The 57,392-nt window shown below is 71.8% G+C and carries 48 protein-coding genes; 27 read left to right on the top strand and 21 right to left on the bottom strand.

The genetic code is table 11. The annotated features are described in order from the left end of the window. The first annotated feature begins 284 nt into the window (after positions 1-284). The gene (locus ACFCZF_RS24960; RefSeq protein ID WP_375909019.1) at positions 285-962 is read left to right on the top strand and encodes a response regulator transcription factor; all 678 of its coding nucleotides are present in this window, start codon (positions 285-287) and stop codon (positions 960-962) included. A gap of 40 nt (positions 963-1,002) precedes the next feature. Continuing rightward, the gene (locus ACFCZF_RS24955; RefSeq protein WP_375909022.1) at positions 1,003-2,277 is read left to right on the top strand and encodes an ATP-binding protein; all 1,275 of its coding nucleotides are present in this window, start codon (positions 1,003-1,005) and stop codon (positions 2,275-2,277) included. A 30-nt stretch (positions 2,278-2,307) separates the two neighbouring features. Here ACFCZF_RS24955 and ACFCZF_RS24950 read toward each other — a convergent pair whose 3' ends face one another. Further along, complete coding sequence (locus tag ACFCZF_RS24950; RefSeq protein ID WP_376673578.1) at positions 2,308-2,889, bottom strand: GtrA family protein; 582 nt, start codon at positions 2,887-2,889, stop codon at positions 2,308-2,310. A 167-nt stretch (positions 2,890-3,056) separates the two neighbouring features. On the opposite strand from ACFCZF_RS24950, the gene ACFCZF_RS24945 reads away from it, so the two are divergent. Genes ACFCZF_RS24945 through ACFCZF_RS24935 form a run of 3 tightly spaced genes read left to right on the top strand, consistent with a single transcriptional unit; the run spans position 3,057 to position 5,925 of the window. Next, the gene (locus tag ACFCZF_RS24945) at positions 3,057-4,196 is read left to right on the top strand and encodes a 5-(carboxyamino)imidazole ribonucleotide synthase (protein WP_376673548.1); all 1,140 of its coding nucleotides are present in this window, start codon (positions 3,057-3,059) and stop codon (positions 4,194-4,196) included. Next, on the top strand, positions 4,193-4,741 hold the full coding sequence (gene purE / locus ACFCZF_RS24940) for a 5-(carboxyamino)imidazole ribonucleotide mutase (protein ID WP_376673547.1): 549 nt from the start codon (positions 4,193-4,195) through the stop codon (positions 4,739-4,741). Before ACFCZF_RS24945 ends, purE begins: the two co-directional genes overlap by 4 nt. A 5-nt stretch (positions 4,742-4,746) precedes the next feature. Beyond that, positions 4,747-5,925: a dipeptidase gene (locus tag ACFCZF_RS24935; RefSeq protein ID WP_376673546.1), complete on the top strand. Its 1,179-nt coding sequence runs from the start codon at positions 4,747-4,749 to the stop codon at positions 5,923-5,925. On the opposite strand, the gene ACFCZF_RS24930 is transcribed toward ACFCZF_RS24935, so the two are convergent. Next, positions 5,874-7,016, bottom strand: a complete 1,143-nt coding sequence (locus ACFCZF_RS24930; RefSeq protein ID WP_376673545.1) for an alkene reductase — start codon at positions 7,014-7,016, stop codon at positions 5,874-5,876. The genes ACFCZF_RS24935 and ACFCZF_RS24930 overlap by 52 nt on opposite strands. 68 nt (positions 7,017-7,084) lie before the next feature. Between ACFCZF_RS24930 and ACFCZF_RS24925 the strand changes: the two genes are divergently transcribed. Then, the gene (locus ACFCZF_RS24925; protein WP_376673544.1) at positions 7,085-7,444 is read left to right on the top strand and encodes a MerR family transcriptional regulator; all 360 of its coding nucleotides are present in this window, start codon (positions 7,085-7,087) and stop codon (positions 7,442-7,444) included. Positions 7,445-7,536: 92 nt separating this feature from the next. Next, the gene (locus ACFCZF_RS24920; protein ID WP_376673543.1) at positions 7,537-8,667 is read left to right on the top strand and encodes a dipeptidase; all 1,131 of its coding nucleotides are present in this window, start codon (positions 7,537-7,539) and stop codon (positions 8,665-8,667) included. Between the two features lie 16 nt (positions 8,668-8,683). On the opposite strand, the gene ACFCZF_RS24915 is transcribed toward ACFCZF_RS24920, so the two are convergent. Both ACFCZF_RS24915 and ACFCZF_RS24910 read right to left on the bottom strand, forming a co-directional pair. Beyond that, complete coding sequence (locus tag ACFCZF_RS24915) at positions 8,684-9,076, bottom strand: VOC family protein (RefSeq protein ID WP_376673542.1); 393 nt, start codon at positions 9,074-9,076, stop codon at positions 8,684-8,686. Positions 9,077-9,111: 35 nt separating this feature from the next. Next, positions 9,112-9,483: a VOC family protein gene (locus ACFCZF_RS24910; RefSeq protein ID WP_376673541.1), complete on the bottom strand. Its 372-nt coding sequence runs from the start codon at positions 9,481-9,483 to the stop codon at positions 9,112-9,114. 99 nt (positions 9,484-9,582) lie between these two features. Here ACFCZF_RS24910 and ACFCZF_RS24905 point away from each other — a divergent pair, with 99 nt between their 5' ends. Next, a complete protein-coding gene (locus ACFCZF_RS24905) occupies positions 9,583-10,089 on the top strand; it encodes a CGNR zinc finger domain-containing protein (protein ID WP_376673540.1) in 507 nt (168 codons plus the stop codon). A gap of 127 nt (positions 10,090-10,216) precedes the next feature. On the opposite strand, the gene ACFCZF_RS24900 is transcribed toward ACFCZF_RS24905, so the two are convergent. Further along, entirely contained in the window at positions 10,217-11,560 is a 1,344-nt protein-coding gene (locus ACFCZF_RS24900) for a UDP-glucose dehydrogenase family protein (RefSeq protein ID WP_376673539.1), read from the bottom strand. A 181-nt stretch (positions 11,561-11,741) separates the two neighbouring features. Here ACFCZF_RS24900 and ACFCZF_RS24895 point away from each other — a divergent pair, with 181 nt between their 5' ends. Next, the gene (locus ACFCZF_RS24895) at positions 11,742-12,899 is read left to right on the top strand and encodes an acyl-CoA dehydrogenase (RefSeq protein WP_376673538.1); all 1,158 of its coding nucleotides are present in this window, start codon (positions 11,742-11,744) and stop codon (positions 12,897-12,899) included. Between the two features lie 87 nt (positions 12,900-12,986). Here the strand turns inward: ACFCZF_RS24895 and ACFCZF_RS24890 are convergent, their stop codons facing one another. Beyond that, positions 12,987-13,172 (bottom strand): DUF397 domain-containing protein, encoded by a 186-nt coding sequence (locus tag ACFCZF_RS24890; protein ID WP_376673537.1) that lies wholly within the window; start codon positions 13,170-13,172, stop codon positions 12,987-12,989. 12 nt (positions 13,173-13,184) lie between these two features. After that, complete coding sequence (locus tag ACFCZF_RS24885) at positions 13,185-14,039, bottom strand: helix-turn-helix domain-containing protein (protein ID WP_376673536.1); 855 nt, start codon at positions 14,037-14,039, stop codon at positions 13,185-13,187. A gap of 223 nt (positions 14,040-14,262) precedes the next feature. Between ACFCZF_RS24885 and ACFCZF_RS24880 the strand changes: the two genes are divergently transcribed. Further along, a complete protein-coding gene (locus ACFCZF_RS24880) occupies positions 14,263-14,715 on the top strand; it encodes an ATP-binding protein (RefSeq protein WP_376673535.1) in 453 nt (150 codons plus the stop codon). Between the two features lie 15 nt (positions 14,716-14,730). Here ACFCZF_RS24880 and ACFCZF_RS24875 read toward each other — a convergent pair whose 3' ends face one another. Next, positions 14,731-15,297 (bottom strand): acyl-CoA thioesterase, encoded by a 567-nt coding sequence (locus tag ACFCZF_RS24875; RefSeq protein WP_376673534.1) that lies wholly within the window; start codon positions 15,295-15,297, stop codon positions 14,731-14,733. A gap of 119 nt (positions 15,298-15,416) precedes the next feature. Here ACFCZF_RS24875 and ACFCZF_RS24870 point away from each other — a divergent pair, with 119 nt between their 5' ends. After that, entirely contained in the window at positions 15,417-16,703 is a 1,287-nt protein-coding gene (locus ACFCZF_RS24870; protein WP_376673533.1) for an LCP family protein, read from the top strand. Positions 16,704-16,735: 32 nt separating this feature from the next. Here ACFCZF_RS24870 and ACFCZF_RS24865 read toward each other — a convergent pair whose 3' ends face one another. After that, entirely contained in the window at positions 16,736-18,112 is a 1,377-nt protein-coding gene (locus ACFCZF_RS24865; protein ID WP_376673532.1) for an LCP family protein, read from the bottom strand. Between the two features lie 273 nt (positions 18,113-18,385). Between ACFCZF_RS24865 and ACFCZF_RS24860 the strand changes: the two genes are divergently transcribed. Then, the gene (locus ACFCZF_RS24860) at positions 18,386-19,438 is read left to right on the top strand and encodes a glycosyltransferase family 2 protein (RefSeq protein WP_376673531.1); all 1,053 of its coding nucleotides are present in this window, start codon (positions 18,386-18,388) and stop codon (positions 19,436-19,438) included. A gap of 42 nt (positions 19,439-19,480) precedes the next feature. Here the strand turns inward: ACFCZF_RS24860 and ACFCZF_RS24855 are convergent, their stop codons facing one another. The 6 genes from ACFCZF_RS24855 to ACFCZF_RS24830 form a co-directional block, all read right to left on the bottom strand. Continuing rightward, on the bottom strand, positions 19,481-21,106 hold the full coding sequence (locus tag ACFCZF_RS24855; RefSeq protein WP_376673530.1) for an LCP family protein: 1,626 nt from the start codon (positions 21,104-21,106) through the stop codon (positions 19,481-19,483). A 79-nt stretch (positions 21,107-21,185) separates the two neighbouring features. Next, positions 21,186-22,931: an LCP family protein gene (locus ACFCZF_RS24850; RefSeq protein ID WP_375909133.1), complete on the bottom strand. Its 1,746-nt coding sequence runs from the start codon at positions 22,929-22,931 to the stop codon at positions 21,186-21,188. 205 nt (positions 22,932-23,136) lie between these two features. Then, positions 23,137-24,846 carry an LCP family protein gene (locus ACFCZF_RS24845; RefSeq protein ID WP_376673529.1) on the bottom strand — a complete coding sequence of 570 codons (1,710 nt, stop codon included), beginning with the start codon at positions 24,844-24,846 and terminating at the stop codon, positions 23,137-23,139. Positions 24,847-25,045: 199 nt separating this feature from the next. Next, complete coding sequence (locus tag ACFCZF_RS24840) at positions 25,046-26,833, bottom strand: LCP family protein (RefSeq protein ID WP_376673528.1); 1,788 nt, start codon at positions 26,831-26,833, stop codon at positions 25,046-25,048. 272 nt (positions 26,834-27,105) lie between these two features. Next, positions 27,106-28,362, bottom strand: coding sequence for an LCP family protein (locus ACFCZF_RS24835; protein WP_376673527.1), 1,257 nt, complete (start codon positions 28,360-28,362; stop codon positions 27,106-27,108). A 1,083-nt stretch (positions 28,363-29,445) separates the two neighbouring features. Then, on the bottom strand, positions 29,446-30,210 hold the full coding sequence (locus ACFCZF_RS24830; protein ID WP_376673526.1) for a TIGR03089 family protein: 765 nt from the start codon (positions 30,208-30,210) through the stop codon (positions 29,446-29,448). Positions 30,211-30,349: 139 nt separating this feature from the next. Between ACFCZF_RS24830 and ACFCZF_RS24825 the strand changes: the two genes are divergently transcribed. Beyond that, the gene (locus ACFCZF_RS24825) at positions 30,350-31,771 is read left to right on the top strand and encodes a peptidoglycan recognition protein (protein ID WP_376673525.1); all 1,422 of its coding nucleotides are present in this window, start codon (positions 30,350-30,352) and stop codon (positions 31,769-31,771) included. 114 nt (positions 31,772-31,885) lie between these two features. Continuing rightward, a complete protein-coding gene (locus ACFCZF_RS24820; protein WP_375909083.1) occupies positions 31,886-32,968 on the top strand; it encodes a sugar phosphate nucleotidyltransferase in 1,083 nt (360 codons plus the stop codon). Positions 32,969-33,137: 169 nt separating this feature from the next. On the opposite strand, the gene ACFCZF_RS24815 is transcribed toward ACFCZF_RS24820, so the two are convergent. The 4 genes from ACFCZF_RS24815 to ACFCZF_RS24800 all read right to left on the bottom strand — a co-directional run bounded on the left by ACFCZF_RS24815 (position 33,138) and on the right by ACFCZF_RS24800 (position 37,136). Further along, on the bottom strand, positions 33,138-34,148 hold the full coding sequence (locus ACFCZF_RS24815; protein WP_376673524.1) for a DNA-3-methyladenine glycosylase family protein: 1,011 nt from the start codon (positions 34,146-34,148) through the stop codon (positions 33,138-33,140). A 145-nt stretch (positions 34,149-34,293) separates the two neighbouring features. Further along, the gene (locus tag ACFCZF_RS24810) at positions 34,294-35,625 is read right to left on the bottom strand and encodes a coenzyme F420-0:L-glutamate ligase (protein ID WP_376673523.1); all 1,332 of its coding nucleotides are present in this window, start codon (positions 35,623-35,625) and stop codon (positions 34,294-34,296) included. After that, complete coding sequence (cofD, locus tag ACFCZF_RS24805) at positions 35,622-36,581, bottom strand: 2-phospho-L-lactate transferase (protein ID WP_375909091.1); 960 nt, start codon at positions 36,579-36,581, stop codon at positions 35,622-35,624. Before cofD ends, ACFCZF_RS24810 begins: the two co-directional genes overlap by 4 nt. Positions 36,582-36,614: 33 nt before the next feature. After that, positions 36,615-37,136: a cysteine dioxygenase family protein gene (locus ACFCZF_RS24800; protein ID WP_376673522.1), complete on the bottom strand. Its 522-nt coding sequence runs from the start codon at positions 37,134-37,136 to the stop codon at positions 36,615-36,617. A gap of 694 nt (positions 37,137-37,830) precedes the next feature. Between ACFCZF_RS24800 and ACFCZF_RS24795 the strand changes: the two genes are divergently transcribed. From ACFCZF_RS24795 to ACFCZF_RS24785, 3 genes are all read left to right on the top strand, one after another. Continuing rightward, on the top strand, positions 37,831-38,094 hold the full coding sequence (locus ACFCZF_RS24795) for a WhiB family transcriptional regulator (protein ID WP_003975777.1): 264 nt from the start codon (positions 37,831-37,833) through the stop codon (positions 38,092-38,094). 228 nt (positions 38,095-38,322) lie between these two features. Continuing rightward, positions 38,323-42,093, top strand: coding sequence for a glycosyltransferase (locus tag ACFCZF_RS24790; RefSeq protein ID WP_376673521.1), 3,771 nt, complete (start codon positions 38,323-38,325; stop codon positions 42,091-42,093). Then, the gene (locus ACFCZF_RS24785; protein ID WP_376673520.1) at positions 42,090-43,571 is read left to right on the top strand and encodes a DUF5719 family protein; all 1,482 of its coding nucleotides are present in this window, start codon (positions 42,090-42,092) and stop codon (positions 43,569-43,571) included. The genes ACFCZF_RS24790 and ACFCZF_RS24785 overlap by 4 nt, the downstream gene beginning before the upstream one ends. 217 nt (positions 43,572-43,788) lie before the next feature. Here ACFCZF_RS24785 and ACFCZF_RS24780 read toward each other — a convergent pair whose 3' ends face one another. Continuing rightward, positions 43,789-44,244, bottom strand: coding sequence for a metallopeptidase family protein (locus tag ACFCZF_RS24780; protein WP_375909135.1), 456 nt, complete (start codon positions 44,242-44,244; stop codon positions 43,789-43,791). Between the two features lie 294 nt (positions 44,245-44,538). Here ACFCZF_RS24780 and ACFCZF_RS24775 point away from each other — a divergent pair, with 294 nt between their 5' ends. The 9 genes from ACFCZF_RS24775 (at position 44,539) to ACFCZF_RS24735 (ending at position 54,786) form a co-directional block, all read left to right on the top strand. Continuing rightward, the gene (locus tag ACFCZF_RS24775) at positions 44,539-44,961 is read left to right on the top strand and encodes a DUF3499 domain-containing protein (RefSeq protein WP_376673519.1); all 423 of its coding nucleotides are present in this window, start codon (positions 44,539-44,541) and stop codon (positions 44,959-44,961) included. 143 nt (positions 44,962-45,104) lie between these two features. Next, positions 45,105-46,721 (top strand): L-lactate permease, encoded by a 1,617-nt coding sequence (locus ACFCZF_RS24770; protein ID WP_376673577.1) that lies wholly within the window; start codon positions 45,105-45,107, stop codon positions 46,719-46,721. Between the two features lie 79 nt (positions 46,722-46,800). Beyond that, positions 46,801-48,165 (top strand): phosphomannomutase/phosphoglucomutase, encoded by a 1,365-nt coding sequence (locus ACFCZF_RS24765; protein WP_376673518.1) that lies wholly within the window; start codon positions 46,801-46,803, stop codon positions 48,163-48,165. 280 nt (positions 48,166-48,445) lie between these two features. Then, on the top strand, positions 48,446-48,616 hold the full coding sequence (locus tag ACFCZF_RS24760) for a Trm112 family protein (RefSeq protein ID WP_121747407.1): 171 nt from the start codon (positions 48,446-48,448) through the stop codon (positions 48,614-48,616). A 58-nt stretch (positions 48,617-48,674) separates the two neighbouring features. Then, the gene (locus tag ACFCZF_RS24755) at positions 48,675-49,802 is read left to right on the top strand and encodes an SIS domain-containing protein (RefSeq protein ID WP_375909115.1); all 1,128 of its coding nucleotides are present in this window, start codon (positions 48,675-48,677) and stop codon (positions 49,800-49,802) included. 91 nt (positions 49,803-49,893) lie between these two features. Continuing rightward, positions 49,894-51,045: a mannose-6-phosphate isomerase, class I gene (gene manA, locus ACFCZF_RS24750; protein WP_376673517.1), complete on the top strand. Its 1,152-nt coding sequence runs from the start codon at positions 49,894-49,896 to the stop codon at positions 51,043-51,045. A gap of 186 nt (positions 51,046-51,231) precedes the next feature. After that, complete coding sequence (locus tag ACFCZF_RS24745) at positions 51,232-52,212, top strand: cation diffusion facilitator family transporter (RefSeq protein ID WP_375909119.1); 981 nt, start codon at positions 51,232-51,234, stop codon at positions 52,210-52,212. A 339-nt stretch (positions 52,213-52,551) separates the two neighbouring features. Beyond that, entirely contained in the window at positions 52,552-54,009 is a 1,458-nt protein-coding gene (gene ahcY, locus ACFCZF_RS24740) for an adenosylhomocysteinase (RefSeq protein WP_376673516.1), read from the top strand. 162 nt (positions 54,010-54,171) lie between these two features. Then, a complete protein-coding gene (locus ACFCZF_RS24735) occupies positions 54,172-54,786 on the top strand; it encodes a hypothetical protein (RefSeq protein ID WP_376673515.1) in 615 nt (204 codons plus the stop codon). 52 nt (positions 54,787-54,838) lie between these two features. Here ACFCZF_RS24735 and ACFCZF_RS24730 read toward each other — a convergent pair whose 3' ends face one another. Continuing rightward, a complete protein-coding gene (locus tag ACFCZF_RS24730) occupies positions 54,839-55,804 on the bottom strand; it encodes an RDD family protein (RefSeq protein WP_376673514.1) in 966 nt (321 codons plus the stop codon). Positions 55,805-55,930: 126 nt separating this feature from the next. Between ACFCZF_RS24730 and ACFCZF_RS24725 the strand changes: the two genes are divergently transcribed. Continuing rightward, entirely contained in the window at positions 55,931-56,938 is a 1,008-nt protein-coding gene (locus tag ACFCZF_RS24725) for a stage II sporulation protein M (RefSeq protein WP_376673513.1), read from the top strand. Positions 56,939-57,392 lie beyond the last annotated feature (454 nt).

Below are 57,392 nucleotides of genomic sequence, written 5' to 3'. Positions count from 1 at the left end.
GTCCCCTGGGTGCTACAGGCGCTGATTCACCATACGGCAGGACACCGCCCGGTATGGAAGGACTTGAGACGCGGATCACAGGTAATGAAGGAACCGCGAACGATCTTTCGAAGGTCCATCACAGGATGACACCCCACTGCCGCAGGTTCGCACAGAGGGCCGGTGGCGGATCGGCGGGGGTCGGACGGGCAGGTCACGCGGCGGGTGCCCGGCTTGTCCGTAGGTAAGAGACCCTCGGGGCGATCACGCCCCGGGCGCTGCTCCGAGCGGACTACCATCAGCTCATGACCCGTGTACTGCTCGCCGAGGACGACGCGTCCATCTCGGAGCCGCTGGCCCGCGCACTGCGCCGGGAAGGGTACGAGGTCGAGGTGCGTGAGGACGGACCCACCGCACTCGACGCCGGGCTGCAGGGCGGCATCGACCTGGTCGTGCTGGACCTGGGCCTGCCGGGCATGGACGGGCTGGAGGTCGCCCGCCGGCTGCGGTCCGAGGGCCACGCCGTGCCGATCCTGGTCCTGACCGCGCGCGCCGACGAGGTGGACACCGTCGTCGGTCTGGACGCGGGCGCCGACGACTACGTCACCAAGCCCTTCCGCCTCGCCGAGCTGCTCGCCCGGGTCCGCGCCCTGCTGAGGCGCGGTGCCGTCGAGCCCCCGCAGCCGGCCGCCACGCACGGTGTGCGCATCGACGTCGAGTCGCACCGGGCCTGGATGGGCGAGGAGGAGCTCCAGCTCACCGCCAAGGAGTTCGACCTGCTGCGGGTGCTGGTGCGCGACGCCGGCCGGGTCGTCACCCGCGACCAGCTGATGCGCGAGGTCTGGGACACCACCTGGTGGTCGTCGACCAAGACCCTCGACATGCACATCTCCTGGCTGCGCAAGAAGCTGGGGGACGACGCGGCCAACCCCCGCTACATCGCCACCGTGCGCGGCGTGGGATTCCGTTTCGAGAAGAACTGAGCCCCCGAGAAGTTCTCAGGGCCTGCCCGGGTAAGAGGACATGCGCCGTCGACTGATCCAGTCCACGCTCGCCGTGGTGCTCGTCGTGATCGCCGTTTTCGGCGTCTCCCTCGTGATCGTCGAAACCCGGACGATCAGCAGCTCCGCCCAGGAACGGGTCGACCTGGAGGCGGTGCGGCTGGCCAGCATCGTGGACAGCCGGCTGCTCGGCGCCGGGTCCGTCGACGCCAAGTTCCTCCGGGAGCAGGTCCGGGACGCCCGGTACGCCGAGATCCGCATCCCAGGCAAGCCGGTCATCGAGGTCGGCAGCCGGCCGACCGGTGAGGTCATCCGGGGCAAGGCCACCGGCGAGGAGGGCGAGACGGTCCTCGTCGAGGAGCCGAGTTCCTCGGTGACCCGCGAGGTCGGCCGGACCCTGCTGATCATCGGTCTGGTGGCGCTGCTCGCGGTGATCGCGGCGGTGCTGCTGGCGATCCGGCAGGCCAACCGCCTCGCCTCCCCGCTCACCGACCTCGCCGAGACCGCCGAACGCCTCGGCTCCGGCGACCCGCGCCCGAGGCACAAGCGCTACGGCGTCCCCGAGCTGGACCGGGTCGCGGACGTGCTGGACTCCTCCGCCGAGCGCATCGCCCGGATGCTCACCGCCGAGCGCCGCCTGGCCGCCGACGCCTCCCACCAGCTGCGTACACCGCTGACGGCGCTGTCCATGCGGCTGGAGGAGATCACCCTCACCGAGGAACTGGAGACGGTGAAGGACGAGGCGGCGATCGCGCTGTCGCAGGTGGAGCGGCTGACGGACGTCGTGGACCGGCTGCTGACGAACTCCCGCGACCCGCGCAGCGGCTCCGCCGTCACCTTCGAACTGGACGACGTCATCCATCAGCAGATCGCCGAGTGGCGCCCCGCCTACCGCAGCGAGGGGCGGGCGATCGTCAGTTCCGGCAAACGGCATCTGACGGCCGTGGGCACCCCGGGCGCGGTGGCGCAGGTGCTGGCCGCGCTGATCGAGAACTCACTGATGCACGGTGGCGGCACGGTGGCCCTGCGGACCCGGGTGACCGGCAACCAGGCGGTGGTCGAGGTCACCGACGAGGGGGCCGGCGTGCCGGGCGACCTGGGGGCGCGGATCTTCGAGCGCGCGATCAGCGGGCGGAACTCGACGGGTATCGGCCTGGCCGTCGCCCGCGACCTGGCCGAGGCGGACGGCGGCCGGCTGGAGCTGTTGCAGGGCCGGCCTCCGGTGTTCGGCCTGTTCCTGTCGCGCACACCGCCGTCGAAGAAGTCGTCCGGGGACTCGGGACAGACGGTGCGCTAGGCGTACCGCGCGGGCAGGGCCCGGCCGCCGTCAGCGGTGGGCCGCCGGGGTGCCGTCCGTGGTGCGCACCACCGTCGGCTGCTCGTGCTCCAGGAAGGTCTCCGCCCGTGTCACCGGCTCACGGGCCGGCAGCGTCCGGAAGACCCAGGTGCGGTACGACCAGAAGCGGAACAGCGTGCCGATGCCGATGCCGAGGAACTTGAAGATGTTGCTCTGCAGCGGGCTGTCCCAGCCGAAGCCGTACGTCGCCGTGTAGAGCACGCCGTTCTCGATCACCAGCCCTACCGCGCTGAACAGCAGGAACAACGACATCTCGCGGGTCCGGCGGCCCTTGTCGCGGTCCCGGTAGGTGAAGTAGCGGAAGCCCAGGTAGTTGAAGACGATCGCGACGACGGTCGCGATGATGCTCGCCCGCACCACCGCGAGGTCGGTCACGTGCCGCACCAGGTTGAAGACGAGGAGGTTGACCAGGACCCCCGCGCCGCCCACCGCGCCGAACTTCACGACCTCACGGGCCAGCCGGTCGATCCGCTCCCGCACCGCGCTGCGGGGCGCCGGGGCTACCGGGGGCGTCGGGGGAGTCGTATGAGCACCCGAGGAACCATGTTCCATGGTCGTGCAGGCCCCCGTTCCATCGGTTGGCGTCAATCCGTTCATGCTAACCACCCGGACGTGCGATCTTCCTGCGGACGGACGCCGGGCGACGGGAAAGGGGGGCCGTATCCCCGGGGAAACGGCCGGTAAACAGGTGGGCCTCGCGCGGCCGATACGCTAGGGGTGTGACGTTCCCCGTAGTCGGCATGGTCGGCGGTGGCCAGCTCGCTCGTATGACACACGAGTCGGGCATCCCGCTGGGCATCAGGTTCAAGCTCCTCAGTGACACCCCTCAGGATTCTGCGGCGCAGGTCGTGAACGAAGTCGTCATCGGCGACTATCGCGATCTGGACACGCTGCGCGAGTTCGCGCGCGGCTGTGACGTGATCACCTTCGATCACGAGCACGTGCCGACCGAGCACCTCAGGGCCCTGGAGGCGGACGGCATCCCCGTGCGCCCGGGCCCTGACGCGCTCGTGCACGCCCAGGACAAGGGCGTGATGCGCGCGAAGCTCGACGCGATCGGCGTGCCCTGCCCGCGGCACCGGATCGTGCGCGATCCGGCCGACGTGGCCGCCTTCGCGGACGAGGGGGACGGTTTCCCCGTCGTCCTCAAGACGGTCCGCGGCGGGTACGACGGCAAGGGCGTGTGGGTGGTGGACTCCGTCGAGGAGGCGGCCGAGCCCTTCCGCGCCGGGGTGCCCGTGCTGGCGGAGGAGAAGGTCGACTTCGTCCGCGAGCTCGCCGCCAACGTGGTCCGCTCCCCGCACGGCCAGGCGGTGGCGTACCCCGTCGTCGAGTCCCAGCAGGTCAAGGGCGTCTGCGACACGGTGATCGCGCCCGCCCCCGACGTCGACGGGACGCTGGCGCTCAGGGCCGAGCAGATGGCGCTCAGCATCGCCAAGGAACTGGACGTCGTCGGCCACCTCGCCGTCGAGCTGTTCCAGACCCGCGACGGCCGCGTCCTCGTCAACGAACTGGCGATGCGCCCGCACAACTCCGGCCACTGGACGATGGACGGCGCGATCACGTCGCAGTTCGCCAACCACGTCCGCGCGGTCCTCGACCTCCCCCTCGGCGACCCGCGCCCGCGCGCCAAGTGGACGGTCATGGTCAACGTCCTCGGCGGCGACTACCCGGACATGTACTCCGCGTACCTGCACTGCATGGCCCGCGACCCGCAGCTGAAGATCCACATGTACGGCAAGGACGTGAAGCCCGGCCGCAAGGTGGGTCACGTCAACACCTACGGCGACGACCTGGACGACGTGCTGGAGCGCGCCCGTCACGCTGCCGGCTACCTGAGAGGGACGATCACCGAATGAGCCAGGCCAGCCCGGTCAGTCCGGTCAGTCCAGTCGTCGGCATCGTCATGGGGTCGGACAGCGACTGGCCCGTCATGGAGGCCGCCGCCAAGGCCCTCGACGAGTTCGAGATCCCCTACGAGGTCGACGTCGTCTCCGCGCACCGCATGCCGCACGAGATGATCGCCTACGGCGAGCAGGCCGCCGGACGCGGGCTGAAGGCGATCATCGCCGGGGCCGGCGGCGCCGCCCACCTGCCCGGCATGCTCGCCTCGGTCACCCCGCTGCCCGTCATCGGCGTGCCGGTGCCGCTGAAGTACCTGGACGGCATGGACAGCCTCCTGTCCATCGTGCAGATGCCGGCCGGTGTCCCCGTCGCCACCGTCTCGGTCGGCGGCGCCCGCAACGCGGGCCTCCTGGCCGCGCGGATGCTCGCCGCCCACGACGAGGAGCTGCTGGGCCGCATGCGCGAGTTCCAGCAGGACCTCAACGACCAGGCCACCGAGAAGGGCAAGCGGCTGCGCGCCAAGGTCGAGGGCTCCGCGGCCTTCGGCTTCGGGAAGTGAGGCCCGTGACCTCCCTCGACCGGGCCCGTGAGCTGCTGCGGGAGTTCCCCGTCGTCGACGGCCACAACGACCTGCCCTGGGCGCTGCGCGAGCAGGTCCGCTACGACCTCGACGCCCGCGACATCGCCGCCGATCAGTCCGCCCACCTGCACACCGACCTCGCCCGGCTGCGCTCCGGCGGCGTCGGCGCGCAGTACTGGTCGGTGTACGTCCGCTCGGACCTGCCGGGCGCGGTGACCGCGACGCTGGAGCAGATCGACTGCGTACGGCGGCTGATCGACCGCCACCCCGGGGAGCTGCGGGCCGCGCTGACCGCCGCCGACATGGAGGCCGCGCGCGCGGAGGGCCGTATCGCCTCCCTCATGGGCGCCGAGGGCGGCCACTCCATCGACGACTCGCTCGCCACGCTCCGCGCGCTGTACGCGCTCGGCGTGCGCTACATGACCCTCACCCACAACGACAACGTGGCGTGGGCGGACTCGGCGACCGACGAGCCCGCCGTCGGCGGCCTGTCGGCCTTCGGCCGCGAGGTCGTGCGGGAGATGAACCGCGAGGGCATGCTGGTCGACCTCTCGCACGTGGCGGCGACGACGATGCGCGACGCGCTGGACACCTCCACCGCGCCGGTGATCTTCTCCCACTCCTCCGCGCGTGCCGTCTGCGACCACCCGCGCAACATCCCGGACGACGTGCTGGAGCGGCTGTCCGCCAACGGCGGCATGGCGATGGTGACGTTCGTGCCGAAGTTCGTGCTCCAGGCGGCGGTGGACTGGACGGCCGCCGCCGACGACAACATGCGGACGCACGGCTTCCACCACCTCGACTCCGGCCCCGAGGCGATGAAGATCCACCGCGCCTTCGAGGAAGGCACCCCGCGCCCCGTCGCCACGGTGTCCACGGTCGCCGACCACCTCGACCACATGCGCGAGGTCGCCGGCGTCGACCACCTCGGCATCGGCGGCGACTACGACGGCACGGCCTTCACGCCCGACGGCCTGGACGACGTGTCCGGCTACCCGAACCTGATCGCCGAGCTGCTCGACCGCGGCTGGTCCCAGGCCGACCTGGCCAAGCTGACCTGGAAGAACGCGGTCCGGGTGCTGGGCGCCGCGGAGGACGTGGCCCGGGGGCTTCAGGCGACGCGGGGCCCGTCCAACGCGACGCTCGAAGCACTGGACGGCTGAGCGGTCCCGTCACCGAGGGCGGGGTAGTCGGTGTAGCCGGTCGCCCCGCCCACGTACATGAAGTACCGGTCCCGCACCGGATTCAACGGCGCGCCGAGCCGCAGCCGCTCCACCAGGTCCGGGTTGGCCAGGAACGGCCGGCCCAGGGCGATCAGGTCCGCCCCGGCGGCCAGCAGCCGCTCGGAGGCGCGGCGCACGGCGTCCGTGGAGAGCTCCTCGCCCAGCACCGGGTTGGCGATCAGCACCCCGGGCCACCCGGCGCGGATCTTCCGGAACACCGGGGCGTCCGGGTCGGCGTACACCAGGTGCAGATACGCGAGCCCGAGCCCGCCGAGCCGCTCGGTGAGCGCCGGGTAGAGCTCCTCGGTCTCGCCCTCCGCGATGCCGTTGACGGTGTTGCCGGGGGAGACCCGCAGGCCCACCCGCTCGGCGCCGATCTCGGTGACGACGGCCTCGACCACCTCGGCCGTGAACCGGATCCGCGCGGCGACGGAGCCGCCGTAACCGTCGGTGCGGCGGTTGGTGTTGGCGGCCAGGAACTGGTGCAGGAGGTGGCCGTTGGCGGAGTGCACCTCCACGCCCTCGAACCCGGCGTCGAGCGCGTTGCGCGCGGCCCGCGCGAAGTCGGCGACGGTGGTGCGGATGTCCTCCTCGCTCATCTCCCTCGGGACGACGGCCGGGCGGTGCCCCTGCGGCGTGAAGATCGTCTCGGGCAGCGGCACCGGCGAGGGCGCGACCGGCGTCAGCCCGCTGGTCGCGGGATGGCCGACCCGGCCGCCGTGCTGGAGCTGGAGGAACATCCGCCCGCCCGCCTCCCGTACCGCGTCGGTGACCTGCCGCCAGCCCGCCACGTGCCGCGCGCTGTGGACGGCGGTGATGTTCGGGTACGTCTGCCCGACCGCGTTCGGCGTCGCCGCCTCGGCGACGATCAGACCGGCGGCGGCGCGCTGGGCGTAGTAGGTGGCCATGAGCGGGGTCGGGGTGCCGTCGGCCTCCGCGCGGTTGCGGGTCAGGGGGGCCATCACCAGGCGGTTGGGGAGGGTGAGCGGGCCGAGGGGAGCGGAGGCGAGGAGCTCTGTTGTGTTCGACATGCCCGTACGGTAGAACCTGACATGAGTGTCAGAATCAAGCTCCGGAGACCCGGTGAGGAGACGTACGCATGCGGATCGGTGAACTCGCCCGGCGCACGAACGTCAGCGAGCGCTCGCTGCGGTACTACGAGAAGCAGGGCCTGCTCGCGGCCGAGCGTACGCCCGGCGGGCACCGCGAGTACGCGGAGGCGGCCGTCGACCGGGTCGTACGCATCCAGGAGCTGTTCGCGGCGGGGCTGTGCAGCAGCAAGATCGCACAATTGCTGCCGTGCATGCGGGACGCGGACGGCGGACCCTCGGTCGTGGCCACGCCCCGGCTGGTCGCCGACCTCTCCGCCGAACGCGCCCGCATCGACCGGATGATCGCCGACCTGCTCCGCTCCCGGGACACCCTGGACGAGGTGATCGAGGCGGCGGCCCGGGGCTGAGCGGCGTACCCCCGAACGCCCCACCCACCAGGAAGCCCTTTCCGCTCCGTGCGACGGTGACGGTAACGCACGACGACCGTACGGAGCCCGCCATGGCAGACCTCCAGGACGACCTGCACACCAGCACCGAGGCCGGCGGGCTCGTCGACCTGTCCGTGCCGCCTGCCGCGGAGGCCTTCCCGCCGGAGCCCTACGCGCCCGTGTCCGACCCCGACGACGAGCCGCTCACCCGGGCGCACGCCGTGCTGGCCGCCCACCCCGTCGCCGACGGCTACAGCGGCCTGCCCTGGGCGCTCAAGCACCTGCCCTGGTACGACCTGGAGCTCGGCGAGAGCGCCGTCGACACCGACGTGCCGCGGCTCCGCGAGGGCCATGTGGGGGCGTTGTTCTGGTCGCTGCACCTGCCCGACGCCATCGACGGGGACCGGGCCGTCGGCGCCACCATGGAGCAGCTGGACCTGGTCAAGATGGTCGTCCGGGCCCATCCGGAGGGGCTGCGCATGGCGTTCGACGCCGGGCAGGCCATCGACGCCCGCAACTGCGGCCGGGTCGCCGTGCTGCCCGGCCCCGCCGGCGCCGCCGCTCTCGGGGACTGCCTCGGCATCCTGCGCTCCCTGCACGCCCTCGGCCTGCGCGTGGTCACGCTGACCGGGGCGACCTGGGCGAGCGAGACGGGGCTGACCCGGTTCGGCGAGGAGGTCGTCCGCGAGATGAACCGGCTCGGCGTCGTCACCGACCTCTCCGGCGCCTCCGCCGAGACCATCCGCCGTACCTTCGCCGTCTCCAAGGCGCCCGCGCTGTGCACCCGCTCCGCCGCCCGCGCCCTGCGCCCGCACCCCGCCAACCTCCCCGACGACCTGCTCGTCGAACTGGGCGCGGCCGGGGGCCTGTGCATGGTGCCGCTGACCGCCGAGCAGACCGGCCCGACCGTCCGGGACGTCGCCGACCACCTCGACCACGTCCGCACGGTGGCCGGCCCGCAGAGCGTCGGCCTGTCCGGCACCTACGACGCCGGCACCGCCCATCCGCTGGAGCTCGGCGACGCCTCCTGTTACCCCCGGCTCATCGCCGAGCTGCTGCGACGCGGCTGGGCCGAGGCGGACGTGGCCCTGCTGACCTGGGGCAACGTCCAGCGCGTACTGCGGGGAGCGGCCTTCACCGCCCGCGCGGCACAGCTGCGCCGGGAGCCTTCCACGGCGACGATCGCCGAACTCGACGGATAACCGTCACGTGTGACCGTCACGCGTCTTCGATCCGGCACAGGCAGAACGGATGCCCGGCCGGGTCGGCGTACACCATGAAGTCCTTCTTCTCCCGGTCCTCCAGGTCCAGCGGCCGGGCGCCCAGCGCGAGCACCTTCTCGTGCGCCGCGTCCATCTCCTCCCAGGTCGCCCCGCCGTCGAAGTCGACGTGGAACTGCTGGGCGTTGCGGTCGGCGCGCGGCCACTCCGGCGGGGTCAGCCCCGGCGCCCGCTGGAAGGCCAGCCGCGGCCCGCCGGGCACCTGGAGCACCACCCAGTCGGGGTCCTGCTCCTCGGGGGTGCCGCCGCCCACCTGCGCGTAGAAGCGGGCCAGCTCGCGGGGCTCGGGACAGTCGACGACGACGGAACGGAAACGTGCCACGGGTGCCATGGGGAACCTTCCGGTGTGGGCGGTCTGGGTCTCGCTCAGCAGGCGCAGAGGCAGAACGGGTGCCCGGCCGGGTCCGCGTAAACCCGGAAGGTCCGGGCCCGGTCCTCCGCGTCCAGCGGCCTCGCGCCCAGCTCCAGCACGGCCTTCTCGGCCGCGTCCAGGTCCTTGACGTCGAGGTCGAGGTGGAACTGCTGCGCGCCGTCGGGCCCGGGCCACTTCGGCGGTACGTAGCCGGGGGAGCCCTGGAAGGCCAGCGTCTGCCCGCCGGACAGGTTCAGGTCGACCCACTCGTACTGGTCGTCGCTCTTGTCCTCGACGGTGCCGCCGAGGACGCCGGCGTAGAAGCGGGCCAGTGAGTGGGGGTCGGGACAGTCCAGGACGACGACGCCCAGTTCGGCGACAGCCATGGCTTCCTCCTTGAAGTCCGCGTACTTCGGTTACCGGCAAAGCGCGGGTAACCAGTAACGGTTACTGCATGCTGCCCTATTGGCGGTAACGTCGCAAGCATGAGTGAGAGATCGCCCGCACCGGGAGGCCTGGACCTGGTCGAGACCCTGGTGAACACGCTGGACATCGAGACGGGCGCCGACTCCCTGGACACACCGGAGGGCCGGGCGCGGTTCGGCCTGACGGAGGACGACGTCCCCGGGGCCCGCGAGCTGCGCGAGTCCCTGCGCGCGACCCTGCTCGCCCACGCCGGCCACCCGCCGCACCGCACGGTGACCCCGCTCGGCGAGCTGCTCGCCGGAGCCCCGCTGGTGGTGACGGTCGACGCGGCCGACGGCTCCGCCGCCCTCGCCCCGGCCGGGGACGACTCCCTGCCCGCCCGTGTCGCCGCCGCCGTCGCCGAGGCACTGGTCGCGGGCACCTGGATCCGGCTCAAGGCCTGCGAGGCCGCCGACTGCCACTTGGCGTACTACGACCGCAGCCCGGCCGGACGCGGCCGCTGGTGCTCGATGCAGGTGTGCGGGGCACGCGCCAAGATGCGCCGGTACCGGGCCAAGGAGGCGTGACTCAGAGGGGGTTCACCGGCCGCTGGGCCGCCCTGTGATGCAGAATGCAGAAGGCGCCGGTTCGGCCGACTGAGCCTCGGCCGAACCGGCGTCACCCGTTGAACGGGCGTTCTTCGGGTACGGCGGGCTACGCCGTCGGACGGCCCATCGCCCGGTACGTCCAGCCGGCCTTCCGCCAGGCCTGCGGGTCCAGGGCGTTGCGTCCGTCGAGGATCACCCGGGCCGTCACGGCCTCGCCCAGCGCCTCCGGGTCCAGCTCGCGGAACTCCCGCCACTCCGTCAGGTGCAGGACGACGTCGGCGCCCCGCACCGCCTCCAGCGCGGAGTCGGCGTAGCCGAGCGTCGGGAACAGCCGCCGGGCGTTCTCCATGCCCTTGGGGTCGTACACCGTCACCTGGGCGCCCTGGAGGTGGACCTGCCCGGCGACGTTCAGCGCGGGGGAGTCCCGTACGTCGTCCGAGTCGGGCTTGAAGGTGGCGCCGAGCACCGCGACCCGCTTGCCGAGGAAGGGGCCGCCGCCCAGCGCCTGCCGGGTCAGCTCCACCATCTGGCCGCGCTGGCGCATGTTGATCGAGTCGATCTCGCGCAGGAAGGTGAGCGCCTGGTCGGCGCCCAGCTCACCGGCGCGCGCCATGAACGCCCGGATGTCCTTCGGCAGACAGCCGCCGCCGAACCCGATCCCGGCCCGCAGGAACTTTTTCCCGATCCGGTCGTCGTACCCGATGGCCTCGGCCAGCTTGGCGACGTCGCCGTCGGCCGCCTCGCACACCTCCGCCATCGCGTTGATGAAGGAGATCTTGGTGGCGAGGAAGGAGTTCGCGGAGGTCTTCACCAGCTCGGCCGTCGGGAAGTCGGTGACGACGAACGGCGAGCCCTCCGACACCGGCGTCGCGTACACCTCGCGCAGCAGCTTCTCCGCTCGCTCGCTGCGCACGCCGACCACGATCCGGTCGGGGTGCAGCGTGTCCTGCACGGCGAAGCCCTCGCGCAGGAACTCCGGGTTCCAGGCCAGCTCGGCGTCGTCACCGGCCGGCGCGTGCTCGGCGAGGTAGCGGGCCAGCCGGTCGGCGGAGCCCACGGGCACGGTCGACTTGCCGACGACCAGCGCGGGGCCGGTCAGATGCGGGGCCAGCGAGGCCAGCGCGGATTCGACGTACGACATGTCACAGGCGTACTCGCCGTGCTTCTGCGGCGTGTTCACGCACAGGAAGTGCACGTCGCCGAAGGCGGCGACCTCGGCGAAGTCGGTGGTGAAGCGCAGTCGCCCGCTGGACCCCTCGATCCCGGCGACGTGCTTGCCCAGCAGCTCCTCGAGGCCCGGCTCGTACATCGGGACCTGGCCACGCTGGAGCATCTCGATCTTCTCGGGCACCACGTCCAGGCCAAGCACCTCGAAACCCAGCTCGGCCATCGCCGCCGCATGGGTCGCGCCGAGATAGCCGGTGCCGATCACGGTGATCTTGAGGGCCATAGGTGCTCCAGAGGTGTACGGCGGAGGTGCGCGCCCGAGCATATCCGGGACGGGGGAAAACCCTTCCGGTCGGCTGTCGTCAAGCTCACCTATCCACGGACGTGGACGGGGCTCTAAAATTTGGGTTACTTAACGGTAGTTAGCGTGCCCAGCATCACAGCGTTTTGGAGCGTGAGAGACCTTGGCCGGATCGGCTGACTTCGACCTGTACCGCCCGTCCGAGGAGCACGACATGCTCCGGGACGCCGTCCGCTCCCTGGCCGAGGCGAAGATCGCGCCGCACGCCGCGGCGGTGGACGAGGAGGCCCGCTTCCCGCGGGAGGCCCTCGACGCCCTGACCGCGAACGACCTGCACGCGGTGCACGTCCCCGAGGAGTACGGCGGCGCGGGCGCCGACGCCCTCGCCACGGTGATCGTCATCGAGGAGGTCGCCCGCGTCTGCGCGTCCTCGTCCCTCATCCCGGCCGTGAACAAGCTCGGCTCCCTGCCGGTGATCCTCTCCGGCTCCGAGGAGCTGAAGAAGAAGTACATGACCCCGCTCGCCAAGGGCGACGGCATGTTCTCCTACTGCCTCTCCGAGCCCGACGCCGGCTCCGACGCGGCCGGCATGAAGACCAAGGCCGTCCGTGACGGCGACTTCTGGGTCCTCAACGGCGTCAAGCGCTGGATCACCAACGCGGGCGAGTCGGAGTACTACACGGTGATGGCCGTCACCGACCCCACCAAGCGCTCCAAGGGCATCTCCGCCTTCGTCATCGAGAAGTCCGACGAGGGCGTCTCCTTCGGCGCCCCGGAGAAGAAGCTCGGCATCAAGGGCTCCCCGACCCGCGAGGTCTACCTGGACAACGTCCGCATCCCCGCCGACCGCATGATCGGCGAGGGGGGCACCGGCTTCGCCACCGCGATGCAGACGCTGGACCACACCCGCATCACCATCGCCGCCCAGGCCCTCGGCATCGCCCAGGGCGCCCTCGACTACGCCAAGGGCTATGTCAAGGAGCGCAAGCAGTTCGGCAAGCCGATCGCCGACTTCCAGGGCATCCAGTTCATGCTCGCCGACATGGCCATGAAGATCGAGGCCGCCCGCCAGCTGACGTACGCCGCCGCCGCCAAGTCGCAGCGGGGCGACAGCGACCTGACCTTCCAGGGCGCCGCCGCCAAGTGCTTCGCCTCCGACGTGGCGATGGAGGTCACCACGGACGCGGTCCAGCTCCTCGGCGGCTACGGCTACACCCGTGACTACCCGGTGGAGCGCATGATGCGCGACGCGAAGATCACGCAGATCTACGAGGGCACGAACCAGGTCCAGCGGATCGTGATGGCGCGCAACCTGCCGTAGGGCGTCGGGAAAAGCGTGAGCACTCTGGTGGTCACTGTCCTCGGGCCGCTCTTTTGAGCGGGTGGATGACAGGTGGCCGCAGAGTGTTCACGCTTTTCGGGTAATGGCGGCGTAGGCGGCGAAGCTCGTCCACGTGGCGGGTCGGAGGGCGAGGCGGGGCCCGGCCGGATCCTTGGAGTCCCGGACCAGGATCGTGGTCGGGGTCGCGGCCACTTCGACGCAGTTCGAACTGTCGCCGCTGTACGTGGACTTCTGCCACTGAAGTGTTCGCATGGTCGGCCTCTCTCACATGTCCTGCGTGAGTTCCTGAATGAAGTCGCGCGATTCGGCGGTGTCGAGCGCGCAAGACTCCATGTGATCCAGCACGGCACGGTACTTGCCCAGCTGCGCCTCCGCGTCCAGAAAGCCGCAGCCACCGTGATGGGTATCCAGCTGCACGGTGTCGAGTTGGGGCACGGCTCCCTCGATGTAGTCGAAAGACTGCCCCGTGCTGGGGTAGTACTTCGCCCCGAAGGGGATGACCCGGACTGTGACGTTCGGCAGTTCACCCATGTTCAGCAGGTGTCTGAGCTGATCGCGCGCGACTTCCGGGCCGCCGAAGCCCATGCGGAGAGCCGACTCGTGAATGATCGCCGAGTACGGAGGCGGGGCCTCCCGGTGGAGGACGCCCTGGCGTTTGATGCGATGGGTGAGGCGGTGCTCGATCTCGTACTGCCTCATGGCCGGGACCACGGCCCGGAAGAGGGCGCGGGCGTGATCCGTCGTCTGCAACATCGCGGGGATGTGCATCGCGAGGGCCACGCGTAGGCCGGTGGCGTGGTGCTCCAGTTCCGCCAGGTCCACAAGGGCCGCTGGCAGGTGCTCGCGGTACTCTTCCCACCAGCCACGAGTCCGACGCCCGGTCATCCCGGCCAAGGCGGTGATCAGCTCCTCGTCGCCACAGTCGTACGCGGAAGCCATCGCCCGGACGCGGTCGGCGCTGAGCGCGCTGCGACCGGTCTCGATCATGCTGACCCGTCCCTGGTTGACGCCCAGGTGCGCGGCGGCCTGCGTGACTGTGAACCCGGAGCGTTCGCGGAGTTTGCGCAGCTCGGCGCCCAGGCGTCGCTGGCGCAGAGTGGCGTTGTTGACGGGTGGCAAGACACCTCTTCTCAAGCCGCTGTGCGGCGCGCTCGTAACCCACACGAGGCAATTGCAGGTACATCTCTTCAAACCGGGAGATGAATCTCCCAGGCGGCTCTACGGTAGTACCCGTACCGCCCAACTCCCCGCATCCATAAGCCGGAAGCGCACCCCTACAGGCACAGCCACCGCAAGTCGCGGCCGTTGGGCAAGCCGAATCCCCTCTCTCTCGGAGGCCTTCATGGGCACCGTATCCCTGCCCGACACCTGGGTGTACGCCCTCCGCCTGCCCCACGACCCCAGAGCCGCACGCGTCGCACGCATGACCGTACGGGCCGCCCTCGGCGGACACGGTCGGCACGAAGTACTCGACACCGTCGAGCTGTTGACGTCCGAGATGGTCACCAACGCCTACCGGCACACGCGCGGACCCTGTTCGCTACGGCTCACCGCGCTGAGCGACGGACGGCTGCGGGTCGGCGTGTGGGACAGCCACCCGCACATCCCCGCCCCCTTCGCGCAACCGCCGGACGGCAGCCGCACGGCTCCCGCCCCGCCGGAAACCGCGGGCGGCGGACGCGGACTGCACCTCGTACAGGCGTGCGCCGACTCGTGGGGCGGCTGGTCACTCGGTGACGAGCTGCTCGGACGCGGCGCCGGAAAGCTGCTCTGGTTCGAGGTGAGGTGTACCTAGATCGCCCCGGGGCGGTCAGTCCTCGTACCCCTCCGCCACCCGCCGCTCCCGCAGCTCCATGATCGCGCGGCGGCGGGCCAGGCGGTGGGTGCGGCGGATCTGGGCCTCCTGGTAGCGGCGCTTGTCCTTCTCCGTCTCCGGGAGCACCGGCGGGACCGTGCGCGGCTTGCCGTCCGCGTCGACCGCGGCGAAGACCAGGTACGCCGAGCCGACCTGGGTTGCCGGGGTGGACTCGTTCCAGCGTTCGGCCAGGACCCGGACGCCGACCTCCATGGAACTGCGGCCGGTCCAGTTGACCTGGGCCTTCACATGGACGAGGTCGCCGACGCGGACCGGTTCGAGGAACGCCATCTCGTCCATCGACGCGGTGACGGCGGGGCCGCCGGAGTGCCGTCCGGCCACGGCGCCCGCCGCGTCGTCGACGAGCTTCATGATCACTCCGCCGTGCACCGTGCCCAGGAGGTTGGTGTCGCCGTGGGTCATGATGTGGCTGAGGGTGGTGCGGGACGCCGAGGTCGGCTTGCCCGGGATCTCCGGAGTCGCCGACCGCGCGGCCGAGGCCTGTTCTGCCTGGTCTGTCATGGCCTCCACCTTATGCCGGGACGACATCCGAGTAATTTGTGTCAGCTTCGCAACAGCACTGACCTGATTTTCCGACGACCCTTGTATGGCCCATGGCGCGGACCTGCACACTGGTGCGCATGAATGATTGGCCCGAGGGATGGTCCGGTGACAACCGCCGCAGCGGGTACGGACGCGGCAGCGCGAGCGCGCGGCCCGAGAGCGCCCGCGTGATGCGGCAGGTCCGCCGCGGCCAGGCGCCGCCGCCCGGCCCGGGCCCGTCCGCACCGCCGTACGGCGCCGGGGTGCCGCAGCAGCCGTCGTACGTCGACGGCCGGGGCCACGGCGGCGACGGCTACGACAGCGGTTACAACACCGGCCAGGTCTACGGCAGCCCCGGCAGCCCCGGCGGCCGAGGCCCCGGCGGTCCAGGACCGGGCCGCCCCGCGCCCGACTGGCGCCGCCGGATCAAGTGGACGGCGATCACGGTGGTGACCGCGCTGGTCGTCACCACCGTCGGCACGTACTTCTGGGCCGACTCCAAGCTCAACCGCGAGGTCGACCTGTCCAAGGTCATCGAGCGGCCCGGCGCCGGCGAGGGCACGAACTACCTGATCGTCGGCTCCGACAGCCGCGAGGGCATGACCGACGAGCAGAAGAAGGACCTGCACACCGGCTCCGCCGAGGGCAAGCGCACCGACTCGATGATGATCCTGCACACCGGGGACAACGGGTCGACGCTGATCTCGCTGCCCCGTGACTCGGACGTGGAGATCCCGAGCTTCGTCGGCTCCGAGTCCGGGAAGAAGTACGAGGGCACGGGCCGGCACGTGAAGCTGAACGCCGCGTACGCGGAGGACGGCCCCGAGCTGCTGGTGCGCACCATCGAGCACAACACCGGGCTGCGCCTGGACCACTACGTGGAGATCGGCTTCGCCGGCTTCGCGAACATCGTGGACGCGGTCGGCGGCGTCGAGATGGACATCCCGCAGGACATCAAGGACCCGAAGTCCGGCGCCGACCTGAAGAAGGGCAAGCAGACCCTGAACGGCGAGGACGCCCTCGCCTTCGTCCGCACCCGCTACGCGCTGGCCGGCTCCGACCTGGACCGCACCAAGAACCAGCAGAAATTCCTGTCGGCGCTGGCGAGCCAGGTGGCCACCCCGTCGACCGTCCTCAACCCGTTCAAGCTGTACCCGACCATGGGCGCCGGCCTGGACTCCCTCATCGTCGACAAGGACATGGGCCTGTTCGACCTGGCGAGCATGTTCTGGGCGATGAAGAGCGTCAGCGGCGGCGACGGCACCTCGATGAACATGCCGGTCTCGGGCAGCGTCGGCGGAAACCTCAAGTGGGACGACGCAAAGGTGAAGAAGCTGGTCGAGCAGCTGAAGAACGACGAGAAGGTCACCGTGACGGGCAACTGAGGCCGGCGGAGCCCCGGTGGGGCCCCGCCGGATCACTTCTCCCCGCACACCACCTCGTCGCCCCGCACCACCGTGCCCGACTCCTGCGGCGGATCCGCCGGCCTCACCTTCACGACCTCCTTGAAGTCGGCGCCCGCCACCACCTTCAGCGTCGGGCCCTGGCCCTTGACCGGCCGCAGCTCGCTGCCGGGCAGGGCGGCGGCCAGCGACTTCGCCGAGCGGTCCCAGCGGGGGTCGAAGGCGACGACGGTCCGCTGGACCGCGCGGTCGGTGGCGTTCCTGGGGACCCGGGTGGTGCGGAACCCGGTCGCGGCCAGCGCGTCGTCGACCCGCTTGCCGAGCCCTCGCGTGTGCGTGCCGTTCTCCACCTGGACCCGGATCTGCTTCGGGTCCACCGGAACCCGGACCGGCGCCGGACCCTTCGGCTTCGGCTTGGGGGCGGCCAGCGGCTCGTCCTCGCGCAGGGCGTCGAAGATCCGCTCGGACTTGACCGGGTCCCACTTCAGGGTCGAACCGACACCCTTGACGGCGTAGCCCATCTGCCCGATCGGCACGGTGGTGAACTCGGACGAGGACGGCGAGAAGTTCCGCATCGCCCGACCGAGCGCCAGCAGCTCGTCGGTGCCGAAGCCCTCGTCGGCCCGCACCGAGCCCAGCACCGCCTGGGTGACGTCACGGAACTTCAGCGGGTTCAGCAGCAGCCCCGAGGAGGTCGCCCGGTCGATCAGAGCGGCCAGGAAGCGCTGCTGGCGCTTCATCCGGCTCAGGTCCGAGGCCCCGTCCAGGTGGCGGGCGCGGACGTACTGCAGCGCCTGCCCGCCCGTCAGCTCGTGGGTGCCGGCCGGCAGGTCGAGCCCGGAGTAGCTGTCCTTGAGCGGCTGGACGGTGCAGATCCGCACCCCGCCGAGGACGTCCACCGTCTTCATGAAGCTGGTGAAGTCGACCTCCAGGTAGTGGTCGATCTTCACCCGGGTCATGTTCTCGACTGTGCGGATGGTCAGCTGCGGGCCGCCCTCCGCGTAGGCCGCGTTCAGCTTGAGGGGGTGCCCCTTGTGCTGCTCCCCGGTGGTGCGGTCGGTGTGGTCGGGTGTCTCGGCGTAGGAGTCCCGCGGCAGGCTGACCACGCTCGCGCGTTCCCGGTCCTCCGAGATGTGCACGATCATGATCGTGTCGGTGCAGTGGCAGGGAGCGCCGCCGAGCCGGTACTTCCGCCGTTCCTCCTCGCTGATCCGGTCGCGGCCGTCGGTGCCGACCAGCAGCACGTTCATGCCGTCGCCCGCCCGCGGCCGGTTCTTCATGTCCTTGAAGGCGTCGACCCGCGAGATGTCCGAGTCCAGACCGGAGAGCACCGCGTGCCCGATCCCGGCGGAGGCGAGCACCACCACGGACAGAGCGGTCACCGCCCGCATGGCCCAGCGCGGCTTCTTCCGCCGTACGGGGGGCCTCGCCGGGCGGCGGGACGGACGCGGGCCGCCGCGCTGCGGCGGCGGGCCGCCACGGGGGGACGAGGCCGGGACCCGGGGGGAGCGGGGCGGCGTGGGCAAGGTGACACCTCCGCGGGGACGGGCCGAGCGGCCGGACGTGGGATCCGTGAGCACCGTAGGCCCATACGATCTGCTGCCCGGGGCTGTGACCCCCGCGGCGCGCACCCGTGTCCCCCGTTCGCGGTAACGTGAGCACCGATGAACGCCAAGTCCGACGTGCGGCCGCCCGCCGTTTCCGTGATCATGCCCGTCCTCAACGAGGAACGGCATCTGCGCGGCTCCGTCCGCGCCATCCTCGCCCAGGAGTACGCCGGCGAGATGGAGGTCGTGATCGCCCTCGGTCCCTCCGCGGACCGTACGGACGAGATCGCCGCAGAACTCGTCGCCGAGGATCCGCGCGTGCACACCGTGCCGAATCCCACCGGCCGTACGCCCGCCGCGCTGAACGCCGCGATCAAGGCCTCCCGCCATCCGGTAGTCGTCCGCGTCGACGGCCACGGCATGCTCTCGCCGAACTACATCGCCACGGCCGTACGGCTCCTTGAGGAGACCGGCGCGCAGAACGTCGGCGGCATCATGCACGCCGAGGGCGAGAACGCCTGGGAGGACGCCGTCGCCGCCGCGATGACGTCGAAGATCGGCGTCGGCAACGCCGCCTTCCACACGGGTGGGCAGGCGGGCCCCGCCGAGACCGTGTTCCTGGGGGTGTTCCGCCGCGAGGCACTGGAACGCCAGGGCGGCTACAACGAGGAGTTCATCCGCGCCCAGGACTGGGAGCTGAACTTCCGCATCCGCGAGGCCGGCGGCCTGATCTGGTTCTCGCCGGAGCTGAAGGTGTCCTACCGCCCGCGGCCGTCCGTGCGGGCGCTGGCCAAGCAGTACAAGGACTACGGCCGCTGGCGGCACGTCGTCGCCCGCTACCACTCCGGCTCCATCAACCTGCGCTACCTCGCCCCGCCGACGGCCGTGTGCGCCATCGCGGCCGGCGTAGTGGTGGGCGCGGCGCTGACCCCGTGGGGCTTCGTGGTTCCCGGCGGCTACCTGGCCGCGATCGCCGCCGGCTCGCTCCCGGCGGGCAAGGGGCTGGGGCTGAAGGCGCGGGCGCGGATCCCGGTGGCGCTGGCGACCATGCACATGTCCTGGGGCTGGGGCTTTCTGACCAGCCCGCGGTCGCTGGCCAAGCGGGTCATCGCGTCGCGGCGCCCGGCGGTCCAACCGGATGCCGAGGCCGACGCCGCCGGGACGCGGTGACGTCCGTCAGGACCGACGTCTCCCTCAGGACCGACGGCACCCTCAGGACCAGGTGAACGCCGGGTTCACGTGCATGCAGGCGCTCTCGTCCGCGCCGTTGAGGGCCTCGGCCGACTCCGGGGTCCGGTCGTCGGACGCGGGCGCCTCGTACGTCGTTCCCTCGCGCCAGTCGGCGCCGACGACGAGCGTGACACCCGAGACGTCGGTCGACCGCCGCACCGAACTCATCGGAATCCCCAGGGACTCGGCGACCCGCTGTGCGTCGCCCTCCAGGTCGGCGCTCGGGTAGCGGACGACCGTACGGTCCTCGCTCGGCAGCACCGAGGGGTCCGCGACGGCCTTGGCGAAGCCCTGCTCCACCAGCAGCCCGGCGACGGTGTTCGCGCGTCCGCGGGCCGCGCCGAGGCTGTCCGTGCGGGTGCCGTTGCGTATCTGGACGGCGATCTCGTCGTCGGCGGCGACCGGGTCGTCCGAGACCTTCGTCCCCTCGTCGGCCGGCTTCTTCCCGGCGTCCTCGCCGTCCAGCGCTATGTCCTCCCGCACCAGTCGGAACAGCTGCTCGGCGTCCTCGGTCGGCTCCACGCGGGCGCCCACGTACCGGTTGGGCATCGTGGTCATGGTGATGCGCTCCGGCTTCACCTTGCGCAGCTCGTCGCTGAGGTCGTACAGCTTCTTGACGGTGTCGAGGCCCGGGTCGACCGTGAGCGCCCGGGTGGCCTCCTCGGCCAGCCTGCGCAGCTTGTTCGGGCTGCTCAGGGTCGCGTTCTCGCGCAGCGTCCGGACCATCGAGTTCAGGTACATGTGCTGGGCCTTGGCCCGCGCGAGGTCGCTGCCGTCCTCGAAGCCGTAGCGGGTGCGCAGCCACTGCAGGGCCTGCTCGCCCTTGACCGGATGCGTGCCCTTCTCGAGCTTCAGGCCGGAGCCGTGGCCCTGACTGTCGCGCGAGTGGATGTTGGCGTCCACGCAGACCGGGACGCCGCCGACGGCGTCCGCCATCGACACCACGCCCGCGAAGTCGACCATCACGAAGTGGTCGATGTGGATGCCGGTGAGCTCCTGCCAGGTGGCCACCGCGCAGCCGGGACCGCCGTGGCCGAGGCTCTGGTTGGTCATCACCCGGCCCTCGCTCGCCGGGTAGACCTTCCCGTCGTCCGGGTCGGTGCACTTGGGGATCTTCACGAGGGTGTCGCGCGGCATGCTGACGACCGACATGTTGCTGCGGTCGGCGGACAGGTGCACCAGCATCTGCACGTCCGCGAGCGGCGTGGCGCCGAACGTCTCGCGGGCGCCGCCGAGTTGCTGGTTCGCCTCGCTGTCCCGCGCGTCCGAGCCGATGACGAGGATGTTCAGCGGGGTCTGCCCGGCCGCGTTCGGCGTCGGCGCCGCGACCTTGTTGTCGCCCAGGTTGAGGGCGTCCTTCTTGATGTTGTCGTTGAGGTGCTCGTAGTAGAGGTATCCGGCGCCCGCCGTACCGGCCATGAGCACGGCGAGCACCACCGCGGTCCAGCGGAGCGCACGGCGGCCCCTGCGCGGACGGTCCCGGCGTCTGCCGGCCTCCGAACCGCTGTCGCCGTCGTCGCTGTCCGCCTTCCCGGCCGCCTCCGCACGCTCGGGGGCGTCCGATGCGCCCTGCCGCGTGTCCTCCCCCTGCACACTGCTCCGCGTCATTTCCGCGTCCCTCTCCCCGCCTCCGCGCCACCGCGCGGGCCCGTCGCCGCCCTGTGAGACGTACGACGGGCCTATCAGGTCAACTGGCGCACTGCTTCTGGTCGGCCGTGGACTTCTCCACGTCCGGCGTCTTGACGGAGGCTGCGTCGAGCTTGACTCCGGCGCCCTTGAAGTCCTTGCCGAGGGTGAGGGTCATGGTGGGCAGGCCCTGGGCGTTGGTGACGCTCTCGCCGGGCTTCATCGCCGCGCCGGACAGGCCGAGGATCTCGGCGAGGGCGCGGGCCTGGGCGGCCTGGTCGGGGGCGTATTCGAGGGTGGTCTTCGCGACCTCCGCGTCGGCGTTGCCCGCGTTCTCGGACTTGGTGACGCCGGCGTCGGTCTGGAGGTAGGCCAGCTCCTGCTGTGCGCTGCCGGCCGGGGCGCCGCCGTTCATGACGCGGACGCGCACCTCGGACGGGTCGGACTTCTCGCCCTTGAGCCGGGCGGCGACGGCGGCCGCCTCCTTCTTCTCCTTCTTCTTGACCTCGGTGAAGGAGATGTCGTTCTTGATCATGTCGAAGACCTGGGGTGCCTCCGACGGCTTGGGGACGACCGTCGCCTTGACCTTCTCCGTCGGGTTGTCGATCACTGGCACCGTGAGGAACGTGATGTTCTTCGTCGGCACCTTCTTCAGCTCCAGGGCGATGTCCTTGAGCGTGCCCACGTTGCCGATGGGCTCGTCCACGGTCAGCGCCTTGGTCGCCGCCTCGGCCAGCTTCACCAGCTTGGTGGGGCTGGTGAGGGTGTCGCTGGAGGACATCTTCCGCATCAGCGAGCCCAGGAACTGCTGCTGCACCTTGATGCGGTCCAGGTCGCCCTCGTTGCCGAAGGCGTGCCGGGTGCGGACGAAGGCGAGGGCCTGCTCGCCCTCGACCTTGGACTCGCCCGCGGGCAGCTTGAGGTGGGACTTCGGGTCGTCGACGGCTTTCTCCACGCAGACGTCGACGCCGTCGACGGCGGTGGTCAGCGTCTTGACCGCGTTGAAGTCGGCCATCATGAAGTGGTTCGGCTGGATGCCGGTCGCCTCCTTCACGGTGCGCATGGTGCAGCCCGCGTTCCGGCCGCCCTCGCCGAGGCTCTGGTTGAAGCGGACGTCCTGCTCCCCGGGGACGATCTCCGACGAGCCGTCCTCCTGCTTGGTCTCGCAGTCGGGGATGTCGACGATCAGGTCGCGGGGGATGCTGAGCGCGGTCGCGTTGGAGCGGTCCTTGGCGACGTGCAGCAGGATCGTGGTGTCCGCGTGGCCGACGCTGCCGGCGTCGCCGTAGCCCTCGTTGCCGGCTCCGGTGCGCTTGTCGGTGCCGATGATGAGGATGTTGAAGGCCTCGTCCTTGCTGAAACTGCTGCTTCCGGCGTTGCCGACGTCCGTCGTCGAGACGTTGCCCTCAAGGTGCTTGAGGTAGACGTAGCCGCCCACGCCGGCCACGAGGACGACGAACGCGGTGGAGCCGCCGACCCACAGCAGGGCCTTCTTGCCCTTCGACTTCTTCTTCGCCGGCCGGCGTCCGCGCCGCCCCGGCGCCGGCTCCTCGGGCGCCGGACGGCGCCGCCGCTGGGACGGGACGTCACGGCCCGGCGCGGCCGTACGCCGTGCCGAACGGGTGGTGCCGCCGTCGGCGGGGGAGGAGGCACCGGTGCCGCGGGGGGCGGGCCTGCGGGGGCCCGGCACCGGCGACTGCGGTGCGGAAGGGGGCAGTCGCAGTTCGTATTCACCGGTGCGCGGATTCAGTACCCACTGATCTGCGGGATCGACGTCGTCTGCCCGCCCACGTCCTTGCGCGTCCACGGTCTCCCAATCCTCCGTCGGGGCCACGCGGCACCTTCTGCCGGAAGGCGCACGATAAAGGGTCAACATGTGCACGACGCCAGGGCGGACCTCGCGGCGGGGGCACCGGAGCGCTCACACTATCCGCCCAGTTCAGCGTCGAACGACACCGGTGACAATTTCGACGCCCCTACAACAGGGCAATCCCTCCTATTTTCCGGAACTCCTACCATCGGTACGGCTTGTACACGTCCATGCACTTGTCGGTGTCCGCGCCGTTGATGGCGTCGCTGTTGTCCGGCAGGTCTCCGGCCTCGGGCGTCTTCTGTTCCGGGTATGACGTGCCGGAGCGCCAGTCCGCTCCCACGACGAGCGTGATCCCGGACACGTCGACCGACTTCCGCACCGCGCTCGCCGGAATTCCCAGTGCCTCGGCGACGCGCCGGGCGTCGCCCGCCAACTCGGCGCTCGGATAACGGACCACGGTCCTTTCCTCGGACAGCGCGGCCGAGGTGTCCTTGGCCGCCTTGCCGAAGCCCTTCTGCACGAGGGCCTGGGCGATCGCGCCCGCTCGGCCGCCGACCGGGCCGAGGGTGGCGGAGCGGGTGGCGTTCTGGACGGTGACGCCGATCTCGGAGTCGGGGGCGGCGGCGTCGTCGGAAGGCTGCTCGCCGGAGTCCTTCCCGCCGTCCTTCCCGCCGTTCTTTCCGGCTTCCTCTGTGGTGCCGGTGTCCTTGGCGTCGCCCTTTCCGTCGCCCTTTGCGCCCTTGTCGTCGAAGGACACGTCGTCGCGGAGCATCGCCCACATCCGCTCCGCGTCGTCGCCGGCCGGGAGCAGGTGGTTCGCGTTCTGCGAGTCCTGGACGGTGGGCATCGTCGTCATGGTGATGCGGTCCGTCGGCACCGTCTTGAGCTGCATGCCCAGGTCGTAGAGCTTCTTGACCGTGCCGATCTCCTCGGACACCGTCAGCGACTTCGTGGCCGCCTCGGCCAGGTTCATCAGCCTGCCCGTGTCGGTGAAGACGTTCTGCCCCTTCAGGGTGCGGATCATCGAGTTCATGTACATGTGCTGGGCCCGGGCCCGCAGCAGGTCGCTGCCCCAGGCGTGCCGGGTACGCAGCCACTGCAGCGCCTGTTCGCCCTGCACCTTCTTCCGGCCGGCCTCCATCTTCAGCCCCGACCCGCCGGGCACGCCGGGCAGCGGGCGGTCCCACACGTTCTGGTTCACACAGACCTCGACGCCGCCGACGGCGTCCGCCATCGACACCACGCCGGCGAAGTCGATCGTCATCCAGTGGTCGATGTAGACGCCGGTGAGGTTCTCCCAGGTGGCCAGGGTGCAGCCGGCGCCGCCGCGGCCCAGCGACTCGTTGATGATCGTGTTGGTCGCCGGGTACTTCTCGCCGCTGTCCGGGTCGGTGCACTCGGGGATGTCGACCCGGGTGTCGCGGGGGATGCTCACGACCGCGGCGCTCTTGCGGTCCGCGGCCAGGTGGATGAGCATCTGCACATCGCCCAGCGGCGGGTTGTCGCGGTTGTTCCTGCCGCCGCCCAGCGACACGTTGGCGTCGGAGGCGCGGCTGTCGGAGCCGACCAGCAGGATGTTCAGCGGGGTCTGCCCGGCCGCGTTCGGCTCGGCCTTGTGCGCCTTGGAGTCGCCGCTGCTGCGCTCGCCCTTCTCGATGTTGCCGTTCAGGTGCTCGTAATAGAGGTATCCGGCGCCGGCCGTCCCGAGTATCAGCACCGCGAGGGTCGTCGCGGACCAGCGGAGCGCGCGATGCCGGCGTCCGGCCCGCCGCCGTCCGGGCCGCCTGCCGTTCCCGCCGCCCGGGGCTCCCTGGCCGCCCGCGCCCGCGCCACCCCCGCCCCGGGCGCCCCTGGTGCGCCGAGCGGCGCCCGGTCGTGTTCCCTCCCCGTGCACACTGCTCTGCGTCATGCCTCTCCCCACCCGCGGACCCGCGAACGCCCCTCTGCGCACTGCCTGTTCGCACAGTTGGACGTACGGGCCCCCTCGTTGGCTGTACGGCGGTCCCGACGGATTGCTCGCGTCCCGGAGGGCTACTCGCGTCCCAGCCGTCTCCCGGGCGCGCGCCGATGGACTGTCGTACTGTCAGACGCACGTGGAGCCCGTCAGGTCACTTCGCGCACTCGACCTTGTCCGCCGTGGACTTCTGGGCCTCTTCGGGAGCCTTGGCGGAGGCTGCGTCGAGCTTGACGCCGGCGCCCTTGAAGTCCTTGCCGAGGGTGAGGGTCATGGTGGGCAGGCCCTGGGCGTTGGTGACGCTCTCGCCGGGCTTCATCGCCGCGCCGGACAGGCCGAGGATCTCGGCGAGGGCGCGGGCCTGGGCGGCCTGGTCGGGGGCGTATTCGAGGGTGGTCTTGGCGACCTCCGCGTCGGCGTTGCCCCCGTTCTCGGACTTGGTGACGCCGGCCTCGGTCTGGAGGTAGGCCAGCTCCCGCTGGGCGCTGCCGCCGGAGGCACCGCCGTTGAGGACGCGGACGCGGATCTCGGAGGGCTCGGACTTCTCGCCCTCGAGCCGGGCGGCGACGGCGGCCTTCTCCTTCTTCTCCTTCTCCGACTCCTTCTTCTTGACCTCGGTGAAGGAGACGTCGTTCCTGATCATGTCGAAGACCTGCTGGGCCGGCTCCTCCTGGAGGACGACGGTCGCCTTGACCTTCTCGGCGGGGTTGTCGCGCACCGGCACCGTGGCGAAGGTCAGGTTCTTGGTGTTGAGCTTGCCCAGCTCCAGTCCGAGGTCCTTCAGCTTGCCGATGCTGTCCAGCTTGGAGTCGACGGTCAGCGCCTCGGTCGCCGCCTCGGCCAGTTTCACCATCTTCGACGGGCTGGTGAGCGTGTCGTTGGACTTGAGCTTGCGCATCAGCGCGCTGAGGAACTGCTGCTGGATCTCGATGCGGCTCAGGTCGCCGCCGAAGCCCACGGAGTGCCGGGTGCGCACGAAGGCGAGGGCGTCCTCGCCCTTGATCGTGTGCTTGCCCTTCGGCAGGTCCAGGTGCGAGTCCGGGTCGTCGATGTCCTTCGCCAGGCACACCTCGACTCCGTCGACCGCCGTGGTGAGCGTCTTGACCGCGTTGAAGTCGGCCACCATGAAGTTGTCCGGCGTGACCCCGGTCAGCTCGGTGACGGTCCGCATGGTGCAGCTGGGCGTACGGCCGCTCTGGCCGAGGCTCGTGTTGAAACGGACGCCGGTGGAGCCGGGGATGACCTTCTTGGTCCCGTCCTCCTGCGTGGTCGGGCAGTCGGGGATGTCGACGATCAGGTCGCGGGGGATGCTGAGCGCGGTCGCGTTGGAGCGGTCCTTGGAGACGTGCAGCAGGATCGTGGTGTCGGCGTGGCCCGCGCTGCCCGTGTCGCCGTAGCCCTCGTTGCCGTCGCCGGTGCGCTTGTCGGTGCCGATCAGCAGGATGTTGATCGCCTTGTCCTTCTGGAAGCCACCGGTGCTCGCGCCGTCGTCGGCGACGGACTTGATGTTGTCGTTGAGGTGCTCCAGATAGAGGTATCCGGCCGTGCCGACGGCGAGGACGACGAACGCCATGGTGCCGCCGGTCCACAGCAGGACCTTCTTGCCCTTCGACTTCGTCTTCGCCGGCCGCCGACGACCGCGCCGTCCGGGCGGCGGCTCCTCCGGTGCCGTACGGCGCCTGCGGGGAGGAGGGACCTCACGGCCCGGGGCGGACGAGGGGGCCGACGCCGACGCCTGTGCGCCGCGGCCGCGTGACCCGCCGGGTGCGCCGGGTCCGCGGGAACCGCGGGTTCCGCCGGGCGCGGCTGTCCGGGGGCCCGGGACCGTCGACTGCGGTGCGGAAGTGGGCAGTCGCAGTTCGTATTCGCCGGTGTCCGGATTGAGTACCCACTGGTCTGCGGGGTCGATGTCTTCCGCCCGCCCACGGCCTTGCGCGTCCACGGTTGTCCGAATCCTCCGTCGGGGCCACGCGGCGCCTTCCCCTCAAGGCGCCCGGTCTCGCTCACTCGGTGCGCGACCTCGGGCAGAACCTCGTGGCCGGATACACCGGAGCGCTCACATTAACCGCCCGGTTCGGTGCGGGGCGACGGTGGTGACACATTCCGCGAATCTTACAACTGGGCAATCCGGCGCATTTATTGGACAATTGTCCGCCCTTTTGTGTCGACCGTGTGCCCGCCCCGCACCCACCTTGCGTCGTCTTGGAATGCCTTTTACTCGCAGATGTCCTCTGCGGCGGTGTTCCCGCTGAACGTCGGTGCCGGGGACCCGTCGGCGCCGGGTTCGCGGGAGTTCCCGGGACCGGTCGGGGGGTCCGGCTCGGCCGCCGCCGCGATCGCCACGGGTTCGTCCGTCCGCAGGCGGGTGAACAGCTTCTCGGCGTCGGGCTCCACGAGTTGGTCGCGATTGGCGTCGCCCGCGTACGACTCCCGGGGAACGGTCAGGAATTGCACGCGCTCGGTGGGAATGCCGCGCAGCCCCCGTACGAGGTCGTACAGACCGCGCAGACTCGCCAGGTCCGGATCCGTCGTGAGGGACGACGTGGCCGCGTCCAGAACGGGATACAGCTTCACCGGATTCAGCAGTACGTCATTGCTCTGCACCTTGTTGACGAGCGCCCCCAGGAAACGCTGTTGCCGGTCCATCCGGTCGGTGTCGCTGCCGTCCCCGAGCGACTTGCGGGCGCGGACGTAGCCGAGCGCCTGTTCCCCGTCGAGCGTGACCCGGCCCGCGGGCAGTTTCAGCTTGGCGTCCTTGTCGTCGACCGGCTTCCGCAGGCACACCTCGACGCCGTCGAGCGCGTCGACCAGCTCCTTGAAGCCCTGGAAGTCGACGACCACGTGGTGGTCGATCCGCACGCCGGTCAGCTTCTCGACCGTCCGGATCGAGCACGCCGAACCGCCCACCTCGTAGGCGTGGTTGAACTGCGCGAAGGCGGGCTCGGTGCGGGACCCGTCGGGGCGGCGGCAGTCGGGCACGTTCACCATCAGGTCGCGGGGGAGGGAGACGGCGGTGGCGCTGTCCCGGCCCGCGGCCAAGTGCAGCAGGATCGTGGTGTCCGACCGCTCGGTACCGGAGTCCCGGCCGTAGCGCGCGTTGCCGTCACCGGACCGCGAGTCCGACCCGATCAGCAACACGTTCTGGGCGCCGCGGACCAGCGAGGTGGGCCGCTCCTTCTCGTACCGGGCCAGTTCGGCCGCCGCCGCCTCGTCCGACGTGATGTTGCCGTCCAGCTTGGCGTAGACCGCCCATCCGACCCCCACGGCACCGACGGCCAGTACGGCGACCACGATTCCGGAACGCCCTAGCAGCCGCCTGCGCCGCCGCCGCCTCAGCCCGTCCCCGACCGCGGTCGCGCCGTCCGCCCCGGACGCCGGGTCCCCCTTGCGACCGCCCCCGCCGAAGGGCGCGCCTGCGTCGTCATCGCTCACGTCTCCCTCCGTCCCGCACACGTGCGCTCCTACGACCATGACCCGAACGAGCGCCGAAGGCGGAACGGGGCTGAGCCGAACGGGGCATGGGTGCGATTCGAGGCCGGGGGGGCGCGCCTGCCCCGGGGCAGGCGCGGGCGTGCGTGCGCTTCGGCGCCGGAGGGGGTGCGCGCCTGCTCCGGGGGTGGAGGGGGGCGTGCGTGCGCTTCGGCGCCGGAGGGGGTGTGCGCCTGCTCCGGGGGTGGAGGGGGGCGTGCGTGCGCTTCGAGGTCGGAGGGGGTGCGCGCCTGCCCCGGGGCTGGAGGGGGCGTGCGTGCGCTTCGAGGTCGGAGGGGGTGCGCGCCTGCCCCGGGGCTGGAGGGGGCATGGGTGCGATCCGAGGCCGGACGGGGGCGCGCCTGCCCCGGGGCTGGAGAGGGCGTGCGTGCGCTTCGACGCCGGAGGGGGCACGCGTCCGCCTCGACATCGGCGGGGGCACGCACCTGCCCCGAGGCCGGAGGGGCATGCGCCCGCCTCGACGCCGAAGGGGCATGCGTCCGCCTCGACGCCGGAGGGCGGCACGCGCCTGCCCCGACGCCCACGACACTCCCGCCACGCACTCCGGCGGGTCGCGTCGGTGCGTGGCGTGGGTGTCGGCTGCTCGCGCGGGCATCCATGTCCGGTGGGTCGCGTCGGTGCGTGGCGTGGGCGTCGGCCGCTCATGCGGGCATCCGGGCATCCACGCTCGCCGGGTCGCGTCGATCCGCGACGCGGGACGCCGGCCACCCACGTGACCGCGCGCACCCACACACCCCGCGCCGACACCGGCGGGGGACGCCACGTCAACGCGGGCGCACGCTCGGCGCGGATGCCACGTCCACGCCGGGCGGCCCGCCCGTCCCCGACCGACACTCACGCCGGACGACCCGTCACCCCCGGGTGAACATCCGCCCCGCCACCCAACCCAACGCCGAGTCACCTTCCCCCCCCGGCAGACACCTCGCCCAACGCCGAGTCACTACCCCGCGACGGACACCTCGCCCGACGCTAAGTCACTACCCCGCGACGGACACCTCGCCCAACGCCGAGTCACCACCCCGCGGCAGACACCTCACCCAACGCCGAGTCCCCCCGGCAGACACCTCACCGCGCCGTCGCCGAGACCTTCTCCGCCTCGATCCGCTGGTCCACGACCCCGGCCTCCGCCCGCTCCAGGTGCCGGCACAACACCACCGACCCCCCACTGGCCAACGGCCCGTACAACCCCGCGCTCAACCCCGCCCAGGTGTCGTACGGCAACCCCGACAGAATCCGCGCCCCCGGCCCCGTGAGCCCGAGCCCCGACGCCTCCGCACGGGCCCGTTCCACGACCTCCGCCCCGCTGAACTCCCGCCCGGCCACGATCAGCGCGGGCTCCTCCGGATCCACCGGCACGTACGGCACGAACCGGTCCGCCTGCCCCGGCACCTCCACCGCGTAGTCGGCGAAGCCCTCCGGCGCCGCCGGCACGAACCGCCCCCCGAGCGGCCGCAGTGCCAGCGCGATCCGCGCGCCCGAACACGCCCGCGCCGCCTCCAGCGACTCCGGCTCCGGCCCGCTCACGACAACGTCGGCCGCGGCCGGATCACCCGCCATGTCGGCGACGACACCCACCGACGCGCACGCCAGCAGCCACACCGCCGTCTGCCAGTGCGCGGGCAGCAGCAGCGCGACCCGGTCACCGGGTTCGACGGACAGTTCGTCCTGGAGCAGATTCGCGGTCTTGGCCACCCAATTGGCGAAGGTGGCAACGGAGAGTTCGACGCGTTCGCCGGTGGCGTCGTCGTAGAAGGTCACCAGGGGGCGTCCCGGGTCCGCGGCTAGCGCGGAACTCAGCAGGTCGGCAGGGGTGCGGTCGGTCGCGTTCACCCGCGCAAGCGTACGCGGGCCCACGGGCGCGCACCGAGCGTACGGCGTACCGCACCGCCACCGGATCGGACGAAAACGCCCTACGCCCCGTCAGGTCACGGATGGACAGATTTGTACGACGATGTCCACGATCAGGGGCATGCGTGGATTCCTTGCTTCCTCGATCGGTGTCACGTGCGCGGCCGCCCTGGCCCTCCCGCTCGCCCCGCCCGCGGCGGCGACAGCCCCCTCCGCGGCAGCCTCCTCCGCCGCTGCCTCCTCCGCGGCTCCGCCCACGAGCGGAAGGACGGCGCAGTCCGAGGCGTACGTCCCCGGCGGCACCCAGTCGCTGCCCCTCGCCCCCCTCACCCGCGACCGAGCCCCCGGCGCCGCCGAACAGGGCGTACCCCGCCGGGACGTACGGCACTTCTCGATGGTCGGTCTCGTCTGGGACAACCCGGCCACCGAACTGCACGGCCACGTCCAGGTCCGCACCCGCGCCACCGCCACCGGTGCCTGGTCCGGCTGGCAGCAGTTGGAGACCCACAACGCCGACCACGCCGCCGACCCCGGCACCCCCGAGAGCACCTCGGGCCGCGTCCGTGGCGCCACCGCCCCGCTGTGGGTGGGCGAGTCCGACGGCGTGGAGGTACGGGTACGAGCGGAAAGCACCCCGGATGCCACCAGCGCGGCCACCAGAGCCACCGGAGCCACCGGAGTCACCACAGCCGCCCCGGCCGCCGCCTCCCCCCTCCCCACCGGCATGCGCCTCGAACTCATCGACCCCGGCGAGGGCGTGCCGCCTGTGGCGGCCCCCGGGTCGGAGGAGGGCCCCCGCACCACCAACATGACCGTCGAGTCCGTCGCCGCCTCCGCCGTGAACGCCGGCCTCGCCCCGCTCGGCGCCACCGAGATCCCGGCCCTGAGCCGGGCACAGACCCAAGCCGAACTCGGCACCCAGCAGCAGGCCAAGCCGTACGTCGGCCCCCGCCCGAGCATCACCACGCGCCGCGGCTGGGGCGCCAACGAGAAACTGCGCGAGAAGAAATTCGTGTACACGAAGAAGGTCAAGGCGGCCTTCGTGCACCACTCGGCCACCGGCAACAACTACACCTGCAAGCAGGCACCGTCAGTCATTCGCAGTATCTACCGCTACCACGTCAACAGCATGGGCTGGCGTGACCTCGGCTACAACTTCCTCGTCGACAAGTGCGGAAAGATCTACGAGGGACGCGCCGGGGGCGTGTCCAAGTCGGTACTGGGCGCCCACACCCTGGGGTTCAACTCCAACAGCATGGGCATCGCCGTAATCGGCACGTACAGCTCCAAGAAGCCGTCGTCGGCCGCCGTCAAGGCGGTCTCCCGGCTCACCGCGTGGAAGCTCGGTCTCCACGGCATGAATCCGCGCGGGAAGACATACCTGAAGTCCGGTGGTGGGAATCTCTACCGAAAAGGTAAGAACGTACGACTGAACGTCATCTCCGGTCACCGCGACGGCTTCGCCACGAGCTGCCCCGGCAAGAAGCTCTACGGCAAGCTCGGCTCGACCCGCTCGACGGCGGCCAAGTACCAGGGCCGCTGAGTGCGGACACCGTACGACCCACCGCACGACCACCGAAGGCGCCATGGAACGGTCTGCATACACTGGCCGGCCGAAAGACAGTTCGGCCGGTCCCGGCAGGAAGCAGAGACGACGGTGACAGAAGCGATCCTCCTGGTCGGCGGCAAGGGCACGCGGCTGCGTCCGCTCACGGTGCACACGCCCAAGCCCATGGTCAGGGCGGCGGGGGTGCCGTTCCTCACGCATCAGCTGGCGCGGGCGAAGGCGGCGGGCGTCGACCACATCGTGCTCGCGACGAGCTACCTGGCCGAGGTCTTCGAACCGTACTTCGGCGACGGCTCGGCCCTCGGCCTCCACCTCGAGTACGTCACCGAGGAGGAGCCGCTCGGCACCGGCGGCGCGATCCGCAACGTGGCGTCCCGGCTGCACTCGGGCCCCGACGACCCGGTCCTCATCTTCAACGGGGACATCCTGACGGGCCTGGACATCGGCGCGCTGGTCCGCACCCACGAGACGACGGGCGCGGACGTCTCCCTGCACCTGACGAAGGTGACCGACCCGAGGGCGTACGGCCTGGTCCCCACGGACGACACGGGCAGGGTGCTCGCCTTCCTGGAGAAGCCCCAGACTCCCGAGGAGATCGTCACCGACCAGATCAACGCGGGGGCGTACGTCTTCCGCCGCTCGGTCATCGACACGATCCCGGCGGGCCGCCCCGTCTCGGTCGAACGCGAGACCTTCCCGGAACTCCTCGCCACCGGAGCCCACCTCCAGGGCATGGTCGACTCCACGTACTGGCTGGACCTGGGCACCCCGGCGGCTTTCGTGCGTGGCTCGGCGGACCTGGTCCTGGGCCGCGCCCCGTCCCCGGCGATACCGGGCCGCTGCGGCGACCGCCTCGTCCTCCCCACGGCACGGGTCGCGCCCGACGCCAAACTGGCCGGCGGCACGGTGGTCGGTGAGGGTGCCTTCGTGGCGGAGGGCGCGCGCGTCTTCGGCAGCACGATCCTGCCCGGCGCCGTCATCGAACCGGGCGCCGTGATCACCGACTCCCTCATCGGCACCCGCGCCCGCGTCGGCACCCGCTCGATCCTCACCGACACGGTCATCGGCGACGGCGCCGTCATCGGCGCCGACAACGAACTCCGCTCCGGCGCCCGAATCTGGTGCGACGCCCACATCCCCCCGGCAGCACTCCGCTTCTCCTCCGACGCATAGCCAACGACCGCCCCCGCCTCCCCCCGCCGCCGCTGCGGGCAGTCGTGCCGCTGGGGCGGCACGGGTGGGCGCAGCGGCACCCCGCCACGCCGGGCCGCGCGACCCACCCCCGGCCCACACCCTCGCCGGGCAACCGATAACACCGGACCAGCGAACCGGCGAACCGGCGTCAGAGCCGCTCAATCCCCCGCGGAGCCATCCGCGGCGCCCGCCGCCCCGGCACCCGCCCACTCAACAACACCAGCCGAGCCGCCCGATGCCGCTGCCCGGCATACGGCTCCAGCAGCCGCAGCATCACGGAGTCGTCCGCATGCCGGTCCCCGCCCAGCGCGAACCCCACGATCCCCGGCAGATGTAGATCCCCCACCGTCACCGCGTCCGGCGCCCCGTGACTGCGCTGCACGGTCTCCGCGGACGTCCACGGCCCGATCCCCGGGACGACCTCCAGCCGCTCCTGCGCCGCCGCCGGTTCCATCCCGGCCGTCTCCTCCAGCCGCGCCGCGACCCGCACGGCCCGCAGGATCGTCGACGCCCGCTTGTTGTCCACCCCGGCCAGGTGCCACTCCCAGGACGGGATCAGCGCCCACGTCCGCGCCGACGGCATGACACACATCCGTCCGGGCGCGGGCCCCGGCGCCGGTTCCCCGTACTTCCGTACGAGCAGCCGCCACGCCTGGTACGCCTCCAGCGTCGTGACCTTCTGCTCCAGGATCGACGGGATCAGCGACTCCAGCACCAGCCCGGTCCGCGTCAGCCGCAGCCCCGGCCGCCGATGCCGCGTCAGCGCCAGCAGCCGGTGCCGCGGCACGAACGCGGACGGATCGTCGTCGGCGCCCAGCATCCGCGGCAGCTGCTCCAGCAGCCACTCCGCGCCCGGCCCCCAGGCCTCGCCCCGTACCTCACCGCCGCGCGCGGTGACCCGCAGTGTGCCCGGCCCGGCGGGCGTCCGGCATGCCCGCCACACCGAACCGTCCGGCATCGTGCGGAACGTCGGATCGCCCGGCCCGCGCCGCAACGGCCCGAGGACCAGCCCCAGCTCCAGCGGCCCGTCCGGCACGTACACCCGTACCTTCCCCGGCGCGGCGGCCTGCCGGGGCAGAGGCACACCTTGCGCGGGTACGACGGTCTCCCCGCCGCGCACAGTCGTACGCGTGGGCCGGGGAGCGAAACGTCCTGCCACAGGTGCGGTCCTCAAGCCGGAGGGACGGAGGGGCGGGGGAAGACAGAGGAAGACGGGGGAAGGCGGGGGAAAGATGGGAAAGGGGAAGGCGGGGGAAAGACGGGAAAGGGGAGTCCCTACGAGGGTAGAGGCTCGCCCGCCCGGCTCACCGCACCTCGATGAAGCTCTCCGCGTCCCGCGCGGGCCGTGCCCGGGGCTCCTCGGCCGGGTGACCGACCGCGACCGCGCCCATCGGGTCCCAGTCCGCCGGCAGCCCCAGCACCTCCCGTACGACCTCCCGGCAGAACATCGTCGAGGACACCCACGCCGAACCCAGCCGCTCCCCGGCGAGGGCGACGAGCAGGTTCTGCACGCCGGCGCCGGTGGCGACCACGAACATCTCCCGCTCGGCCCCGTCGCGCCGCGCGTCCCCGTACGTGTGCGAGCCGTCCATCACGAGGCAGGGGACGACCAGATACGGCGCGGCGCGCAGCACGTCCCCGCGCCTGATCCGCTTGGCGATCGACTCCTCGCTCTTGCCGTCCCGCCGCAGGTCCGCGATCCAGGCGTCCCGCATCGCGTCCAGCAGCCGGGTCCGGGATTCGGCCGACTCCAGCAGCACGAACCGCCACGGCGTCGTGTGGTGCGGCGCCGGTGCGGTCACGGCCGCCGCCACCGCCCGGCGCACGGCACCGGGGTCGACCGGCTCGTCCGTGAAGGCCCGTACCGTACGGCGCTGGGTGACCGCCTGCCGAACCGCCTCCGAGGTGCCCAGCCGGAACATGTCGTCGCGCGCCACGCGCACCATCGCCCGCGCGCCCTCGCCGTCGTCCTCGGCCACCACCTGCGGCAGCCCGCGCACGACGGCGACGGGCAGCCCCGCGGCCTTCCCCTTGACCAGGTCGCCCGCGGCGGCGAGTTCGTCGGCGGTGGCGACGACGGTGGAGCCCAGTGGATTGCCGTGCTCGTCCGTGCCGCCGCGCAGGTCGTCGAGGACACGGACGCCGGCGGCGCCGATGGCCACGTCCGTGAGCCCGGCCCGCCAGGGCCGCCCGAAGGTGTCGGTGACGACCACGCCGACGTCGACACCCAGCGCGTCGCGCAGTCCGTCGCGGATGCCGCGCGCGGAGGCGTCCGGGTCCTCGGGGAGCAGCAGCACCGTCCCGGAGGGCGTGTTGGAGGCGTCGACCCCGGCCGCCGCCATGACCAGGCCCTGGCGGTTCTCGACGATGCGCAGCGCGCCGCGCCGGGCCACCACCCGCACGGTCTCCGCGTCGATCGCGGCCTCCCGGTCGGTTGCCTCCACGACACGGCCCTCGGCCTTGGACACGATCTTGGACGTGACGAGCAGCACGTCCCCGTCGGCGAGGGCGGGCTCGGCCGCCGCGATCAGCTTGGCCAGGTCGTCGCCCGGCTGCACCTCCGGCAGACCGGGGACGGCCCACACCCGGTAGCCCTCCCCGGGGCCGGACGCGCCGTCACGCACGCCGTCGCTCACGCCTCCCGCACCTCCTCGGCCAGCGTCAGCGCCTCACGGGCCATCTGCGCCGTCGCGTCGAGGTCGGTCATCATCAGCGGTACCGCGCGGCAGAGGATGCCGGCCGCCTTCACGCGCGTGACGGACTCCGCGTCGACCGTGTCGACCAGCCAGCCGTCGAGCAGTCCCGAGCCGTAGTGCTCGGCGACCGCGGCCGCCGTGGACTCCACGCCGACCGCCGCGAGCACCTTGTCGGCCATCCCGCGTACGGGCGCGTCCCCGACGATCGGGGACAGGCCCACCACCGGCACCCCGGCGTCGGCGATCGCCTCCCGGATGCCGGGCACGGCGAGGATCGTGCCGATCGAGACGACCGGGTTGGAGGGCGGGAAGAGGATCACGTCCGCCTCCGCGATGGCCTCCAGGACACCGGGTGCCGGCTTGGCCTGCTCGGCGCCGACCGGTACGACCGCCTCGGCGGGGACCGAGGCCCGCAGTCGTACCCAGTACTCCTGGAAATGGACCGCCTTGCGCTCCCCGTCCAGTTCGACGGCGACGTGGGTCTCCACGCGGTCGTCGGTCATCGGAACGAGGTGCACGCCGGGCTTCCAGCGGTCGCACAGCGCCTGCGTCACCGCGCTGAGCGGAAAACCGGCGGTGATCATCTGTGTCCGCACGATGTGCGTGGCGAAGTCGCGGTCGCCGAGGCCGAACCACTCGGGTCCGACGCCGTACGCCGCGAGTTCCTCCTTGAGGTGGAAGGTCTCGTCGGCCCGTCCCCAGCCCTGCTCCTCGTTGATGCCGCCGCCGAGCGTGTACATCACCGTGTCGAGGTCCGGGCAGACCTTCAGCCCGAAGAGGTGGATGTCGTCCCCGGTGTTGCCGATGACCGTGATGTCCGCGTCCGGCGCGGCCTGCTTCAGACCACGCAGGAACCGGGCACCGCCGATGCCGCCTGCCAGAACCACAATGCGCATGGCCCCAGTCTTGCAGGCGGGTACGACACCGCGTCAGGCAGTCGTCACGGCACTGGTGCCGGCGCCGGCACCCGCGTCGGCACCCGAGCACCGCGCGGAGTGCATCGGCATGTCCGTCAGCCCCGGGTAGTAGACGTGCAGGCTGACCGCCGCCTCCAGCGCGTCGTTGACCACCTCGTGCACGTACCCCGGCGCGAACACCCGCTGCGCTCCCGCCCGCAACGCGCGCGTGCCGCGCTCCGTGCGCTCGGTCAGGGTGCCGTCCAGGACGGTCAGCACTCCGGAGGAGGGGCCGTGGTCATGGCGTCCGCTGCCCTGGCCGGGCACCCAGGACAGCAGCCAGACCTCGTAGCCGGGGCCGGTGCGCAGCCGGTGGTACCAGCGTGTCGTCGCGTCGTACCGGACGAGGTGCTCCCACTCGGACCGGTCGGCGGCGATGGACCGGGCGAGGCCGGCGAACTCGGCGACGGTGGCCGGGTGCTCGCGCGGTGCCTGCAGGAGGTGGGGGACTTCGAGGATGTCGCCGGCGATCTGGAGGTCGCTGTCGCTGTTCATGGGTGCGGTGGGTCCTCGGCAGAAGAGTGGCAGAAGAGTGCGGGAGGTGAAGAAGAGCGGAGAACGCCCTGGTGGGGCGGGCAGCCAAGACACGAGTCGCGTGGACTCGGGGACAGCCGGAGCGCGGTTGGCTCAACAGCTGGAACAGCAACAACAGCTACAGCGAGCGCGGGCAGCACCGTGGGACCCGGCGGTGCGGGTCGAGGTGAGCGCCAAGTTCGCGAGCATGCCCACAAGGACAGCGGTTCACACCAGCACTGTCAACTCGTTGCCCGTTATGTGGGACATGTTCACCTCATCCGGTTCATCTCACAGGTGAAAGGTTTGCTCAGGGGGCTTCCGGGACACATGGCGCACAAGCCGGGCGCACAACCCCCGTTGCGATCCTGTGATCCGAATGTGATCAGGTTCGCTTCGGTGTGTGTATCGGAACGGGATCGATCGCCCGGGCGTCCTTCCTGGTGCAGGCTCCGCGCGGGTCGGGTGCCCTCGGGTCCCTCATTGGTATGTCGAAGTTTAGGCCGATTTGAACACTTTCCGCTTGGCCTTGGTTCCGCAGAGTGAATAAGGGGCCCAATAGCAGATCTCGGCTTGACTCGCCCGGAGCAGCACACTTGTAATTTCACTCGTGTCGTTCAGCCGGAATCGGTAACGGCTAGATCACGGGGACGCGAAAGACAGACGAGGGGCGCACATGACCGAGCTGGTGCAGCAACTGCTGGTCGACGACGCGGACGAGGAACTCGGCTGGCAGGAGCGCGCACTGTGCGCCCAGACCGACCCCGAGTCCTTCTTTCCCGAGAAGGGCGGCTCCACCCGGGAGGCCAAGAAGGTCTGCCTGGCCTGTGAGGTCCGCTCCGAGTGCCTCGAGTACGCCCTTGCCAACGACGAGCGTTTCGGCATCTGGGGCGGCCTGTCCGAGCGGGAGCGCCGCCGCCTGAAGAAGGCCGCCGTCTGACCCGCCGTCCGGCCCGCCGTCCGACGGGCGGCGCATGCTCCGCACGTACAGCACCATCACCACCCCACGTACATAACGGCAGGAACGGCCCCTCGCAGGTGGGTTGTCCACAGGCGGCGGGCCGTCGCCCTGCCCAGCCGATAGTGTGGGCGCTCGTCCGAGACGCCCCGCCACCCCCAACAGGCACGGGCGTCCACCGCAGTCCACCGAACCGGGGCCCGTACCTCGATGTCCGTGCACAGCCACACGGCAGCCCAGCAAGACCTCGCTGCCACACCTGAGTTCCCGCGTCACGTGGTGACGGCGGTCCTCGTCGCCCACGACGGAGCCCGCTGGCTGCCCGACGCGCTCGCCGGGCTGCTCGGCCAGGAGCGCCCCGTCCAGTACGCCGTGGCCGCCGACACCGGCAGCGCCGACGACTCCGCCCGGCTGGTCACCGACGCCCTCGGCGACGACCGCGTGCTCCACCTCGCCCGGCGCACCGGCTTCGGCCAGGCCGTCGAGGAGGCCGCCCGCACCGCCCCCGTCCTCACCCCGGACGACCTGTCGTACCTGAGGCGGCCCAGCGGCTGGGACCCCGTCACGCGCACCTGGCGCGACGACACCTACGACCTGCCGGAGCTTCCCCACGGAGAGCCGGTGCAGTGGCTGTGGCTGCTGCACGACGACTGCGCCCCCGAACCCGACGCCCTCGCCCAGCTGCTGCGCGTCGTGGACAACGAGTACGAACTCGGCCGCGACGACGTCGCCGTGGTGGGCCCCAAGCTCCGCGGCTGGTACGACCGCCGGCAACTGCTGGAGGTCGGCGTCTCCATCGCCAACTCCGGCCGCCGCTGGACCGGCCTGGACCGCCGTGAACAGGACCAGGGCCAGCACGACCACGTCCGGTCCGTCCTGTCGGTGTCCACCGCGGGCATGCTGATCCGGCGTGACGTCTTCGAGCGGCTCGGCGGGTTCGACCGCAGGCTGCCCCTGATGCGCGACGACGTCGACCTGTGCTGGCGCGCGCACGCCGCCGGCCTCCGTGTCCTCGTCGCCCCCGAGGCGGTCGTACGCCACGCGGAGGCCGCCTCACGAGAACGCCGCGCGGTCGACTGCGCGGGCCGCACCACCGCCTCCCCGCACAAGGTGGACAAGGCCGGCGCCGTCCACACCCTCCTCGTCAACGTCCGTACGGCCGCCCTGCCCTGGGTGCTGCTGCGCATCGTCCTCGGCACCCTCCTGCGGACCCTCGCCTATCTCGTCGGCAAGGTCCCCGGACAGGCCGTCGACGAGATCCGCGGCCTGCTCGGGGTCCTGCTGCGCCCCGAGCGCATCCTCGCCGGCCGACGCGAACGCGGCCGTCCGCAGGTCGAGAAGGACGAACTGCGCCCCCTGTTCCCGCCCCCCGGCGCGACCATCCGCGTCACCGTCGAACAGGTCGCGGGCAACCTCGCCGGCAGCTCCGACGCGGAGACGGCCACCGGCGCCGGGCGGCACGGCGGCGGCATCGAGTCCGGACCCGGCGGCGACGACGCCGACTTCCTGGAGATCGAGCAGTTCGCCCGCCTCAAGCGCATCGCCCGCAAGCCCGGCCCGGTGCTCTTCCTGGTGCTGCTGTTCGTCTCCCTGGCCGCCTGCCGCGCGCTGCTCGGCGGCGGCGCCCTGGCGGGCGGCGCGCTGCTGCCCGCCCCGGCCGGCGCCGGAGAGCTGTGGGCGCGTTACACGGACGCCTGGCACACCGTGGGCACCGGCGGCACCGCCTCCGCGCCGCCCTACCTCGCGATCGTCGCCACGCTCGCCTCCGTACTGCTGGGTTCCACCGGCCTGGCCGTCACCCTGCTGCTGGTCTGCTCGGTGCCCCTGGCCGGCGTCACCGCGTACTTCGCCTCCCGGCCGCTCGTCACCTCCCGGCTGCTGCGCGCGTGGGCGGCCGTCGCCTACGCCTTCCTGCCCGCCGCCACCGGCGCGCTCGCCGGCGGCCGCATCGGCACCGCCGTCCTCGCCGTGCTGCTGCCGCTCATCGCGCGCGCGGGCGCCGCGGCGGCCGGCCTGACGAGCTCGTCCGGCACCCGCGGCAGCTGGCGCGCCACCTGGGCGTACGCGCTGCTGCTGACCATCACCACCGCCTTCACGCCCGTCGTGTGGCCCATCGCGCTGTTCCTCGGTGTCGGCGTCCTGACCCTGCGCAGGGGCGACATCACGGCGTACGGACTGCGTTTCCTCGCCCAGCTGGGCACCCCCCTGCTGCTCCTCGCCCCCTGGTCGCTGACGTTGCTCCCGTTCGGCTTCTTCGACGAGGCCGGACTGGAGTACGGCGCTTCCGCCGCCTCCGCCCTCGACCTGCTCGGGGCGAGCCCCGGCGGCCCCGGCACGGTCGGCGGGCTGATCCTCATCGGCATCGTGCTGGCCGCGCTGGCCGCACTGCTGCGCTCGGAGCGGCAGTTGGGCATCCGCACGGCCTGGGCCGTCGCCCTGGTCGCGCTGGTCTTCGCGGTCCTCTCCAACCGCTCCGCCTGGGCCGGGCCCGCCACCCTCGTCTACGGCATCGCCCTGCTGTCCGCCGCGACCCTCGGCGCCGACGGGGCACGCTCGCGCGTGGCCGAGCAGAGCTTCGGCTGGCGCCAGCCCGTCGCCGCCCTGATCGCCCTCGCCTCGGCCGTCGGCCCGCTGATCGCCGCCACCGGCTGGATGATCGGGGGCGCCGACGGTCCCCTGGAGCGACGCGATCCCGTCCAGGTGCCCGCGTTCGTCGCCGAGGAGAGCCGCACCCGCGACCAGGCCCGCACCCTCGTCCTCGACAGCGACTCCCCGGCCCACGTGAGCTACATGCTGGTCCGCGGCTCCGGAGCCCGCCTCGGCGACGGGGAACTGGCCGCCGGAGACGGCGGGAACAGCGGCCTCGACAAGATCGTCGCCAACCTCGTGGCCGGTTCCGGCGCCGACCAGGCCGACCAGCTCGGCGGCTTCGCCGTGCGCTACGTCCTCGTGCACAAGGGCGCGCCCCGCGAGGTCACGCGCGTCCTGGACGCGACGCCCGGTCTGAGCCGGCTGAGCCAGCAGGACGGCAGCGGACTGTGGCGGGTGGACCAGGAGGTCGCGCGCGCGACCATCGTGTCCGGCGAGGACTCGGGCGCGGACTCCGGCTCCGGCTCCGGTGCCAGTGAGCCGCAGCCCGTCGCGGCCGGGCCCGTGGAGATCCACACGGAAATCCCGTCCGGCTCAGACGGCCGCGTGCTGCGCCTCGCCGACACCGCCGCCGAGGGCTGGACGGCCACCCTGGACGGCAAGCCGCTCACCCGCACCACGGTCGACGGCTGGGCCCAGGGCTTCGAACTCCCCGCCTCCGGCGGAAAGCTGGACGTCACCTACGACGCCCCGTTCACCCACACCGCCTGGCTGTGGGCCCAGGGCCTCCTCGGTGTCGTCCTGGTCGTCCTCGCCCTGCCCGGCAGGCGCCGCGATGTCGACGACGACCTGCCCGACGAGCCGCTCGTCCCCGCCGAGGCCGTCGAGGGCGAAGGCCGCCGGGCCAGGCGACTGCGCGCCCAGGCCGAGGCGGAGGCCGAGGCCGGGGCGGGAAGCGAGCCGGCGACCGAGGCCGCGGACGCCTCCGAAACGCCCGCCCCGCCCGCGGAGGCACCCGCGCCGGTTCCGCAGCAGCCGACGTACGGCGAGTGGGACTCGGCTGGGTACGCCGGCGGCGAGTACAACTCCTACGGCACGTACGGCGGCGAGCAGTACCAGGGCGCCCAGCAGTACGACCCGGGCGCGTACGGGCAGCAGCAGTACCAGGCGGACGGCTACCAGGCGGACGCCTACCAGGGCGGCCAGGCCGGTCAGTACGAGGCGGGTCAGTACGACCCGTACGCCTACGGCGACCCGTCCCAGGCGGGCACGTACGACCCCGCCTACGACCAGGCGTACGGCCAGGCCGGCTACGACACGCCGTACGACCCTTCCCAGCCCCACCACCCCCACGGCACGGGCAGTGAGCGTCCCGACGGGAGCCAGCAGTGAAGCGCACCACCCTGTCCCTGTTCGCCGGCGCGACCGCGCTCGCCGCGATCACCGGATTCGCGGCGGTGTCCACACCGGACGCCACCGGCGCGGACACCGCCCGGCCGGCCGCCCGGCTGCCCGTGGAGCGCACCAGCCTGCTGTGCCCGGCGCCCAGCACCTCCGACCTCGCCGAGACGTCGTACACGTCCTTCACGCCCGTCACGGAAGGCACCGAGGAGAAGGGCGAGGCCGCGCTCGCGGCCGGGGCCCCCAAGGATGGGAAGAAGGACGAGAAGAAGACCGAGAAGCCCGTCGTACAGCCCAAGGCGCCCGGCACCCCGGTCACCGGCAGCACCTCCGGCGCCGACACGCCCGCGCTGATCGGCACCGCCGAGGGCGCCTACGCGCCCGGCTGGACGGTCCAGCAGACCACCGAGGTCGCCGCCGGGACGGGCCGGGGACTGCAGGGCGTCAACTGCACCGCCCCGGACACGGAGTTCTGGTTCCCGGGCGCCAGCACGGCGACCGACCGCACCGACTACGTGCACCTGACGAACCCCGACGACTCGGCGGCCGTCGTCGACATCGAGCTCTATGGCAAGGACGGCGCCCTGAAGTCCACGGTGGGGGAGGGCATCACCGTGCCGCCGCACGCCAGTGAGTCCCTCCTGCTGTCCACCCTCAGCGACGTGGAGCAGACCGACGTCACCGTGCACGTCGGCGTGCGCAGCGGACGGGTCGGCGCCGCGGTGCAGGCCCTGGACGACAAGACCGGCGGCGACTGGCTGACCGCGGCCGCGGACCCGGCGGGCGACCTCGTACTGCCGGGCATCCCCAAGGACGCCACAGCCGTACGCCTGGTCCTGTTCACGCCCGGTGGCACCGACGCCGACCTGAAGGTGCGGCTCGCCTCGCCGTCCGGGCCGATCACGCCCGCCGGGCACGAGACGGTGCACGTCAAGGCGGGCATGACGACGGGCGTCGACCTCGGCGACGTCACGCGCGGCGAGGCGGGATCACTGGTGCTGACGCCGACCGGCGGGTCCGTGCCGGTGGTGGCGGCGGTCCGGGTCGTGCGGGGCAAGGGCGGCGAACAGGAGTCGGCGTTCATTCCGGCCGCCGACCCCGTCGGTGCGCGCGCGACGTCCGCGGACAACCGCGCCAAGCGCACGACACTGTCCCTGGCCGCCACCGGCGAGGCCGCGAAGGTCAAGGTCACGGCCTCGGCGGGCACCGAGGGCGGTACGACGGCGACCAAGACGTACACGATCAAGGGCGGCACGACCCAGAACGTCGAGGCACCGGTCCCCGCCGGCCTCAAGGGCGCCTACGCGCTGACGGTCGAGACCGTCTCGGGCGGCCCGGTGTACGCGTCCCGCACCCTGACCGGCGAGGACGACGACGTGGCGTCCTTCACCGTCCAGACCCTCCCCGACGACCGGGGAACGGTCTCGGTACCGAACGCGGACGAGGACCTGTCGGTACTGCAGGAGTAGGCCCTACGGGCACGCGGCCGTCGCTCCCCTCCGCGGCCGCGGGCATACGTGCCTCCCCCAGTGCCTGAACGGCCTGGGAGGTACCCCCAGGGGCGGCACGGGTGGGCGCGGCGGCACCCCGCGACGCCGGGCCGTGCACCCCGCCCCGCCTCGCCCCGCACCGGCGCCGGGCACAGGGCAGGCACCGGACCACTGCGCCACGCACCCGCAGGCCCGCTCAGTCCTCCCCGTACCGGGGATCCACGGTCTCCGGCGTCAGCCCCAGCAACTCCGCGACCTGCTCGACGACGACCTCATGGACGAGCGCCGCCCGCTCGTCCCGGCCCTTGGTCCGGATCTCGACCGGCCTCCGGTACACGACCACGCGCCCGCGCCGCCCGTCCCGCGAGGGCACCGTCCCCCCGAGCGGAACCGCCTCGTCGTTCCAGGCGTCGCCGGCGGCCGCGTCCAGCCGCGGCACGTCCAGGACCAGGAAGTCGATGTCGGCGAGCTGCGGCCACCGCCGCTCCAGGCGCTCCACGGAGTCCTGCACCAGATCCGCGAACACCTCGCCGCGGCTGGCGGCGAGCGGTACCTGCGGGGGTGCGATCGGGCCGCGCATGCCCCGACCGTGGCGATCACGACGGCGGGGCCCTGGGCGGCCTGCGGCACGGGGCGTCAGGGGGTTGTCCATCACTGGTGAAGGGTAGTCCCCGCCGGTGCCCCGCGCCGGACCGCACACGCACACCGGACAGCGCCGGGGCACCTCGTACGGCATGTCGCCGGATGACCATTCCAGCCAAGGTTGGGCTCGATTCCGTATCTCTCCGCGACCGTCGAACTCAAGGCAAATGTCGCTGTTCGTATCGGTTCGCGACCGCTTCCGGAGCCGTCCGGCATCCCGGAAACCGGCGTCCGCGCAGGTCAACGAGGTGTGTCCAGAGGGTCCTGTGGGGCGTTTCACGCCACGACACGGTGGTGTGACCTGGTGGAGAGTCTTCGCGGCCCGCTCAAGAGTGCGGTACCGTCCAACATCGTGAGCCCTGTACGTCGCTGTTCGCGCACCGCCTGCGGCCGTCCCGCCGTCGCGACGCTGACGTACGTCTACGCCGACTCGACCGCGGTCCTCGGCCCGCTCGCCACCTACGCCGAACCCCACTGCTACGACCTGTGCGCCGAGCACTCCGAGCGCCTCACCGCCCCGCGCGGCTGGGAGGTCGTCCGCCTGCTCGACGGCTCGGCCCCGGCCCGCCCCAGCGGCGACGACCTGGAAGCGCTCGCCAACGCGGTGCGCGAGGCGGCCCGCCCCCAGGAGCGGGCGGCGGAGGCGGGCGGCGGTCGGCGGACGGCGGACCCGATGGAGGTCGCGCGCCGCGGCCACCTGCGCGTCCTGCGCTCGCCGGACAACTGAGTCACCTCAAGCACCCCGGTCACCCCGGCCACTTCCGCCGTCATCCGTTGCCGCACACCCATTGACGTCTCCTTGTCGCGGACACGACCATTCCGGAAGCAGCGAGAAACCGCTTTCGCATGGCGGAATCCGGGGAGGCGCCCGTGTACGTGCAGGAACTGGAACCAGTCGCCGGTTCGCTGGGCCTGTCCGCCCTGGTGGCGGCCCTGCCCCTGGTGATCGTCCTCGTCCTGCTGGGCGGCGTCCGCATGAAGGCGCATCTGGCGGGCCTCACGGGCCTCCTGGCGGCCGTACTCGTCGCGTGGCTGGCCTACGGCATGCCGCTGGACCAGACGGCCTCCAGCGCCGTCCAGGGCGCCCTGTTCGGGATCTTCCCCATCCTGTGGATCGTCGTGAACGCCCTGTGGGTCTACCGGATGACCGTCCGCACCCGGCACTTCGACATCCTGCGCCGCTCCTTCGGTCGGCTCTCCGACGACCCGCGCATCCAGGCCCTGGTCGTCGCCTTCTGCTTCGGCGCCCTGCTGGAGGCCCTCGCCGGGTTCGGGGCGCCCGTCGCGATCTGCTCGGTCATGCTCGTGGCCCTCGGCTTCGACCCCGTGCGCGCGGCGGTCGTGGCGCTGGTCGCCAACACCGCGCCGGTCGCCTTCGGCGCGATGGGCACCCCCGTGGTGACGCTGGCCCAGGTCACCGGCCTGCCGTTGGACGACGTCGCCTCCGTGGTGGGCCGCCAGACGCCTCTGCTGGCCCTCGTCGTCCCGCTGCTGCTGGTCGGGCTGGTCGACGGGCGGCGCGGGCTGCGCGAGACCTGGGTGCCCGCGATGGCCTGCGGCGTCGCCTTCGCCGTCGCCCAGTTCGTCGCCTCCAACTACGTCTCCGCCCAGCTCGCCGACATCGGCGCCGCCCTGCTGGGCGCGGCCGCCCTGGTCGCCGTACCCCAGGCCCGCAGGCCCGCCGCCGAGCCCGTACGCGCATCCGTCCTGACCGGCGTACGCAGCGAGGAACTGGACGAGCGCGACCCCCGCCGGGAGGTCGTGCGGGCGTACGCGCCGTACGCGCTGATCGTCGCGATCTTCTCCGTCGCGCAGATCCCGGCGGTCAAGGACTGGCTGGCGAAGGCGACCCAGACGTACGACTGGCCGTTCCTGGACGTGGCCGACCCCGAGGGCAATCCGGTCGGCGGCAACGTCTTCTCCCTGCCGATCGTCTCCACCGGCGGCACGCTCGTACTCCTCGCCGGCCTGGCCACGGCCGTCGTCCTCGGCGTGCACGCGCGCGTGGCGGTCAGGGAATGGCTCGCGACCGTGCACGAACTGCGGTTCGCGATCCTCACCGTGACCTCGGTCCTCGCCCTCGCCTACGTCATGAACCTCTCCGGCCAGGCCGCCACCATCGGCCACTTCGTGGCGGCGGCGGGCGCCGGGCTAGCCTTCCTCTCCCCGGTGCTCGGCTGGTTCGGCGTCGCCGTCTCCGGCTCCGACACCTCGGCCAACGCGCTCTTCGGCGCCCTCCAGGTGACCGCCGCGCGGGAGTCCGGCCTGTCGCCCGAGCTGCTCGCCGCCGCCAACAGTTCGGGCGGTGTCCTCGGCAAGATGATCTCCCCGCAGAACCTCACCATCGCCTGCGCGGCCGTCGGTCTCGCGGGCCGCGAGGGCGACCTGCTGCGCAAGGTGCTGCCCTGGAGCCTGGGCCTGCTGCTGGTGATGTGCCTGATCGTGGTCGGGCAGTCCACGCCGGTCCTGGGCTGGATGCTGCCCTGACCTTCCACAACCCCACGGCGCTCTGTCGGCGGTTACGGGTAGTTTGTGGGCTCCGACAGGACTTTCAGGAAGGTTGGCCGTGGCTGCTGATCTGGCGCAGATCGTGAAGGCGTACGACGTACGCGGTGTGGTCCCGGACCAGTGGGACGAGTCGCTCGCCGAGCTGTTCGGCGCCGCGTTCGTCGAGTTGACCGGCGCGAGCGCCATCGTGGTCGGCCACGACATGCGGCCCTCGTCCCCCGGCCTGTCCGGCGCCTTCGCGCGCGGGGCGGCGGCCCGCGGCGCCGACGTCACCGAGATCGGCCTGTGCTCCACCGACCAGCTGTACTACGCCTCCGGCGCGCTGGACCTGCCGGGCGCCATGTTCACGGCCTCGCACAACCCGGCCCAGTACAACGGCATCAAGCTGTGCCGCGCGGGCGCGGCCCCCGTCGGCCAGGACACGGGCCTCGCCGAGATCCGCGCGTCCGTGGAGCGGTGGAGCACCTCCGGCGCCCCGGAGCCGGCGTCCCGCCCCGGCACCGTCACCCGGCGCGACACGCTCGCCGACTACGCGGCCCACCTGCGCTCCCTCGTCGACCTCACGGCCATCCGCCCCCTCAAGGTCGTCGTCGACGCGGGCAACGGCATGGGCGGCCACACGGTCCCCTCGGTCTTCGCCGGTCTGCCCCTCGACCTGGTGCCGATGTACTTCGAACTGGACGGCACCTTCCCCAACCACGAGGCCAACCCGCTCGACCCGGCCAACCTCGTCGACCTGCGGAAGCGCGTCCGCGAGGAGGGCGCCGACCTCGGCCTCGCCTTCGACGGCGACGCCGACCGCTGCTTCGTCGTCGACCAGAACGGCGACCCGGTCTCCCCGTCCGCGGTGACCGCCCTCGTGGCCGCCCGCGAACTCGCCCGCAACGGCGGCAAGGGCACGGTCATCCACAACCTGATCACCTCCTGGTCCGTGCCGGAGGTCGTGAAGGAGAACGGCGGCACACCGGAACGCACGCGCGTGGGCCACTCCTTCATCAAGGCCGAGATGGCCAGGACCGGCGCCATCTTCGGCGGCGAGCACTCCGCGCACTACTACTTCCGCGACTTCTGGAACGCCGACACCGGCATGCTGGCCGCCCTCCACGTCCTCGCCGCCCTCGGTGGCCAGCAGGGCCCGCTGTCCGACCTGGTCGCCCAGTACGACCGCTACGCCGGCTCCGGCGAGATCAACTCCACCGTCACCGACCAGACGGCCCGCCTCGCCGCGATCAGGGCCGCGTTCGAGGGCCGCGACGGCGTCACCCTGGACGACCTGGACGGCCTCACCGTCACGGCCACCGACTGGTGGTTCAACGTCCGCCCCTCCAACACGGAGCCCCTGCTGCGCCTGAACGCGGAGGCGCGGGACGAGGCGACGATGACGAAGGTCCGCGACGAGGCGCTGGCGATCATCCGGTCCTGACGCCCGCTGCGCCGGTAGCTGCGGGCAGTCGTGCCTCCCCCAGTGCCTGAACGGCCTGGGAGGTACCCCCAGGGGCGGCACGGGTGGGCGCAGCGGCACCCCGCAGCGCCGGGCAGCGCGACCCACCCCCGCCCGCACCGACGCCGGGCCGCGCCCTCATCCCGGCCCCACCAACGCCCGGGCACCGCCAACTCGCCGAGCACCAGGCACCCGCCCCCACACCGGCGGTACCCTGACCAGCACATCCGCACAAGCCGAACCACCCCCGAAGGGAACCCCCATGCCGCTCGAAGCCGGCCTCCTGGAGATCCTCGCCTGCCCGGCCTGCCACTCCCCCCTCAAGGAGCAGGACACCGAGCTGATCTGCACCGGCCAGGACTGCGGCCTGGCGTACCCGGTCCGCGACGACATCCCCGTCCTCCTCGTCGACGAGGCCCGCCGCCCCGAGTAACCGGGCGACCCCGCGCACGCACCCGAACGAACGCATCCGGCGATCGGAGACTGCCGCCATGCTCGACGAATCGCTGCTCGACGCCCCGGAGCGACTCACCGAGGCCGACCGCCGCGGCCTGCTCCGCGGCGCCGCCGAGGCCGGTGCCCGTGTGCGCACCGCCGCCCGGCACGCCGCCGAGGCCGGAGTCGGCAACCTCAAGCCGGACGGGCGCCCCCGCGCCGTCCTGATCGCCGGCCCCGGCGCCGCCGCGACCCAGGCCGCCGACCTCCTCGGCACCCTCGCGGGCGCCGGCAGCCCCGTCACCCGCCTCGCCCCCACCGGCGTCGCCCCCGCCGCGGGCGCCCTGCGCTGGGAACTGCCCGGCTGGGCCGGCTCCGTGGACCTCCTGCTGATCGCCACCCCCGACGGCACCGAACCGGGCCTTTCCCTGCTCGCCGAACAGGCCTACCGCCGGGGCTGCACAGTCGTCGCCGTAGCCCCCGCCAGGTCCCCGCTCAGCGAGTCGGTGAACGCCTCCCACGGCCTGTTCATCCCGATGGCGACCGCCCCCTACGACCACGACGAGCCCCTCGCCGGTGCCGCCCCCGGCGTCCTGTGGGCGCTGCTCACCCCGCTCCTCGCGCTGCTGGACCGCACCGCCCTGCTCGAAGCGCCGCCCGAGGCCATCGAGAAGGTCGCCGACCGCCTCGACCGCATCGCCGAACGCTGCGGGCCCGCCATCGTCACCTACAGCAACCCGGCCAAGACCCTGGCGTCCGAGCTGGCCGACTCCTTGCCGGTCGTCTGGACCGAGGGCACCTCGGCCGGACCGGCGGGCCGCCGCTTCGCCGCCGCGCTCGCCGAACTGGCCGGCACCCCGGCCGTCGTCGCCGAACTGCCCGAGGCGCTCGCCGCGCACAGCGCCCTGCTCGCCGGCCAACTCGCCGCAGGCGCCGACCCCGACGACTTCTTCCGCGACCGCGTCGAGGAGACACCCGCCCTGCACGCGCGCGTGGTGCTCCTCCGCGACCGCCCCAGTGGCGGCCTCACCGCCGCCCCCGGCGCCCGCGACCTGGCCCTCGGCCACGACACGCCGATCAGCGAGCTGGAGCCCGAAGCGGGCGGCGAACTGGAGACCCTCGCGGAACTGATCGCCATCACGGATTTCGCCGCCGTTTACCTGGCGCTCGCCTCGCGCGCCTGATCCCGTACGCACCATCTCGTACGTATTAGCGCCACGCACCGGCGCCACGTACCAGGAAACGCACCGCGCACGCACCCGGCAGAGAGAGCCCATGGACCGCCTCGACAACACCGTCCGCCCCTACGCCTGGGGTTCCACCACCGCGATCCCGACCCTGCTCGGGACCGAGCCGACCGGCGAACCGCAGGCGGAGATGTGGATGGGAGCCCACCCCGGCGCCCCCTCCCGCACCGGCCGGGGCACCCTCGCCGAGGTCGTCGACGCCGACCCCGAGAAGGAACTGGGCGCCGCCTCCGCGGCCAAGTTCGGCCCCCGGCTGCCCTTCCTCCTCAAACTCCTCGCCGCCGGCGCCCCGCTCTCCCTCCAGGTCCACCCCGACCTGACCCAGGCCAGGCAGGGCTACGAGGACGAGGAGCGCCGGAGCGTCCCCCTGGACGCCTCGCACCGCAACTACAAGGACGCCAACCACAAGCCCGAACTGATCTGCGCCCTCACCGAGTTCGACGGCCTGTGCGGCTTCCGCGCCCCCGCCGAGACGGCCGACCTGCTCGACGGCCTCGGCATCGCCTCCCTCAAGCCCTACGTCGACCTGCTGCGCGCGCACCCCGAGGACGCCGCCCTGCGCGAGGTCCTCACCGCGATCCTCACCGCCGACCCCGAGGAGATGTCCCGTACGGTCACCGAGACCGCGGCCGCCTGCGACCGCCTCGGCGGCGCCTACGCGCCCTACGCCGCCATCGCCCACCACTACCCGGGCGACCCTGGCGTCCTCGCCGCCATGCTCCTCAACCACGTCCGGCTCCAGCCCGGCGAGGCCCTGTTCCTCGGTGCCGGCATCCCGCACGCCTACCTCGACGGCCTCGGCGTCGAGATCATGGCCAACTCCGACAACGTCCTGCGCTGCGGCCTGACCCCCAAGCACGTCGACGTCCCCGAACTGCTGCGCATCGTCCGCTTCGAGGCCGGCGACCCCGGCATCCTCCGCCCGGAGGCGTCCCCCGACGGCGAAGAGGTCTACGACACCCCGATCGACGAGTTCCGCCTGTCCCGGTACGTCCTCCCGGAGGGCTCCGGCGTCCACGACCTCACCCTGCCCACCCCGCAGATCCTGCTCTGCACAGCGGGCACCGTACGGGCGGGCGAACACGAACTGGCCCCCGGCCGGTCCGTCTTCGTCCCGGCGGACGAAACGGCCGAAGTATCCGGAAACGGCACGGTCTTCCGGGCCACCGTACGTCTCTGACGTGGCCTGAACCCGCCTGACGCGAACACGACGGGACCGCGGCACGCCGAAGTCGGCGAGGGCTGCAACAATGGCGCACCGCAAAGGAGGGGCAAAGCCGACGACCGGCCGAGCCCCCACCGGCGTACAGACGCATACGAAGCAGATGCAGGCGAAGCAGATGCAGGCGAAGGGACAACGCGACACATGAGCGCGTCAGGCGGAACCAAGGCGATCGTGGCGGCACTGTTCGCCAACCTCTCGATCGCGGTAGCGAAATTCGTGGCGTTCCTCTTCAGCGGATCGTCATCGATGCTCGCGGAGTCCGTGCACTCCCTCGCAGACTCCGGCAACCAGGGACTCCTGCTCCTCGGCGGCAAGCGCGCCCAGCGCGAGGCCACCCCCCAACACCCGTTCGGCTACGGCCGCGAGCGCTACATCTACGCCTTCCTCGTCTCCATCGTGCTCTTCTCGGTCGGCGGCATGTTCGCCCTCTACGAGGGCTACGAGAAGATCAAGCACCCGCACGAGATCGAGCACTGGTACTGGCCGGTGGGCGTCCTGGTCTTCGCGATCATCGCCGAGACCTTCTCCTTCCGGACCGCCATCCAGGAGTCCAACGCCCTGCGCGGGAAGAAGTCCTGGAAGGAGTTCGTCCGCCACGCCAAGGCCCCCGAGCTGCCGGTCGTCCTCCTGGAGGACCTCGGTGCCCTGGTCGGCCTGATCCTCGCCCTCGGCGGCGTCGGCATGGCCCTGCTCACCGGTGACGGCGTCTGGGACGGCATCGGCACCCTGTGCATCGGCGTACTGCTCATCGTGATCGCGCTGGTCCTGGCCGTCGAGACCAAGTCCCTGCTGCTCGGTGAGGCCGCGGGCACCGAGGCGGTCCAGCAGATCGAGACCGCGATCGTCGCCGGCGACACGGTCACCGGCGTCATCCACATGCGCACGCTCCACCTCGGCCCCGAGGAACTCCTCGTCGCCGCCAAGATCGCCGTCCGCCACGACGGCACGGCCACCGAGGTCGCCTCCGCGATCGACGCCGCCGAGGCCCGTATCCGCGAGGCCGTCCCGATCGCCCGCGTCATCTACCTGGAACCGGACATCTACAGCGAGTCCGAGGCGACCAAGGGCCCCGACCGCGAGGCGGCCCCCGGCGGCCCGAGCACGCCACCCGCCGCGCACTGACACCCGCACCCGCCACACCCACGGGGCCCGCCGATCCACTCGGCGGGCCCCGTCGGCTTCCGTCCCGGCGAAGCCCGTAACGCTTCGTGAACGTCCGGAAGTGTTCGGAGGCGGACTGGGGACGGCGGGCGCCACCGGTGTAGCTTGGGACGGAGCCAGACGTCGCTGCTGATGGCGGTCGGGCGGTCCGGTACGGACCGGCCGAGGGAGAGAGGGCCTCCGACGGACTGCGCTGCGCGCACGCGGGCATGCCTGTGTCCTCTTCGGGGCACCCCTGTGTCCGCCGCCGCGCAGATGTCAGCCGTACCCACCTCGACCCAACCCGAGGAGCAGCTCGCAATGACGACTGTCGACAACCGACAGGACTTCAAGGTCGCCGACCTCTCCCTGGCCGCGTTCGGCCGCAAGGAGATCACCCTCGCCGAGCACGAGATGCCGGGCCTGATGGCGATCCGCAAGGAGTACGCCGAGACCCAGCCGCTCGCCGGCGCCCGCGTCACCGGCTCCCTGCACATGACGGTGCAGACCGCCGTACTCATCGAGACCCTGGTCGCCCTGGGCGCCGAGGTCCGCTGGGCCTCCTGCAACATCTTCTCCACGCAGGACCACGCGGCCGCCGCCATCGCCGTCGGTCCGAACGGCACGCCCGACAACCCGCAGGGCGTCCCGGTCTTCGCCTGGAAGGGCGAGACGCTGGAGGAGTACTGGTGGTGCACGGAGCAGGCGCTGACCTGGCCGAACACTCCCACCGGCGGCCCGAACATGATCCTGGACGACGGCGGTGACGCCACCCTCCTCGTCCACAAGGGCGTCGAGTACGAGAAGGACGGCAAGGTCCCCTCGGTCGACACCGCCGAGTCCGACGAGCACCGCGTCATCCTCGAACTCCTCACCCGCACGGTGAGCGAGAGCCCGCAGAAGTGGACCCAGCTGGCGTCCGAGATCCGCGGTGTGACCGAGGAGACGACGACCGGCGTGCACCGCCTGTACGAGATGCACCGTGACGGCACCCTGCTGTTCCCGGCGATCAACGTCAACGACGCGGTCACCAAGTCGAAGTTCGACAACAAGTACGGCTGCCGCCACTCCCTGATCGACGGCATCAACCGTGCCACCGACGTTCTCATCGGCGGCAAGACCGCCGTCGTCTGCGGTTACGGCGACGTGGGCAAGGGCTGCGCGGAGTCCCTGCGCGGCCAGGGCGCCCGGGTGATCATCACCGAGATCGACCCGATCTGCGCGCTGCAGGCGGCGATGGACGGCTACCAGGTCACGACGCTGGACGAGGTCGTCGACAAGGCCGACATCTTCGTCACCACGACCGGCAACAAGGACATCATCATGGCCGCGGACATGGCCAGGATGAAGCACCAGGCGATCATCGGGAACATCGGCCACTTCGACAACGAGATCGACATGGCCGGCCTCGCCAGGACCCCCGGCGTCGTCAAGGACGAGGTCAAGCCGCAGGTCCACACCTGGACCTACCCCGACGGCAAGGTCCTCATCGTGCTGTCCGAGGGCCGCCTGCTGAACCTGGGCAACGCGACCGGGCACCCGTCGTTCGTGATGTCGAACTCCTTCGCGGACCAGACGCTGGCCCAGATCGAGCTGTTCACCAAGCCCGACGAGTACCCGACCGACGTCTACGTGCTGCCCAAGCACCTGGACGAGAAGGTCGCCCGGCTCCACCTCGACTCCCTCGGCGTCAAGCTGACCACGCTCCGCCAGGAGCAGGCCGACTACATCGGCGTCGAGGTCGAGGGCCCGTACAAGGCGGACCACTACCGCTACTGAGCAAGCCCGCGTCGCAACCGACGGAGGAGCGTCCGTGCACAGACGCACCCCTCCGCCGGCTGCTGGCTCCTCCGAGACAGGCCCCCGCACCCCCGTGCCGGGGGCCTGCCCCGTTGGCGCCTCAGCGGCCGGACCAGCAGCCCGTCACCACCCAGGACCACCATGCCCCGCGGCCGTTATTCGCTCCACGATCCGCACGACCACACCCCCCTCGCAGAAGAACACTTCCAGTGCGCCCCCGGCCCCTCCGGCTGGCGCTACGTCTCCCGGCTGACCACGCCCACCGGAGACCACCTGGGCTCCGTCGACCTCGCCCTCGACGAACTAGGCCGCCCCATCCGCCTCGAACTCCACGCCGCAAGCTGGCAAGTGCGCGGTGCGGCCATCGACGGCGTCACCTGGGTCCGCACCGACCCCACCGGAAACCACGCCACCGAAGGCAATGCGCGCGCCCACGCCTTCACCGGCACATCCCCGGCCTTCCTCGTCGCCACTACCCGTCTCCTGCGCCTCACCCCCTCCGGATCGGCCACCCGCGTACGCCTCGTCGCCCTCACGGACCCGGTCCTCGCCCCACGCACCGTGGACCAGTCCTGGGCCTTGCTCGACAGAGAAACACACGCCACTGACAACGGCCCGCTCACCGTGGACGAATACCAGGTCACAGCCCTGGACACGGGCGAGCAGCACGCCGTGCACATCGCCGGCGACGTCGTGCTCGCGGCCCCCGGCATCGAGCTGGAGGACCTGGAGTCACCGCCGTCCGTGTTCCCGTGAGCGACATCGGGCGACAAGCGCCGCGGGACCGCCCGGGCGCAGCCCGTCCGGCCTACGCCGGCGGTACGAAGCCGGTGCCGGTGCGGCCGTCCGACGGCGCCTCCCGCGGCGCCTCGGGCCGGACCCCTCGCGAAGGCGCGGCCGGCGGCACCACGGGACGCACCTCCGGCGGCCGCACCGGCGGTGTCACCGAGGAGCCCGGCGCAGGAGGAGCCATGGGTGCTCCCACCGCGGGCCCCCCAGCCGCGTACGGTTCCCCGGCCGCGTACGGTCCTCCGAACGCCCGCCGGGCCTCCCGAGCCTGCCGCTCCTGCATCACCGCCGCCAGATACGCGGCCGGCGGAACCTCCTGCGGCGCAGGAGCACCCGTACGAGCCGCCACGTCGGCGGCGAGCCGTTCCGCCATGGCCCAGCCGACCCGGGGATCCAGCTGCCCCATCCGCGTCAGGTACTGACGGACGGCAAGCCACAGATCATCGGGCACCGCGGACAGATCGAGCCCCGAGAACCGCCCCGCCAGCCACGGCGGGGGCGGCGGCACGAAGCCCGCCGGCGAGACCGGCACCCGTTCCCGCACGACCAGAGTCCCCGCGAACACATCACCGAGCCGCCGCCCCCGCGCCGACACCAGCGAGGCGATACAGGCGACGACGCCGAACGTCATGAGGATCTCGATCACCCCGATCAAGCCCCGCACCAGCGAGTGCCGGAACCGGATCGGCCCCCCGTCGTCCCGCACCACCCGCAGACCGCACGCCATCTTCCCGAGCGACCGCCCATGGCTGAGCGTCTCCACCGCGATAGGACCGCCCACCAGCACGAGGACGAAGGCCGCGATCGACAGCGCGGTCTGCGCCGCCATGTCCAAGGAGGCCGTGGAAGCCACCAGCGCGACCGTCACCGCCACATAGACGGCCACGGCCACCGCCAGATCGAGCAGGACGGCCAGCGCCCTGCTGGGCAGCCTCGCGGGGCGCAGCTCCAACGCCACCGCCTCGCCCGTCACCAGCTCACTCACGCCTGCCGCCCTTCCCCTGACTGCCCCCGTCCCCGCCAGTCTGCCAAGCTGAGGACGCACCGCGCCGCAGTACGACAAGCTGATCCACGACGAGCCGCCGACGATAGCCGAGGAGCAGGCACACCGATGGACCTCGACGTCTTCGTCTCCGCCCACCGAGCGGAGTGGGACCGCCTCGACGACCTGCTCCGGCGCCAGCGACGACTGACCGGCGCCGAGACCGACGAACTCGTCACCCTCTACCAGCGCACGGCCACCCACCTCTCCCTGATCCAGTCCAGCGCCCCCGACCCGCAGCTGACCGGCCGGCTCAGCCAACTGGTGGCCCGCGCGCGCAGTGCCGTGACAGGAACCCGCCGAGCCTCCTGGCGCGACGTCACCCGCTTTCTCACCCAGCAGTTCCCGGCCGCCGTCTACCGGGCCCGCCACTGGTGGGTCCCCACCGCCCTCCTGTCGACGGCCGTCGCGGCGCTCCTGGGCTGGTGGATCGGCACCCACCCGGAAGTCCAGGCCACCATCGCGGCACCCAGCGAACTGCGGGAGCTCACCCGCCCCGGCGGCCAGTACGAGACGTACTATTCGAGCCACCCCGCGGCCTCCTTCGCCGCGCAGGTCTGGACGAACAACGCCTGGGCCGCCGCGCTCTGCCTGATCCTGGGCGTCTTCCTGGGTCTGCCGGTCATCTGGATCCTGTTCCAGAACATGCTCAACCTGGGCGTCGGCTTCGGCCTGATGTCGTCCGCCGGCCGCCTCGACACCTTCCTCGGCCTCGTCCTGCCCCACGGCCTGCTCGAACTGACCGCGGTCTTCGTGGCCGCGGGCACCGGTCTGCGTCTCGGGTGGACCCTCATCGACCCGGGCCCGCGCACCCGGCGCATCGCCCTCGCCGAAGAGGGCCGAGCCGCCATCGGTATGGCGATCGGCCTCGCCCTGGTCCTGTTCATCTCCGGCGCCATCGAAGGCTTCGTCACCCCGTCCGGCCTGCCCACCTGGGCCCGCATCACCATCGGAGTCGTCGCCGAGCTGGCCTTCCTCGCCTACGTCTATGTCCTGGGCGGACGTGCCGTGCGCGCCGGCGACACGGGCGACGTCGAAGCGACCGAGCGCAGCGCCACCGTGCCGACGGCCGCCTGATGTGCGTCCGCCCCCGGTGAGCTGCTAGTGTCCTCTTCGTTCCCGCAAGAGCCGTTGACACGGAGCGAGCGGGGAGGTAGATTCGAACAGTTGCCTGGAGATGGGTTCACCCCAGAGGGCAACCGATAGTATCTATTTGCTTCCTCCCGGATCATTGATTTCGGCGAAGCACTCTCCCGATGAATCGGAAATGAACGGCCGGTCAGAACGGCCCGGAACTTCTGATAAAGTCGGAACCGCCGGAAAGGGAAACGCGAAAGCGAGAACCTGGAAAGCACCGAGGAAATCGGATCGGAAAGATCTGATAGAGTCGGAAACGCAAGACCGAAGGGAAGCGCCCGGAGGAAAGCCCGAGAGTATCGGGTGAGTACAAAGGAAGCGTCCGTTCCTTGAGAACTCAACAGCGTGCCAAAAGTCAACGCCAGATATGTTGATACCCCGACCTGATCGGTTC

The organism is Streptomyces sp. NPDC056296 (assembly GCF_042268605.1).
Taxonomy (GTDB): domain Bacteria; phylum Actinomycetota; class Actinomycetes; order Streptomycetales; family Streptomycetaceae; genus Streptomyces.
This window is presented reverse-complemented; position numbering and strand designations above follow the sequence as displayed.

Bases quoted from the DNA above. Each gene is read 5' to 3' on its own strand.
- ACFCZF_RS24960 (WP_375909019.1), top strand. From the start codon at position 285: ATGACCCGTGTACTGCTCGCCGAGGACGACGCGTCCATCTCGGAGCCG.
- ACFCZF_RS24955 (WP_375909022.1), top strand. From the start codon at position 1,003: ATGCGCCGTCGACTGATCCAGTCCACGCTCGCCGTGGTGCTCGTCGTG.
- ACFCZF_RS24950 (WP_376673578.1), bottom strand. From the start codon at position 2,889: ATGGAACATGGTTCCTCGGGTGCTCATACGACTCCCCCGACGCCCCCG.
- purE (WP_376673547.1), top strand. From the start codon at position 4,193: ATGAGCCAGGCCAGCCCGGTCAGTCCGGTCAGTCCAGTCGTCGGCATC.
- ACFCZF_RS24930 (WP_376673545.1), bottom strand. From the start codon at position 7,016: ATGTCGAACACAACAGAGCTCCTCGCCTCCGCTCCCCTCGGCCCGCTC.
- ACFCZF_RS24925 (WP_376673544.1), top strand. From the start codon at position 7,085: ATGCGGATCGGTGAACTCGCCCGGCGCACGAACGTCAGCGAGCGCTCG.
- ACFCZF_RS24920 (WP_376673543.1), top strand. From the start codon at position 7,537: ATGGCAGACCTCCAGGACGACCTGCACACCAGCACCGAGGCCGGCGGG.
- ACFCZF_RS24915 (WP_376673542.1), bottom strand. From the start codon at position 9,076: ATGGCACCCGTGGCACGTTTCCGTTCCGTCGTCGTCGACTGTCCCGAG.
- ACFCZF_RS24910 (WP_376673541.1), bottom strand. From the start codon at position 9,483: ATGGCTGTCGCCGAACTGGGCGTCGTCGTCCTGGACTGTCCCGACCCC.
- ACFCZF_RS24905 (WP_376673540.1), top strand. From the start codon at position 9,583: ATGAGTGAGAGATCGCCCGCACCGGGAGGCCTGGACCTGGTCGAGACC.
- ACFCZF_RS24900 (WP_376673539.1), bottom strand. From the start codon at position 11,560: ATGGCCCTCAAGATCACCGTGATCGGCACCGGCTATCTCGGCGCGACC.
- ACFCZF_RS24890 (WP_376673537.1), bottom strand. From the start codon at position 13,172: ATGCGAACACTTCAGTGGCAGAAGTCCACGTACAGCGGCGACAGTTCG.
- ACFCZF_RS24880 (WP_376673535.1), top strand. From the start codon at position 14,263: ATGGGCACCGTATCCCTGCCCGACACCTGGGTGTACGCCCTCCGCCTG.
- ACFCZF_RS24875 (WP_376673534.1), bottom strand. From the start codon at position 15,297: ATGACAGACCAGGCAGAACAGGCCTCGGCCGCGCGGTCGGCGACTCCG.
- ACFCZF_RS24870 (WP_376673533.1), top strand. From the start codon at position 15,417: ATGAATGATTGGCCCGAGGGATGGTCCGGTGACAACCGCCGCAGCGGG.
- ACFCZF_RS24865 (WP_376673532.1), bottom strand. From the start codon at position 18,112: ATGCGGGCGGTGACCGCTCTGTCCGTGGTGGTGCTCGCCTCCGCCGGG.
- ACFCZF_RS24860 (WP_376673531.1), top strand. From the start codon at position 18,386: ATGAACGCCAAGTCCGACGTGCGGCCGCCCGCCGTTTCCGTGATCATG.
- ACFCZF_RS24855 (WP_376673530.1), bottom strand. From the start codon at position 21,106: ATGACGCGGAGCAGTGTGCAGGGGGAGGACACGCGGCAGGGCGCATCG.
- ACFCZF_RS24845 (WP_376673529.1), bottom strand. From the start codon at position 24,846: ATGACGCAGAGCAGTGTGCACGGGGAGGGAACACGACCGGGCGCCGCT.
- ACFCZF_RS24835 (WP_376673527.1), bottom strand. From the start codon at position 28,362: ATGGTCGTAGGAGCGCACGTGTGCGGGACGGAGGGAGACGTGAGCGAT.
- ACFCZF_RS24825 (WP_376673525.1), top strand. From the start codon at position 30,350: ATGCGTGGATTCCTTGCTTCCTCGATCGGTGTCACGTGCGCGGCCGCC.
- cofD (WP_375909091.1), bottom strand. From the start codon at position 36,581: ATGCGCATTGTGGTTCTGGCAGGCGGCATCGGCGGTGCCCGGTTCCTG.
- ACFCZF_RS24800 (WP_376673522.1), bottom strand. From the start codon at position 37,136: ATGAACAGCGACAGCGACCTCCAGATCGCCGGCGACATCCTCGAAGTC.
- ACFCZF_RS24795 (WP_003975777.1), top strand. From the start codon at position 37,831: ATGACCGAGCTGGTGCAGCAACTGCTGGTCGACGACGCGGACGAGGAA.
- ACFCZF_RS24790 (WP_376673521.1), top strand. From the start codon at position 38,323: ATGTCCGTGCACAGCCACACGGCAGCCCAGCAAGACCTCGCTGCCACA.
- ACFCZF_RS24780 (WP_375909135.1), bottom strand. From the start codon at position 44,244: ATGGACAACCCCCTGACGCCCCGTGCCGCAGGCCGCCCAGGGCCCCGC.
- ACFCZF_RS24760 (WP_121747407.1), top strand. From the start codon at position 48,446: ATGCCGCTCGAAGCCGGCCTCCTGGAGATCCTCGCCTGCCCGGCCTGC.
- ACFCZF_RS24755 (WP_375909115.1), top strand. From the start codon at position 48,675: ATGCTCGACGAATCGCTGCTCGACGCCCCGGAGCGACTCACCGAGGCC.
- manA (WP_376673517.1), top strand. From the start codon at position 49,894: ATGGACCGCCTCGACAACACCGTCCGCCCCTACGCCTGGGGTTCCACC.
- ACFCZF_RS24745 (WP_375909119.1), top strand. From the start codon at position 51,232: ATGAGCGCGTCAGGCGGAACCAAGGCGATCGTGGCGGCACTGTTCGCC.
- ahcY (WP_376673516.1), top strand. From the start codon at position 52,552: ATGACGACTGTCGACAACCGACAGGACTTCAAGGTCGCCGACCTCTCC.
- ACFCZF_RS24735 (WP_376673515.1), top strand. From the start codon at position 54,172: ATGCCCCGCGGCCGTTATTCGCTCCACGATCCGCACGACCACACCCCC.
- ACFCZF_RS24725 (WP_376673513.1), top strand. From the start codon at position 55,931: ATGGACCTCGACGTCTTCGTCTCCGCCCACCGAGCGGAGTGGGACCGC.